The following is a 57,671-nucleotide window of genomic DNA, read 5'->3' as shown; positions in this document are numbered from 1 at the left end:
ACCGAAACGTGCTTAATCGCCGATGACAACAAAACTATAGACAGACTTGGAAAACTAAAAGGTCTGGGGATTTCACTATCATTAGATGACTTCGGGACTGGGTATACAGCCTTTTCTCAGCTCCAACACTATCCGGTTGATTGCTTGAAAATAGATCGCTCGTTTATTTACCGTCTATCGGAATCGACAACTAAGCATCGTCCATTAGTTGATATTATTTTGGAATTGGCCTCACTCTATCAACTTACCACGGTAGCTGAAGGGGTAGAGACTGAAGAGCAGTTCCAGTACGTAAAAAGACTAGGGTGTGATCAAGTACAGGGCTACTACTTTTCGAAACCCCTAGGCTGGAAGGAGTTAACGAATTTACTTGATAACCAGAAAAGAAACCGTGGACCTCAAAAAACTGAATCTTGAGATAAGTTTTCCAGTGATTGGAAAACTATCTCGCTACATAACACTTAAAGAAGAAATGACTTATGACTGACTTTCAATATTACTTTCATCAACTGCCTTGTTTTAACTGTAAAAAAACCACAGTAAGTACTGATCTTGGTTGGTTAACAGCTGCGATGAAAGAAGATGTTTTAGCGCAAGTGGCTGCAATCATCGAGCAAGGTGACGTTGAACCAGACCTCTCTGTAAACGTGACATGTACTAAAGACGAAGCTCGTGATTACTTATTGCTGAACTTTTACGGCTACTCTGAAGAAGAGCTGGAGAATCAAGTTGAAGAGGAAGACGAGCAAGAAGTAGCGGATGAAATCGCAGAGCTATCGGAAGAAAATACAGTCGTCTTTGAACACGAAATCGCACTACAAAGTTGTACTGATTGCGACGTTGAATAATCAAAGTCAGCGTGATTTTTACGCTTAAAGATGTAATAAAGGCGTTAGCAGATGCGAATTTGCTAACGCCTTTTTGCTTTCTGCGGGTTTTAATTAAACACGGCTTCTAGCAAGTAATAGGTTCAATTTCCCTTTCGCTGTTTTACTAACAGTTTGCATAAACTCAAAGCTTGGCTTTACGATTCCGGCTCGCTCTAAGTCTTCAACCATTCTAAGCCAGAGGTGGGCTGTCATTTGTGCATCGGCTAAGGCCCGGTGAAAAACGCCGTTGTTCTCGATGTTTTTATAGCGAACAAGCTCGCCAAGTTTGTGTGACGGTGCATCTGGAATCAGTCGTCTTGCCACCAGTAAAGAGCAAGCAAACTCTCCTGAATAACTGCAATTGATTCTCTCAAGTTCTGCGTCTAGAAAACGTTTATCGAACGAAGCGTTATGCGCTATCAGGTTTTCATCAGCAATAAACTCACTAAATGCTGCCATTACTTCGTCGCAGCTTGGAGCTGTGCGCAACATGTTGTTAGTGATACCAGTGTAACTTTCAATAAATGAGCTGACTCTGAAGCCGGGGTTCATGAGTTGCTGAAAACTATCAACTATCTCACCATCCACTAATTTAACCGCACCTATTTCAATGGCGCGGTCACCGAGATTGGGAGAAAGGCCCGTGGTTTCAAAGTCGAGTACGACCACAGAACTGGCTTGAGGCATGAGGTTTTCCGGCTAAAAAATTTGTACCAGAGTATCTTCGAAAGCGATTGAAAAAGAAAGGTAACGAGTTGGATACAACAAAAAAGGTTACCGATTGATTAACCGATAACCTTTAGAGTTGACTTAATTCGATGTGAATAAGCGTTGTTATTTGGCTAAAAGCTCGTTTCTCACAATCTCAGCACCGGCGCTGAGTGCGCTGAGTTTTTCACGTGCTACCTCGCGAGGTAGCGGAGCCATACCGCAGTTTGTGCATGGGTAAAGCTTATCGGCATCAACATATTTCAGTGCTTCACGAATTGTCGCTGCTACTGATTCAGGTGTTTCAATGCTGTTGGTTGCTACATCGATAGCACCGACCATCACTTTTTTACCGCGCACCAGTTCAAGCAGCTCCATTGGCACATGTGAGTTGTGGCACTCTAGAGAGATGATGTCGATATTCGATTTCTGCAGTTTAGGGAACACCTCTTCGTATTGACGCCATTCACTGCCTAGAGTCTTTTTCCAATCTGTATTGGCTTTGATCCCGTAACCATAACAAATATGCACTGCGGTTTCGCATTTCAGACCTTCGATTGCGCGTTCCAGCGCCTCGATACCCCAGTCATTAACTTCATCGAAGAAAACGTTGAACGCAGGTTCATCAAACTGAATGATGTCCACACCTGCCGCTTCAAGTTCTTTTGCTTCTTCATTAAGAATTTTGGCGAACTCAAGCGCTAGCTCTTTACGGGATTTATAGTGCGCATCGTACAGCGTATCAACCATGGTCATAGGCCCTGGAAGTGCCCATTTAATTGGCTTGTCTGTCTGTGAACGCAGGAATTTTGCATCTTCAACAAACACGGCTTTTTGTCGTGAAACAGGACCGACAACGCTTGGTACGCTAGCTTCATAACGGTCGCGAATTTTCACTGTCTGGCGGTTTTCAAAATCAACGCCATTTAAGTGTTCAATAAAGGTAGTCACAAAGTGCTGACGAGTCTGCTCGCCGTCGCTCACAATGTCTGTACCAGCGAGCAATTGTTCTTGGAGTGCGACACGCAGTGCATCGTGTTTACCGTCAATCAGCTCTTGTCCTTCTAGTTTCCAAGGAGACCAAAGTACTTCTGGTTGAGCTAGCCAAATAGGTTTCGGCAGGCTGCCTGCCGTCGATGTTGGGAATAATTTTGTCATAATGTTGGCTGTTCTTCTGTCTCGTTAAGGATTAAGCGTATTGAGCAGACCATTGCTCAAGAACCGACTGATAAGGTTTGATAAAGACTTCTTCAGCAAACTTACCCTGTTCAATGGCGAGTCGAGTGCGTTCTTCTCGGTCATACACAATGTCTGTTAATGTGTGCTCATTGCTCTTCAAATTCGGTTGATAACGCTCCCCTGCTACTGTGTTGGCAAAGTAGATTTCAGGGCGGTAAATCTTCTGGAATGTTTCCATTGTGCTGATGGTGCTGATCAGTTCCAAATTGGTGTAGTCGTTCAGCAGATCGCCAAAGAAGAAGAATGCAAATGGCGCTACGCTGTTCTTCGGCATGAAATAACGCACTTGTAAGCCCATTTTCTGGAAGTACTGTTCCGTTAATGACGACTCATTCGGCTCGTATTCAACACCAAGAACTGGGTGTTGGTTGTTGGTGCGGTTATACACTTTGCTGTCTGAAACGCTCAAACAAATCACCGGAGGTTTGGCGAAGTTTTGTTGGTAAGCCTCTGATTTGATGAAAGACTTAAATATGTTGCCATGCAACTCGCCAAAATCTTCTGGTACTGAGAATTGCGATTTGCCTTTGTTGTGGTCCAGTAAACGAACGCTAAAGTCGTAATCACGCACATAAGACGAGAAGTTATTACCGACTATGCCTTCAATACGTTGGTTCGTCTTGCGATCAACAACATAAGTCTTTAACACTTCAATAGATGGAATAGCTTCGTCTGCATTTTCCATTTTGATATCCGCAGAGATGATTTCCAGCTCTACCGAGTAACGATCGCCCGTTGGGTTATCCCAACACGCCAGTTCGTTAAAACGGCGGTCAATCATGTTTAATGCGTTGCGTAAGTTCTGCTGACGGTTTTCACCGCGCGCTAAGTTCGCAAAGTTAGTTGTGATACGTGTTTTGTCTGATGGACGATAATTCTCATCAAGACAGGTCTTTTTAATTGTGAACGTAAAATTCTGAGTCATGAGCGTTATCTTCAATGTGCTTTAGATGAAATCAAAATCATCTTTCGTTAAATCCATGACTTAGTTATAACTGGCGTGCTACAAGTTTAATAACGCTATTACTTAATGTTGATTGTGAGAAAAATTCATGATCGGATGGATAAGGCGAAAAATATTTGCTCAAGAGCTAATTTGGTCGGTTTACTTGTTTCATATCCCTTGGAATGTAACGATACTGAGAACCCTCAACTCTTCTGAATACTTCGCACTTATGTCTAGAAGCCAACGACTGTTTGATTTACTGCAAATACTCCGGTGTCATAAATACCCTGTTTCCGCTGAACATCTGGCTGAGCAACTGAATGTCAGTGTGCGCACCATTTACCGTGATATTGCGACCCTGCAAACACAAGGTGCTGAAATAGAAGGAGAATCGGGGCTTGGGTATGTATTGAAGCCAACATTTACACTGCCTCCGCTGATGTTTTCAATGGAAGAGTTAGAAGCTCTTTTATTAGGTGCTGATTGGATTTCCAAACAAGCAAATGGCGAGTTTAGCGAATCGGCTAAAAACGCCATTGCAAAAATCTCAGCCGTATTGCCCCCAGATCATAAGGTCAAACATAGCCAAGAAGTCATGCGTGTTGCATCAACTATTGAAGTGCCAGAATTGACCATTGATATGTCTAAGATCCGACAGGCAATCAAACACCAATACAAAGCCAATATTAACTACCTAGATTTGAAAGGGAACTCAAGCTCACGGGTAATCTGGCCAATATTGATTGGTATGTTTCAGCAACACTATGTGTTGGTCGCTTGGTGTGAAACAAGAAATGCGTTTCGCAATTTTCGGTTAGATAGAATTGAAGATTGGCAGACACTTGAACAAAAGTACCTACCGCATCGATCTGAGTTGCTAAAAAAATGGCAACAAGAAGAAGGGATTAGCCAGCCAAAATTACGCTACTGACAAAAACTGTCACTGGGGTTCATTACATTAACAGTCAAATCTTACTGTATGACCTTTGGAGCATGTATGTTTACATTTGATTCGTTTGTTTTGTATGTGGAAGATATTGAAACCAGTAAAGCCTTCTATAGCGATGTATTTGATTGTGAAGGACACGTTTTATCACCAACGTTTGTTTCTTTCCCATTGAAAATGGGTATCAATATTGAGCTGAAGCAGTTAGCTCAAGCCGACCCGATATCCAAGGTTACCGGTGGCGGAACGGAGCTCTCTCTGATAGTTAAAGACTCAGAGACATTGCACCATCTGTTTAACCAGTGGCAATCGAAGGGCGTTGAATTCCTCCAAACACCAACAAAGGTTGTCTTTGGCCTTAGCGCAGTTGCCGTTGACCCCGATGGTCACAGAATACGCCTGTTTGTACCTAATCAATAACGACCTGCTCTATACTGGTGATTAGGTTTATTAGCCGCTACCGCGAAGAGATCTTTCATCAAAAAGCTCAACGATTGAGTCAGCCAATCTGCGCTGACTCTTCATTACCGCAAGTCGAATCGAAACAGATGTTTTTCTACATCGCCGAGCATGTTTGAATATTCCGCCACTCAGGTCTCAGAGTGAGCTTACATCTGAGGCAGCTTTTCTTCTTCTCTTAACGTCAGGACTTCATAACCCGAACTTGTGACTAATACCGTATGTTCAGATTGAGCAGAAAGCTTCTTATCTCGGGTAACCACTGTCCAGCCGTCTTTCTTGGTCTTTATTTTCGCAGTACCCTGATTAACCATAGGTTCGATAGTGAATATCATCCCCTCTTTTAACGTGAGTCCACTATTTGGCAGGCCATAATGAAGCACTTGAGGTTCTTCATGCATTTCGCGACCTATTCCATGCCCACAGTATTCTCTTACAATGCTGTACCCATGAAACTCGGCATATCGTTGTATTGCATAGCCAATGTCACCAAGTTTGGCTCCAGGCTTAACCTGTTTAATCCCTTCCCACATAGCATTGTAAGTTGTGTTAACCAACTGAACCGCGAGTGGTGAGGCTGAAGGCATCACATACATTTTGCTTGAATCTGCAATGAATCCATTCTTTTCGAGAGTAATATCTAGGTTGATAATATCGCTACTTTTTAGGATCTCAGTCTCTTTTGGTACTCCGTGGCACACCACTTCGTTGATGGATGAATTTAAGACGTACTGATAGTCATACTGCCCTTTGCTTGCAGGACGAGCATTCAGTTCATTGACGATATATTGCTCAACTTTGTTATTGATATCCATCGTTGAAATGCCAGGTTGAACGTAGTCATCAAGCATTTTAAAAACCTGAGCAAGTAATCTTCCAGATTCTCGCATCAAAGCGATGTCTTGTTCTGATTTAATCAATACTTCCTTACGCATCAGTGTACTCTTCCGCCGTCGAAACATTTGAAGCAGAAACATTCGCTGATTGCATCAGATTCGCAATGATTTGATTGAATGAAAGTTGAGGGTGTAATTCGGCTAACATGCCCATTTTGATCCAAAACTCTGCTTGTGAATTAATTGAACGTGACATAACCGAACTTGCTTTGCGAAGTTCTTCATGAAGCTCATCTGAAATTTTAACAATGCCCATAAACATACACTTAATATATAAATCGTATACGTAGTGTAATTATTTTGGATGCTGTGTCAAATCTGAAGGATCTAAGCTAGATGTTCTTTTTAGAGCATGTTAGACGTTGACCTGCTTTTCCTTATAGCAGACTATGTTCTTAGTTTTATATAGATAGTTTCCTCTAAGGGCTTGTGTGGAAAAATGACAAACTCAATTAAAAATTTGTTCTTAGGCTATCTGGAACAACTAAAAGTTGTTGTTGAAAAAGTGCCGGAAGAGTTATTTGCGGATTCCCTAACGGAAGGTATGTTCTCCCTTGAGATGAATGCACAAATAGCCGCGAACTTTCTTTTAAGGGGGTATTGCCCTTTAATCGGAAAAGATGTGATTTCCTGTACGAGCTCTCAACTTGGGAAAGAGGAAGTTCTTCGTCTCATTTCAGACGTTCATATGTTATTAAATGAATTCCCAGAAGTGACGGAGCTCGACGATAGCGTGCTGCTTTCAGATTCTGCGGGCTTCAACAACATCAACCTTCCTCAAAGCCGTTTTATATTCAGTTATATAGTTCCGAACTACATGTTCCATGTCAGCATGGTATATGCAATAGCAAGGAAAGAAGGCGTTCCACTAAGCAAAGGGGATTTTGATGGTTTACATTCCTATCCGAATGGCTTTAGCTTCATTCGATAGGTTCGCACCTTAAATTGGCACTAAAGGAGAAAAGGATCATGTTCATCGCTGTATATGAGTTTGAAGTTAAAGAGGGAAGTGAAGCCGTATTTCGGGAATCATGGCTAGAGGTGACCAAAGCCATTTATCAGCATTGTGGTAGCTTTGGCTCTCGGCTTCATCAGTCGGATGTACCGAATGTTTTCGTCGGGTATGCACAATGGCCCAATAGAGAACAATGGGAAAAAGATCATGTTATCAGCGATGAACTCTATAAGGTCTCTCGTCAAAAAATGCATGATTGTCTGCTGAGTTCGAAGACGGCCTATAAGCTTGAAGTCTGTGATGATTACCTACAACCATTCCAAGCGCAGGCATAACCAATCTCGATAACTTAAAAGAACTATGATTTAAATCACCATTCAATTTCTATCGGCGTCCCAATTCTCACTAGGCTTAAAAACTCGTCCATCTCTTGGTTGGTTAAGGCGATACAACCATTTGTCCAGTCAAAGCTTTGAATGAATTGTGGGTCTCCATCATAGCCATCTTTTAAGCCGTGCACTTTTATTTCACCGCCGGGGTCAACGCCCTCGGCCTGTGCGCGCAATTTATCTCTTAGATTCGGATAACTGATACTCATCGAACGATAGAACTGACTACTTGGCATGATGTCATCCAAATAGTAGCGCCCTTCCGGTGTCCGCTGGTCACCTTCCTGCTGCTTATGTCCGCGCGGAGATTTCCCTAAAGCGATGCGATACTCTTTAATCACTTCGCCTTGGGATACGAGATACATACGGCGTTTGGACTTATCGACTTTGACCAAATCGACTTTCCCCACTTCAGTCTTGGACAAGTGAGCTTTAATTGACGGGCCACGTAACACATTGCCCTGAGCAAAGGCTGTGCAGCTTATCAGTAATGAAAGGAATGAAATCAGTAGTCGCTGCATGTTTGTCGTTAGGTTGAGTCAGTGTCTAATGTTGAGCGTGGGTCATTATTAACCAATGTAGTCCCACGTTTTTAGTTGTCATTCTCTATCAATGATAGCCAGACTTTGCTCAATCTATCGCAGTTTCTGTCAGTCGAAAAGCAAACAAACGCGGCGATGTTAACTCCAACTGACTAGCTTACTCTTTCTAAAAGCGCTAACACCTCAGCATGGTTGGTATGTGGGAACATATCAAACCACTGAACTTTCACCACTTTGTAGCTTGGTAAGTTCTTCACGTCTTCATTCATGGTGTGAGGATTACAGCTTGAGTAGACAATATGCTTTGGCGCAAGCGCTTCCAGTTGGTCCGTCAAACTGCTACCAAGGCCTCTGCGTGGCGGGTTAACCAATACCAAATCAGGCGCATCATTTTGAGAATGTGAAAACTGAGCGGAATCTAACGCGGCAAAACTCAGGTTATCGATACCCATCTCATGCGCAGATCGTTTTGCGCTGGCAATGGCTTCCGGCTCAATCTCGATACCAATCACTTCAGTCGTTGGTGTAGAACAATGCAGCGCAAATCCGCCAACACCACAGAACAGATCCCACATTTTGCTTGGCGAAATTTCTCTTACCCAATCTCTAGCCGTCGCGTATAGCGCCTGTGCGACTTTCGGGTTGGTCTGGAAAAAGCTCTTAGGTCGAATTACCAGTGGCACATCGTTGAAGCGCTCAATCAGATACTCTTGCTCGGTCAAAAAGATCTCTTCATCACCTTCCAAACGCGCCATGTGTACTGGCTGAATATTCACTGATACCACTTCTATAGCAGGAAAATCTTCAAGTAATCTAGGCAGATTGATGGTGATACGAGGCAACACCTCTTTACTACGCGCAACAAAACGCAACATGAACTTACCACCATGCTCACTGCGAGTTAGCAAGATGAATTTCAGTTCACCTTTCTTTTTGATTTTGTTGTACGGGGGAATACCGGAAGTGCGAATCCAGTTTTGCAGATACGCCAGTAAATCCTGCATATCTTGCGGATACAAAGGACAATGCGTTAAAGAAAGTGGCTCACCATTGAGCGTATTTTCGATACCCAAAATTGGCGCATGAGCTGCGCCAAGCACAACCATTTTTGCTTTATTTCTGAAGCGAGTTTCACTGCTAGTGACAGGCGACAACCACTGCTCTGAATTAAGCTCAGCCAACAGCGTTTTCAATTCGGCATCTTTTACAGAAACCTGTTGTTGATAAGGCTGAGCGCAGTTCGTGCAGGAAGTACATAGTTGCTGAGTAAAGAACTCGCATTGCATAGCAGTGGTCACCAAATTTCGAAAAGCGCTAGTCTATTCGCCTAGCGACAAATCGCCAAATAAATATTTCACCTAAATACTCATGTGTCGCCGCGAGGCAAACAAGCCTAGCCTAACGCAACAAATTCATGCTGTATTTCGGTTTATTTACCGCGCACTTTATGGATAACTTCCATAACCGCGACAACAATTAAACCTGCTGCCACACCAATGGCTCCATTCAGTAACGTTGGAACCAGCGCATTAACTAAAGTGAGGTCAGGCAGTTTCATAATAATAGGCTCAACCCAATGATGAATAAACGGCACGTTGTGCACAACGATACCGCCACCGACTAAAAACATCGCGGCAGTGCCAACCACAGTCAGACCTTTCATCAGTTTAGGCGCGAAAGCAACCAGCACACCACCCAGCTTTGCCATTAACCCTTCGCCTTTGGATTTTCTCTCAAGATAAAAACCGAGATCATCCAGCTTTACAATGCCAGCCACCAAACCATAAACTCCGGCGGTCATGACCATCGCAATTAAACTCACGACGATAATTTGCGTCATCATTTCTTTGCCTTGAACCGTGCCCAAAGCAATCACAATAATTTCAGCAGACAGAATAAAGTCGGTACGAATCGCGCCACTGATTTTGCTTTTTTCATACTCTTCAATGCTTACTTGTTGCAACTCCGCCATCGCCTCTTCTGGTTCTTTCTTTGGCGTGGAGTGAAACAGTTTCTCCAGCACTTTTTCTGCGCCTTCAAAGCAAAGAAACAAACCACCGAGCAGCAGTAAAGGCATAATCAGCCAAGGAACAAATGAACTGATCACCAATGCAGCAGGTACTAAGATCAGTTTGTTACGAAATGACCCTTTCGCCACCGACCATACCACTGGGATTTCGCGCTCTGCGGCTACACCAGACACTTGTTGAGCATTCAGTGCTAAGTCATCCCCCAGCACACCTGCGGTTTTCTTTGCTGCCACTTTCGACATCACAGCAACATCGTCGAGTACGGTTGCGATGTCGTCTAATAAAGTGAGTAAGCTAGCTCCAGCCATATGACATTCTCTTTTTGGGTTTGTATAAAACAAGAGGTAACATAGCAGCCTGTCAGAAATGATGAAACATCTTTAATAACGCTCATCCCATGGCATGAGAATAATTATTCCAAGGAAAGTAATGAACAATTCACAAGCTTACCCAATCGGAACCCCTGGTCAAAAATGGGGAGAGGCTGAACGCCTACAATGGCGAGCGACAACAACCATCAAACGCGAATATCAGCAAGAAGTTGTGCCCAAAATTAAAGCGTTAGAAAACGAATTTGTTGTGGAGCAATACGGTGCTTTGTCTTATGACAAAGAGCGCTACCCGCTGTTCTCAATCAAAAGCAAAAACTGGCAAGCGAACAAACCAACCGTGTTGATTACTGGCGGTGTTCACGGCTACGAAACTAGCGGTGTACATGGCGCACTTAAGTTTATGGCAAACGAAGCTAAACGCTACAAGCAGCACTTCAATATTATTGCTGCGCCTTGCGTCAGCCCTTGGGGATACGAAACCATCAACCGCTGGAACCCTAATGCGATTGATCCAAACCGTTCGTTCTATGCTGACAGCCCAGCAGAAGAGTCAGCAAACCTAATGGCATTGGTAGCAAGCCTGCCTCAAGAAGTTTTAGTTCATATTGATTTGCATGAAACAACAGACACAGATGAAACCGAGTTTCGCCCTGCTTTAGCCGCTCGCGATGGCATCGACTACGAAGCCGACAGCATTCCAGACGGTTTTTACACCGTTGGCGACACTGAATTGCCTCAGCTGGAATTCCAAGCGGCAGTTATTGAATCTGTTGCGAAAGTAACACACATTGCGCCAGCAGACGCGAACGGACAGATCATCGGTTCAGATGTGGTTCAACATGGTGTGATTCTTTACCCAATGAAGAAGCTTGGCCTATGTGGTGGTGTAACAAATTGCCAATACGGCACTACAACGGAAGTCTACCCTGATAGCCCGAAAGTCACTGATGAAGAATGTAACGATGCTCAGGTTGCTGCAGTAGTTGGTGCTCTGGACTATGTGATCCGTCAGCTAGCTAACCAATAACCGTACATCTTATATCACTCTCGCCAATGTATAGCGTATTTTAAATTGACCTATGCTTGGCGATTGGTGAGACTAGCAGGATAAATCAATAAGTAACGTCAGAGGCCTTTATGATTATCCTGCACCATCTCGTTCAATCTCGCTCTAATCGCATTGCGTGGTTATTAGAAGCGTTAAATCTTCCTTACGAAATTAAAGTTTATCAGCGCGACCCTAAAACCTACGGCGCGCCAGAGTCACTCAAGCAAATCGACCCGCTGGGTAAATCGCCGGTTATTACCGATGGCGAACTGGTAATTGCTGAATCTGGCGCAATCATTGAATATCTGATTGATACCTACGACACCGAGCAACAGTTCAGACCTAAAGATCCCAAAGCTCTGTTAGATTACCGTTACTGGTTGCACTTTGCTGAAGGCTCAATGATGCCTTTGTTGGTAATGCGACTGGTTTTATCAAAAGCGGTCGATAAACCAATGCCGTTCTTTATTAAACCTGTGATTAAAAAGTTTGTGCAGGCGTTAAACCAATACTTCATTGACCCAAGAATAATTCCTCAACTCAAGTTGGTGGATAAGCATCTTTCTAATAACAAATGGTTTGCTGGTGATGAACTTTCTGGCGCAGATTTCCAGATGGTACTAGCTCTGCAACTTGCCACTGCACGTTGTGACATGTCTCCTTACCACCACATTAAGAAGTACATAGAGCAAGTTGAAAAAGTAGAAAGCTATCAAAAAGCGATGAAAAAGCTCAGCGAATAGCCAGTTACAACAAACGGTTTTTATACTGCTCCGGCGTCTGTCCGGAGTATTTTTCACATCATGGTTGATTGTTTAAATCACATAAAGATTTAATCCATCCTCAAAATAGACAAAAAGCTGGCTCCCCTGCGACAAGTCCTTTGGGTCGAAAGTTCTTATCAAGGAGCCAGCTTTTTAGTTCCGCGCATATCTTATTTTGTTCAGATTATTCAGCGATTTTTTCCAGCACTCGAATGAGCATTTTGATGCGAGGCTCTATGGATTCAAGTAGCAGATACTCTTTGTCGCTATGGAATCCTGCGCCAATAGGTCCAAAACCATCGAGGGTCGGAATTCCAAGTATGGCTGTATGATTGGCGTCAGAACCACCACCCGCTTCTTTCCAGTTAATGTCGATAGACAGCTCTTGAGCCGCTTTCTCTACTAGCGCCATCAACGGCTCCGTTTTCGGACCATGGATCATTGAAGGTTTATAAGCTTCGCGTTCCAAGTTAATCGTTACGCCGTCAGTGAAAGGCATTTCAACCAACCCATTCAGTTTTTGATCGATCTCTTGATACTCTTCGTTGTTCCAAAAACGTATGTCGACAATCGCTTCAGCATGTTCAGATACGACATTCGCCCCCGAGCCACCAGAGACAATACCAACGTTCAATGTGGTGCCTGAATGGAAATTGGTCATTGCGTTAACCGCTAAAATCCAATGAGCCATTTCGGTGATAGCACTACGACCATTTTCAGGTTCATTACCTGCGTGCGCTGCAACACCTTTAAACGAAATTTTGTAGCGAGCCATCCCTTTGCGAGCTTTCACTAACCCGCCATCTGCTCTTGCCGCTTCCAAAACCAGTACATTTTTAGCCAGTTTTGCGACCGATTGGATCCACTCAACAGAATCCAATGAGCCTTTCTCTTCATCGGGATTCATACAAATACCGATGGACAGCTTACTCAACACTTCTGAATCCAAATTGCGCAAAGCATAAACCATGTTAAGAAGCCCAGATTTCATGTCTGAAACACCCGGACCATACGCTTTTTCGGCGTCTATTGACATAGGGCGCTGCGCTGCGGTACCAACGGGAAAAACCGTATCCATGTGACCAACAAGTAGCACATCGATCTGCTCTAAATCTGGCTTATTGCGAATCTCTAAACCAACGCCAGCTCTACCACATTCAATTCGTTTAATGTGCCAATTGGACATAGCATTAAACTTTTCCTCAAATTGTGAAGCAACGAACTCAATACCTGCTGTTGTATAAGTTCCGCAATCAACGTTAATTAACGGACGTAACTCTTCAAGATATTCTTCAATAGAAAACTTCATCTTAACTCCTAGATACTTATAGCACCGTCTTTGCTCTATGAAGCGATGCGTCGATATTCACAGTATTGCGCCTGCCAAAACTCCTCCTCAAGGCGCTCTGAGAGTCGCTCTTCAGTTCTGTCTGTTGCTTTCCCTTGCTGCACGGCTTTCTTCGCGACCTCAATCGCTATCTTTCGCGACACGTTTTGAATATCACTCAGTGGCGGTAAAAGCTGCTTCCCGCCTTTCAACATCGGCGACATTGATGCCAACGTCATGCTCGCCTGTTGTAGCATTTCATTGGTTACTCGATTGGCATTTGCACTGATAACACCCAAGCCAATCCCAGGAAATATGTAGCTGTTGTTACACTGCGCGATAGGGTATTTAACGCCCTTATACACAACATCAGGAAATGGGCTGCCAGTGGCAACAATGGCGCGGCCATCAGTCCAAGTAATGATATCAGTAGGCTTCGCTTCGACACGGCTAGTGGGATTTGATAACGGCATTACAACAGGACGCTCACACCCAGCGGCCATCGCTTCGATGATCGGTTGATTAAATAAACCAGGCACACCTGTTACGCCGATTAATACGTCAGGTTTCGCTTTCTGAATAACATCTAGCAAGCTGATTTCCGTATTCGCATCAACCTCCCACTGGGTACGAATAGAGGTTGGTTGTGCCAAAGACTGTTGGAAAGAGAGCAATCCCGTCATTCCCTGCTCTAACAATCCCCAGCGGTCAACCATGAAGATCTGCTCTCGGGCTTGTTGCTCACTGATACCTTCATAGACCATTTGAGCAATAATGGCTTCGGCAATGCCACAACCGGCAGAACCCGCTCCCGCGAAAACCACTTTTTGTTGGGACAAGGGTTTTCCCGTCACATTTGCTGCCGCAAGTAAAGTACCCACAGTTACCGATGCGGTGCCTTGGATATCATCATTAAAACAGCAAAACTTATCTTGATAACGCTGTAAAAGAGGCATTGCGTTGGTTTGAGCAAAATCTTCAAATTGGATCAAAGCATCTGGCCAACGTTGACGAATTGCTTTCAGACAATCGTCGACAAAATCGTAGTATTGTTCACCCGACACACGCGGATGACGCCACCCCATGTACATTGGATCAGAAAGTAACGCGGAATTATTCGTACCGACATCCAATACAATCGGTAAGGTATGTTCTGGGTTAATACCTCCACACGCGGTGTACAGAGCTAACTTCCCAATAGGGATACCCATGCCACCAATGCCTTGGTCACCGAGACCGAGAATGCGTTCTCCATCCGTAATAACGATAACTTTGACATCTTTGTTTGGAGCGTTATTGAGGATTTCTTCTAGTTCATCTTGTTCTTCGTAACTAAGAAACAGACCTCGGTTACGACGATAGATTTGAGAAAACTTCTGACATGCATCACCTACTGTTGGTGTGTAGATGATCGGCATCATCTCCTCGATATGTTGATCAATGAGCTTAAAATACAGAGTTTCATTGGTATCTTGGATATTTCGTAGATAGATATGTTTATCTAACTCTGATGAGAACAATGAAAACTGCTCGTACGCTCGGCTTGCTTGTTCTTCAATACTTTCAATATTGGCTGGTAACAACCCTGATAAGTTAAAACTTTTACGCTCTTCAGATGAAAACGCGCTGCCTTTGTTCAGCAAGGGCGTATTCAGTAGGGTATTTCCAGCCTGTCTGACAAACATTTTCTTTGGCATTACCCTATTACCTCTCGATACTGTTCAACGGTTTCATCAATCAAAGCGTCATTACAACCAAGGTAATTTTTAGGGTCACATGCAGCATCAATTTCTTCTGTGGTTAAAATGGCTGAAACTTCCGGATCTAGCGCTAACACTTCATTTAAGCTGCCCATTTCAGGTGCATTGGCAATAGCCGCTTTCACCTTGTTGTAGCCGTCACCTCTGCCGACTTTTTCTGCCACTTTCATCATCACCGCTTCAGACATCACGAAGTTTCGCGAAGCAGCGAAGTTCTCCAGCATTTTTGATTCATTCACAATCAAGTTCGCAATCAAGCGATGAGCTCGCTCTAACGAAGTCGATACAGCTAATGCAGCTTCAGGCACTAAGCTCCAGTTCAGCACACGCATAGAGGCAGAACGTACATCTTGTTGATCCATGAGATTTGGCGCGCCACTTGCGTACATCCACCCCATACGAGAAAGGGTTTGAATCATGTTTGCAGCACGAGGGTTGGCTTTATGCGGCATTGCGCTTGAGCCACCACCGCCTTCGCCTTCGCGAACTTCTGCAATTGAGGCTCGCCCCATCATTTCTGTGTCGTTAGCGATGCGACATAGAGTGCCATGGATAAGTGCGAAGAATTGAATCAATTCAACCACATGATCCATACTGGCATTACCTAATCCTTTCGGTTCAGTCAAGCCTAACTCAGCGAACAGACCTTTGCGCATCTCTAAACCTTGGGAGCCAATCGATGACAAGTTTCCAATCGCACCACCATAAACTCCGGTAGTTACACGAGCATACATTTCATCAAGACGTTTGACGTGACGAGTCACTTCCAACAAATAACTGCTTACTTGCAAACCCCATGTGGTTGGCAGTGCATCCATAGCATTGGTGCGAGCAACCATTACGGTATGTTTATGTTTCAAAGCCATCTGCTGTAGATGATCACCTAAGGTGGTCAACTGCACACGAATTAAATCCATTGTTTGCTTGATGCGCATAGCTAGGCCAGTATCAAGAAGATCTTGGGTTGTACCACCCCAATGCAAATATTTTTTTACGTAGTCGTCGCCTTGTTCAGAAAGTTGGTCAACCAAAGGTTTGATGGCCATTCCGACCGTTTGTGTATCGTGAGCAAGGCGAGCCCAGTCGATATTTTCAATACGGCAAACCTTAGTAATTGAAGCAACTGCTGGTTGGGGAATTAACCCCAACTCAGCTTGCACTTTGGCAATAGAAACCTCAAAAGTTAACCATGTACGGATCAAGTTGTTATCTGACCAAACTTGCTTCATCTCTTTTTGCGTGAACAGCGGTGAGTAAAGTGTTGAGTCAAAAACAGAAACGTTTGAACCATGCATATTGATTTCCTATGCTCCAATAAAGGTAATGATGAGAAGAGTCAGCAATCCACCAATCATTGGGATAGCTGTACGTTTAACAAGTTCTGTCGGTGGTACACCCGCTACGCCTGCACAAGCAATCACTACACCTGCAACTGGTGAAAATGAGCGGAAGATACCAGCAGAAAGCTGCATTGGAAGCGCCAGTGCTGCCGTTGATACGCCGACATGAGCTGCAACATCCGGAGCTAAGTTAGAGAAGCTGAAAAATGCTGCATTGCCTGAACCTGATAGCAACGCCGTTACACCGATAATTGCCACAAGCAGAATAACCATCAGCATATAGCCAAAACCTAGATGTGTTGCTAAGCCTAACATGCCAGAGATAAAACCAATTGCTGTTAAACCAATCACAAATGTTTGAGCTGCGATGATCAAAGATACAACGCTTGCGAACACATCACCCATACCTTGCAGGTAAACTTTCAGCGATGCAGCCACTGCGCGGCCGTCTTTCGAGTAAATAAAATCACACAACATTGCTACGCCTAAGCTAATAAACATTGCTGTCACCACATCGATCTTAATTGAGGTAATGGCAAATTTGCTGAAAGTCAGTAGCAATGCTAGAGGAAGTACAGGTAACACAGAGAACCATAGTGGTGCTGGGCGAGAGTTGTCTTCTTTAGCATTAAGTTCATAAGTAACACCGTTTGCTTCATCACGTTTGTCAAACCACTTTTGGCAAACAAAGTGCAGAGCAGCAATCACAACCGCAACACAAACACCAACGAACAACTGATGTTGAACAAAGTAAGCAGCCGCATCAATACCAATCACTTCTGCCGCTTTGTTTGAAGCACCAGATGCAGGACCTAAGTCCAAACAAGCGGTTGTTGCCAGCACCGCTGCAACCGAAGCTGGCGTACAACCGATACCCACAAGTACTGGATACAGTGCAACCAAAAGCAGCATTGCCAAGCCAACAGCACTTGGAATAAATACGTTTAAGAACTGACCCAAAATGTAGGTTAACGCCAAAATGATATATGGGTTACGAATGGCAGAAAGCGGTTTAGTGGTGACTTTAACCAATGCATTGGCTGCGCCGATATGTCCCATGTATTTTGAAAAACCACCTACAGCCATAATGATCAAACCGAGGTTAGCGAGTGTAGACGAACTAATGGTTTTAATAACTAGGAAAAAATCCACCGCTGTGGCACCAGAAGGCTTAGCCCCTTTTGGTAAGAATTCTGGGCCGCCAACCAACGCCCCAACTATCATCATCAGTAAACCCGCGCCAAACAACACAGCCTGAGTGTTATATTTCTTAACTATTAAGTATCCTGCCCCAAATACGATAGGCAGAGCGAGTAGAGCAATCATTTGTTCACCTTTTTATAGTAGTAAGTCTCCTTATATTGGTGACCCAACATAAATAACAATATGGGAACCTGTTTTTCCCATATAAAAGTGTGAAGCGTTTAAAAATTCTTAATTAGATGCGCTAGATTAAACACAAACTAAAAATTCTAACGTAGCAATTTAATTCAACAACCTCGCGAATACCTTAAGAACGAATTATTACAAAAAGTAATCACATGTATTATCTACAAAGATAATTAGAGCGTTACGCCTCCTAGGTATTATGATGAGAAATCGTTTTTCTCACTTTCTATTTTTCACCTAGTTCAGACACACCAAGAACGTTGCGTAAATCACAAATCAAGCCCAATTAATTTATTTCACCATAAAAAATAATAAATAAAAATACACATATAAATTAACCGAGCATGAATTCTTACTTAAAAAATAGACAAATATGAAGTTAATCAAACTTTATTTAGGGAAGATTAATTTCCCTTACATTTTAAAAAACATGCAATCTAGGATGCAATTTCCAATAACAAATAAGGAAAGTTGCAGCAATGGTAACGAATAAAAAACTCTTAACTCTCATTATCTCTACCCTTTGTTTCTCAGGAATGGCTCAAGCACAAAACGTCTACAAAGACGATACCAATAGCCTTGATATTTATGGTCGACTTGAAGCTCAAATCGCTCATGGTGATGAGAGTTTTGCTTCAGAAGATGACTTGGCTGGTCGCATGAGCGGCCGTTTAGGCTTCGACATGAGCAGAGAGCTAAGCGCCGTTGAAAACACTAGAGTATTAGGTAAGTTTGAATGGCAAGTCCGAACTGAAAAAAATGACACTCGCTTTGACGCAGGAGAAAGTTTGGAAGCTCGTTATAACTATCTAGGAATAGAAAATGATAAATTCGGCACTTTAATTTTTGGCCGAACGAAAAACCCTTTGTATCAAGTAATGAAGATTACTGATAAATATAAAAACTTCACTCCTGGTATCTATAACTTTGGTTTATCTTCAATAGATACTTCTTATTCATATAATCGCCAAGATTCCACATTGCAATATGAAGGAAAATTTGGAATTCATGAAATTCAAGCTGCCTACGTTATTGGAAACAATGAAAATGAACGCTTAGATAACGGCATAATGGCAAGTTATCGTATGAATTATAAAAGCGATGGATTCAGAGTTTCTCCAGCAATTGCATTTAGCCAGTTCAACCGAGACAGTGAAAGTACAGCTACATCTCGTGAACAGCATGATCAAATTATCGCCGGCATTGAACTTTCACTTAATAATTTCTCATTTGGTATTACTGCTGATTATATAAATATCGACACTGACAATAATAGCAATGAAAAATATTTTGGTATTGACTCAATTGTTGCTTACCAATGGGACAACTTCAAAATTCTTGCAGGTTACAGCTTCTTAGACGAGGATGGTGAAGATATCTATGAAAAAGAAGACTGGCGTATTGAAGGGCAATGGACTTTGGCGAGTCGTACATACCTTTCTGTGACGTACGATCGTGAAATTGCCGCAAAAAATGCCGACAGCGACGATGACGCAATCATTGTTGGACTCCGTTACGACTTCTAAGGACTAAACGACATGAACAGTAAAATAAAGAGCTCTTTGCTTGCAGCAGCGTTAATGTTTGGTAGCAGCTCAGTGTACGCTGACATCCTCATTGCCCCATCTCCAACAGTTAAAATGGACGGTGAAAACAAAGTTGTCGCTATTTATGGCAATTCTTACACGCACTACAACAACAACCTTAATACTCGTTTACGTGATTTAACTCGTTCATTGCTGCCTGACAACGCGAAAGGTTACAGCTACCGCGGCATTACGATTTCTAGCGGACAATTGGGCTGGCATGAACCTAATTTGCGCTTCCAGAACACGTTAAAAGCTTGGGATGTGGTCATTCTACAAGGCAACTCGATGGAGCCGATTAGTAACAAAAGTGAATCAAGGGAGTACTTCCAAACTTCCGCAAAATCTATGGCGAAAATTGCTCATGATGCAGGCTCAAAGGTGGTCTATTTCATGACATGGGCGCAAAAGGCACATCCTGAACAAACTCAAGCGTTGGCAAAGGCTTATGACGAAATCGCTCTGGAGACGGGAGGCTACGTAGCCCCAGTTGGCTTGGCATTTGCCAATAGCCTTCAACAACATCCAGATATCGAACTCTATCATAGTGATGGTAAGCACCCTTCTTTAGCGGGTACTTATCTGGCAGCTTCGGTATTCTTTGCCACACTTTACAACCAATCACCGATAGGTGGTGATGTACCTGTAGATAGTGATATGTCGCCAGATATAGCGAAGAAACTACAAGCAATAGCGTGGAAAACGGTGCAAAATTACCAATCTCAACGTTAATCGTACCGGTCTTCTTCTTGGAATAAGAAGAAGACCTTTTTAACTTGGTCAACTTTCACAGAACGTAAACTTAAACCCTTGAGACTCTGTGTTACTCTGCGCAATCTCAGAAAAACAACGGTTAAACTTCCATGAAAGATCATCTTGATTTGACAACTTATAAGCAGTTAGCAGAGAAACTACAACCTTACACAGAGTCAGAAGCAGCACTCAACTCTTTCATCATCAATCATTTTGAAGAACTTTCGTACTATGGAATTATCGATTTAGCGCAAAAGGCTAGAGTAAGCAAAGCCACCATTGGACGCTACCTCAACAAACTTGGCTTCACTGGCTATGCAGCGTTTAAGAGTGCGCTCAAGAGAGAGCTCATTACTCACACTATGGTCTCTCCAATAGAGGCAAATAAGTCCAAGCAGACCAGCCAAATCAGTGATATCAAATCCGAAGCACAACGCTATATTGGAAATGTTAGCCAACTGATTGAGCAGTTTTCCAAAGACCTCAATATGGAAAACCTAGAAAGTCTTGCAAAGATGATCATGGATAAAGAAAGGACTATCTATGTTGTTGGCCCAGCGTCTTCATACGCTCTAGCTATCCATTTTTCAACATTACTGAAATACAGCCGCTCAAATGTTGTCTTGCTGCCTTTGGATAAGGGAGATCTACCTAAAGCTCTGCTTGGAGTAAGTGATAAAGACGTTTTGATTGCTTTTTCATACTACCGGTTTAATCCGGATGTGCTGAATATTACAAAACTCTTCAACCTCAAAAATGCGCATGTCACGGTAGTGACGAACACGCACTCCAACCCTTACAGCATATATAGTGATGTTCAGTATGTACTGCCCAGTGATGTCGACTCAATATTCCACAGCCGCACCATTGGTTTCCTTTTTGTTGAACTGCTGCTGTTTCTCGTCCAGAGAGAATCGAATGGTGATGACAACTTTGAGGAGCTTGAAGAACTGTTTAAGTTCTTTGGCACCTTTTCTTCCCTTGAATTTAAGTAGCGTTCTACTTCACAACTATTGATGAGTTTGAAGAGGAACTACTACAACAAACGGTTCTTATATTGCTCCGGCGTCTGGCCGGAGTATTTTTTAAACATGGCAATAAACGGGCTGGCTTGGTTGTATCCCAAGGTTAAGGCGACCTCTTTGACCGAGTGTCCACTTCGGAGTAAGTCCATTGAGTGCAGATAGCGAACACGCAAGCGCCACTCAGTAAAGCTCATGCCGAGTTCTGCCTGACAATATCTGGCGAGCGTTCGCTCGGTAGTGTGTACTCGCTCAGCCCACTGCTGCAAGCTGGTGTTATCGGTCGGGTTCTCTTCTACCGCCGCTAAAATCGGTGCCAAATATTTGTGGTGGCTGGACGGCAAAAAGTGCTGCTGCATTTCGCGTGTCGCAAGTTGGTCAATCAATACCTGCAACAGACGTTTGTCTTCGACACTTTCCGCCACACCGATTTCACGCATGCGAAAGTCATCAATGATAGCGGTCACTATCGGAGTCACTTTAATCAGGCTCGTTTTGGTCGGGAAAGCGTGTGTCATTTCGGCTGAAATATTGATGGAACAATAATCCAGAGGCTTACGGTTAAAACTCTTGTGTCGAGTGCCTGCTGGAACCCAAATTGCGAGATGAGGTGGAGCAAGAAAACGGGTGTCTTCCGCTTCCATTTCCAATATGCCACCAGCAATTAACTGAACTTGCCCCCAAGCGTGGCTGTGTACGCGCGTTTCCGTATTCGACAAAAACGCTTCGAAGTTCATGAATACGTCTGAAGGCGCTTTAGCAATTGCTAGTGAAGGATGAAGATTTCTCGCCTGTTTTTTCACTCTGCTTTCCTTGTCGAGCTATGTTCCTAAAGAACTATGTCTTTTTAACGATATTTATCAGGTTAAAGACTTTAAACGAGATGAAAGCAGATATCAAAACCCTAGCGTAGATAAATGAAGAAATAGCCTCTATCGGCTTCATTTTGGCTGCATAGCCAAGAGTTTAGTGGTTATAATGCGACCTTCATTTGGCTGAAAGTAAAGGATTACAGTGACATGACGGACTCGACAACGAAAGGGGATGGGAGCAACGAAGCCCTGTTGATCATTGATATGCAGATAGGCTGTTTCCACACACCAAGACACGACAGAGAAGGCGTTATTTCAAGAATCAATAAGCTTTCTCATGCTTTCCGCGCCAAAAACTTACCCGTTATTTTCATTCAGCATAACGGTATTAAAGAAAACTACTTATTGCCGGGTACAGAAGATTTTGAAATCGTCAGAGAGCTTGTCATCAGTGATGCAGATTACACCGTCGAGAAAACCGTTAATGGCGCTTTTTATCAGACAAATTTGAAAGAGCTTTTAGACTCATTAAATGTTGGAACCCTTTATATCACAGGGTTGGCGACTGATTTTTGTGTTAACGCAACCATTCACACCGCACTGGTAGAAGACTTTAATATTGTGGTGGTTTCCGATTGTCATACAACGGCTGACAAACTGGAAATGAGCGCAAGTGACATCATCAAATTCCATAACTTCATATGGTCTAACTTAACGCCGACCGAAGGTGTTATTTCGCTTAAAACCCACGAAGAAGTACTGAGCTAAATCGCGCTACGGATTAGCTTGTCTCTGATAGGGGTTATCCCTCAAATAAAAGAGCCTGCGAGTGATTTCACCAACTCGCAGGCTCTTTTGCTAATAAGGTCTGAGTGAGAACTTATTACGCGTTAACCACTTCTAGAATGATTTTTTCTAGTTTATCCAAACCTTCATTAAGCACATCGAACTCAATGGTCAGCGGTGGTAGCAGGCGAATCACGTTCGCTTTCACACCACAAGAAAGCAGGATCAGACCGTTCTCTTGAGCTTTGCTGATCACCGCTTTGGTGACATCTTGCAAAGGAGCGCCTGATTGCGGATCCGTAAACTCAATCGCCATCATCGCGCCCGTGGTGCGGATTTCACCAATCGCAGGTACAGACTGCTGTAGCTTGCTCATGCGAGCGTTTACCACTTCACCAATGCTCATTGCTTTGGTACACAAATCTTCTTCTTCGATGATTTTCAGCACTTCTAAGCCAGCTACACAACCCAGTGGCGAGCCAGCATACGTACCACCAAGGCCGCCCGGTAAGGCTGAATCCATCACATCTGCTTTACCTACAACAGCAGAGATTGGGAAACCGCCAGCAATACCTTTCGCCATGGTCATCAGATCCGGTTCAATGCCCAAGTATTCCGTTGCAAACATTTTACCTGTGCGAGCAAAGCCTGTTTGGATTTCATCAGCAATCAGAACGATACCGTGTTTGTCACAGAGTTTACGCAGACCTTGTGCAAATTCTCTTGGCGCTTGGTAGAAACCGCCCTCGCCTTGCACAGGTTCAAAAATGATCGCTGCAACGCGTGCAGGTTCGATATCACATGCAAACAGATCTTCTAGTGCCTGCAGGCTCTGCTCGACACTGATACCGTGGAAAGCGTTCGGGTAAGGCGCATGGAAAATCTCACTCGGGAAAGGACCAAAGCCCACTTTATAAGGTGCAATTTTGCCAGTTAAGCCCATTGTCATATGTGTACGACCGTGGAAACCACCTTTAAAAGCAATAACACCGCTACGACCAGTATGCGCACGCGCCACTTTCACTGCATTCTCTACCGCTTCTGCACCTGTAGTTAAGAAGATGGCTTTTTTCTTAGTATCACCCGGAGCCAACTCGGTCAGCTTTTCCGCTAGCTCAACGAATGAAGCATAAGGCGTGACCATCGCACAGGTATGAGAGAAGTTATCTAGCTGAGCTTTCACCGCTTCACTGATTCGTTTGTTGGCATGTCCTGTATTCGTTACTGCGATACCGGCTGCAAAATCGATGTACTTGTTGCCTTCCACATCCCATACATAGGCATTTTCAGCTTTTTCTACATATAGGGGATACAGAGCGCCCATCCCTTGAGCAATGACCTGACTTCTTCTTTGGTGTAGTTGTTGGTTTGTCATTTTTTCGTCCTTAAATTAGTTTCCGCCAAAGCACAGGTATTTCACATCCATGTATTCATCGATGCCTTGCTTCGCGCCTTCACGTCCGATACCAGATTGTTTCACACCACCAAATGGTGCGACTTCAGTAGAGATTAAACCTTCGTTGATGCCCACCATGCCGTACTCAAGCGCTTCGGCAATCTTCCATACACGGTGAATGTTTTGACTGTAGAAGTAAGAAGCCAAGCCGTAGATAGTGTCATTCGCCATTTCGATCAGTTGATCGTCGTTATCAAAACGAATCACAGGCGCAACTGGTCCAAAAATTTCTTGCGAGACGATCGTCATATCGTGAGTCACATCTTTCAGCACTACAGGTTGCATGAACAGACCATCTAACTGGTGCAATTCAGACACAGGTTTCGCGCCTTGCTCAATGGCTCCATCAATCAGTGCTTGGATATTTTGTTTTGCCGATTCACTGATCACTGGACCAATGTTCACGCCAGCTTCCAAGCCGTTACCGACTTTCAGTTTCTGTACTGCAGCATCAAACTTAGTGACGAAATCGTCATACACTTTGCTGTGAACATAGAAGCGGTTAGCACACACGCAGGTTTGCCCCGCGTTGCGGAACTTAGAAGCAATCGCGCCGGTGACCGCGGCATCAATATCTGCATCATCAAACACGATGAAAGGCGCGTTGCCACCCAGCTCCATAGAGGTGCGTTTGATATCCGCAGCGCTTTGCTGCATTAGGATACTGCCGACCTGAGTAGAGCCAGTGAACGAAAGCTTACGAATCAGAGGATGTGTTGTGAAAATACCGCCCACTTGACGAGAAGTTTCACCCAGAACCACCTGCAACACATCGCGAGGAATGCCTGCCTGATAAGCCAACTCTGCCACTGCAAATGCAGAAAGAGGGGTTGATTCCGAAGGCTTAACGATAAAACTACAACCTGCCGCCAAAGCTGGGCCTGCTTTACGAGTAATCATCGCAATTGGGAAGTTCCACGGCGTAATTGCACAGGCAACACCGATAGGTTGCTTGATGGTCACTAAGCGTTTGTCTTTACTCGGGGCTGGAATCGTTTCGCCGTAAGTGCGTTTTGCTTCTTCAGCAAACCATTCGATAAAGCTCGCGCCATATACCACTTCACCCTGAGCTTCCGCCAACGGCTTACCTTGCTCAAGCGTCATAAGACGACCAAGATCTTGTTTGTTATCCAGAATCAATTGATTCCATTTTTGTAGCAACGCCGAGCGCGCTTTCGCTGGCATCGCCGCCCACTCTTTCTGAGCGACACTCGCTCGTTCAATGCCATTGAGAATGTCGCTTTCTGCTGACATCGGTGCATAACCAATGACTTCGCCTGTGGCTGGGTTAGTTACCGCTATCCCTTCCGCTTCATTCGACACCATAAACGAAAGAAGGCTTTTGTTTTGTATCTGTTGCATGGTCAATCCTTATGATGACTTTGCTGCGTTGCTCAGAAGATTTCACCGACTGAACAACACAACTTTAAATTACGCTGGGATCTGCTGAGTGATGCAGTGGATGTTCCCACCGCCCAAAAGAACCTCTCTGGACGGAATACCGATAATCTGATGGTTCGGCATCGCCGCGCTCAAAATCTCTACCGCTTGTGCGTCTGTATTTTTATCAAGCAGTGGCAAAAACACATGATTATTGACGATAAGAAAATTCGCGTATGAAGCGCTTAGCCTTTCTCCTGCGCTGCGATTCATACCAGAACTCACATCAATCCCGCTCACTTCGTTCTCGCTATAGTGTAGTGGTCCCGGCAGTGGTAACTTCACGATTTCTATCGCTCGACCTTTCGCATCAGTTTCAGATTTCAGAACAGCTTCTGCTTCGCGAGACAAATCGTATTGTGGATCGCTTGGATCATCTGTCCAACTTAGCACCACTTTCGCTGGCGCAATGACGTGCATGAGGTTATCAACATGTCCGTCAGTTTCATCGTTAAACAGGCCATTCGGTACCCAAATCACTTTCTCAACCGCCAGATACTGTTTCAGTAGCGCTTCAATCTCTGACTTACTCAGATGAGGATTGCGTCCCGGACTCAGCAAGCACTCTTCGGTGGTGTAAAGTGTTCCTTCACCATCGGTATGAATTGATCCACCTTCCAATACAAACGGCGCTTGATAATGGTCAATGCCGATAATGTCGCAGACTGAAGCTGCCACTAAATCGTCTTGTTGCCAGTTATCATAAAGCCCATTGTATTCACCACCCCAAGCGTTGAATTTCCAACTTATGCCTCGGCGCTCACCCTTATCATTGATGACAACCGTCGGACCTATATCTCGCATCCAAGCATCGTTAAATGGAATGTCCACTAAGCGAACCTCTGAATCGAGCATTTCACGTGCGCGGTCATAACTGCCAGAGCATACCGCCACACGAACTTTTGCCACTTGAGAGATAGCATTAGCAATGTTGGCAAAGGTTTCTTGCGCTGGCTTAGCGTCTTCACGCCAGTTATCACGACGTTCTGGCCATGCTAACCACACTTCACTGACCGGCTGAAATTCAGCCGGAAAATAGAAGCCATCTTGCGCCGGAGTTGTTGACAACTTCATCTTAACGCCCCTTTAAACGGTTAGTTTGCCAACGCTCGTGTAAAGGTCTGGACGGCGGTCGCGGAATAAGCCCCAAGCATGACGAGCTTTCGCTGTCGCATCTAAATCGATCTCTGCGTAGATGATGGTTTCGCCTTCACGTGGCGCTTCTGCAATCTTTCCACCTGTGTGGTCGGTAATGAAAGAAGAGCCGTAGAAAGTAGTTTCAATGCCATCATCCACTTCTGTACCTACACGGTTTGAAGCAATAACAGGTACTAGGTTTGCAGCAGAGTGACCTTGCATTGTGCGTTGCCAGTGGTCACGTGAATCCAGTGTAGGGTCTTGAGGTTCAGAACCAATTGCTGTTGGGTAGAAGATCGCTTCTGCACCATGCAATGCTAGGCTACGAGCTAGCTCTGGGAACCATTGGTCCCAACAGATACCCACGCCAAATTTGCCGAACTTGGTTTGCCATACACGGAAACCTGTGTCGCCAGGGCTGAAGTAGTATTTTTCGCTGTAACCCGGACCATCAGGAATGTGTGACTTACGGTAGTTGTCCATCACTGTGCCGTCAGCATCAATCATGACTAGTGAGTTGAAGAAGTTGTTACCAGAACGCTCGAAATAGCTAACCGGAATCACTACGTTAAGCTCTTTAGCTAACGCACTCATTTCTTTGATTAGGAGACAGTTTTCTGTTTCTTCTGCCAACTCGAAATATTTTGCTTCCTGCTTTTTGCAGAAGTAAGGGGCAGCGAACAGTTCCTGAGGAAGAATAACATTCGCTCCGTTTTGTGCCGCTTCACGAATGGCTTTTTTCTCTTTGTTCAGGTTATCTTCCAGATCCCAGCTTTTAGATAGCTGAATAGCTGCAAATTTAACGACTCTGCTCATTTCGATGTTCCTTATCTCTTAAATTGCCAATTTGTCACGTAAGTTGTAGTAAGCCGCACCGATCGCTGTAAATGGAACTTGGAAATGGCGACCGCCTGGGAATGAGTAATGTTTTAGCGCTGCGAAAGCATCAAAACGCTCCGCATGGCCTGTTAATGTTTCTGCCAGCAATTTGCCCGCTAGGTGTGTACAGGTAACACCATGACCGCTGTAACCTTGCAGGTAGTAAATGTTGTCTGCGAACGAACCAAACTGAGGCATGCGTGAATAGGTCAGTAAGAAGTTCCCTGTCCATGTGTAATCGACTTTGATGCCTTTCAATTGCGGGAAGACTTTTTCCATCTTCGGACGGATCAGAGCTTCGATATTTTCTGGGTCGCGAGCGCCGTAAACTACACCACCACCGAATAACAGACGGTTATCTGCCGTCAGACGGAAGTAGTCCAATAAGTAGTTACAGTCTTCAACACAATAACCGCTGGTTAATACTTGTTGCAGTTGCTCGTCAGACAGAGGTTCCGTTGTAATTACCTGAGTACCACATGGAATCGCTTTGTTACTGATATTCGGTGCCAAACCACCAAGATAAGCATTGCCAGCCAGCACAAGGTACTTGCTTTTAACGCTGCCCAACGCTGTTTTCACAACTGGGTTAGCACCTTTCTCAATCGACAGTACCGCTGACTGTTCGAAAATCTGACCACCCAGTGACATAAACGCCGCAGCCTCACCTAACGCCAGTTTAAGCGGGTGAATATGACCGCCACGCATATCCAAAAGACCACCGGTATACACTTTTGTACCAACGGTTTGCTCGATTTCTTTTGCATCCAGCAGAGTAAGTTGGTCGTTACCGTAGCGCTCCCAGTTGCGCTTGTGTTCTTCAAGCCCTTTTAACTGCTTATTGTTGAGAGCGGTGAACAGGCCACCTTGTTTGAAATCACACTCGATATTGTATTTATCGATGAGGCCACGGATGATATCGCCACCTTCGAAGATCATTTCACACAAAGCTTTTCCTTGGGTTTGACCATAACGGCTTTCAATCACATCAACATCTCGGCTGTAGCTATTGACGATCTGTCCACCGTTACGGCCAGTTGCTCCAAATCCAACTTTGGCACTTTCTAGAACGACGACTTTAAACCCTTTTTCCGCCAGATGAATCGCGGAAGAAAGCCCTGAGAAACCGGCACCGACAATACAGATGTCACATTCAATGTTGTCTTGAAGTTGAGGGTAATCTGGCATATTTGGCACAGAATCAGCGTAATACGAGTCCGTATGCTTGTTCATAATCATATTCCTTTATTTATCGTAATCGTCAGTGGGCTTAAGCGTGGATACGAATCCAAGTGGTTTTGGTTTCAGTGAATTTTTCCAGAGCGTGGAGTGATTTATCACGGCCGTTACCGCTCATTTTGAATCCACCAAACGGGACAGTCATATCCCCTTCGTTGTAGTTATTGACCCAAACGGAGCCAGCTTGTAGCTGCTTGGCAACACGGTGTACTCGATTGATGTTGCTGCTCCACAATGCGGCACCTAAGCCGTATTTAGAATCGTTGGCAATCTCGATAGCTTCAGCTTCATCCTTAAATGGAATGACGCAAAGTACAGGACCAAAAATCTCTTCCTGAGCAACACGCATTTTGTTACTGACGTTGTCCAAAATGGTTGGTTCAACAAACGCGCCTTGACCTTCAACATCTCCACCACAACGTAGGGTTGCGCCTTCAGCCTGACCTAGTGAAATGTATTCCAGAACTTTCGCTTTGTGGTCTTGGTCGATAAGTGCGCCCATCGATGATGTTGGATTCATAGGGTCTTTTGGCGTGAACGCTTTTGCTGCTGCAATCACTTTTTCGATGAACTGATCTTTGATGCTCTCATGAACCAGCAAACGAGTCGCTGCAACACACACTTCACCTTGGTTATAAAAACAACCAGAAGCCGTTTCTGCTGCTGCGCGGTCTAAATCGTCGCAATCTTCAAAAACGATATTGGCGTTCTTACCACCAGCTTCCGCGAAGACGCGTTTTAGGTTGCTTTGACCTGAGCTGACCATCAACTGACCAGCAATCCGTGTTGAACCAGTAAAGGCGATGCAATCTACATCGTGGTGTTTTGCTAAGGCATCACCTGCTTCATGACCGAAGCCAGTAATCACTTGGAACACACCGTTAGGCATGCCAGCCTGAGCCGCAAGCTGACCAAGGAAAATCGCGGTTAAAGAAGATTTTTCTGAAGGTTTTAAAATAACGCTGTTACCCGCAGCCAATGCTGGGCCAAGCTTCCAACATGCAATCCATAGAGGGAAGTTCCACGGAACAACAGCAGCAATAACACCAATCGGTTGATGGGAAATAAAAGCGTGTACGTCTTTTTCTGTCGGTGCGACTTCACCGTACACTTTATCGATCGCTTCCGCGTACCAGCGCAGTGAATTAGCAGCACCTGGAATATCGGTAGAAAAACTGTGGGAGATAGGTTTACCTGTGTCGAGCGTTTCAAGTAGTGCTAGCTCTTCTCGGTTTTGTTCAATCAGGTTAGCGAACTGATTCAGTACTGCTTTTCGATAAGAAGGACTGCTTTCACTCCACTGACCTGATTGAAAAATTCGTCGAGCGTATGATACCGCAAGATCGACATCTTCACTTTGGCAACGAGCGATTTCTGTAATGATTTCGTCTGTTGCTGGGTTTACTACGGGAATCGTCTGCCCGCTCAGCGCGGCGCTGTATTCACCGTTAATATAGGCCCGATTTTCAATGTTTAGATTATCTTTTAACTCAATCCATTGCTCTTGGGTGTTCATACGCTCTCCTTGTGATCACACAAGGCAAGCACCACTTAGAAAGTGGTTGGCGTATGCGCACTTATCATTCGACAAGCCTTGTCTGTGTGATTAGTAAATCTATGCGGCTCGTTCGTATCAATAACGTACGACTCGCCAGCTTTGATAACGTGAGATTTGCCTTTGTATTCCAGAGTGATTTGTCCCTCTAGAACCGTGCCTATCTCTTCGCCTTCGTGTTCGATTTCTCTCGCACCTGTCGTTCCAAAAGGTGCGTACTCTTCAATCAGGAATCCAATCACCTGATCTTTTTTGCCATTGGTCACTAGTTTCATCGAGACAGACTCACTGCCCATTTCAACCAGTTCCTCAGATGGAATAACAACCTTCGCTTCATTTTTCGGAGATTGTTCAATCATGAAAAACTCCGAAAGAGATAAAGAAAAAACATTGACGATCTTTTGCAACGAGCTCACCGACGGGCTCACTTTGCCATTCTCGATAGAAGAGATAGCACTGTGTGTTATGCCAGCTCTTTCAGCGAGTTCCCTTTGTGACAATTCATGCTTTTTACGCAACTGAACAATAGTTTTTCCAATCTCCAAATTGTCCATCAATATGCAGCTCCAAACGTTAACGTGAGGCTGCCATCATAAACTCTTTAAATAAAATTTGTGAGAAATGATTTGTTTTAGCTTTCCATTCTGGGTGCCACTGAACACCAACAAAGAAATCTTGCTCGGGAAGGCTAAATGCTTCTATCAAACCATCGGGGGCTTTAGCTTCTACTCTTAACTGAGGTGCCAACTGTTCCACACCCTGATTGTGTAAAGTGTTGACGTGGAAGTGAGCTGCATTTTCCCACTCCTCCTCTTTCAGCCAACGCTCAAACAAACTCTGCTCTTGTACTAATACCAAGTGGCCGTGTGCGTATTTTTGTTCAAAATCTTCAACATCCGATTCTCGGTGGTCATTAAAACCTGAATCGTGAACGGCTGGATTCAGCGTTCCGCCCAGTGCAACGTTCATTTCCTGAAAACCACGACAAATGCCTAAACATGGAATGTTTCGGTCAATGGCTTTTCTAATCAGAGAGATAGAAAGCTCGTCACGCGCTTCATCTCGTTTATTTTCAGTGTGGCTCGCGTTGTAGCGATGCGGTGCAACGTTTGAATGGCTACCTGGGAATAAAAAGCCATCACAGACATTCAAAATTTCTTCCACTTCATCACCAGACATGTCTGGCGCAAGAATGATTGGCATTCCACCAAAATCTTTGACAGCGCGAAGATAAAATCCATTAACCGCTTGAATTTGATAGCCGTTGAGTTCCTTCGTACAGCTAACAACGCCAATGATCGGTTTGCGTTTTCCTACCATGACAATTCCGTGTTCGATATATTTAACATTTACACTACAAACCGTGTACAAAATTATCAACACGGATGTTCAAAATAATGGCAATAACGTGACACTGAGCACCTTTTTAGCATTAAAAGCGAATATTCATGCCCATTATATTGAACAAAACAAAAACGACTGTTACAAAATAGTTAACAAGAAATACATAAAAGCAACTCACCAGAATTCGACGCAAAACAATAAGTGACTGTTTCAATTACAAATAACTGAAGAAACCATATTTCAAAGATGAAGATGTGATTTTTTTGTTAAAAGTTATCTCTAATTTCGATACGTCAGTTTATTCGGAGAAGAAAAATGGAAGCTTATCTACAGGAAGTACAAAATTTTAAACAAAACTGGCCCAGTATTGAGTTTGTCGACCTCATATTCACAGACATAAATGCAGCCCCAAGAGGAAAACGAATCCCAATCAATGCATTAGATAAATTAAATAAAGGCGTCGCGCTGCCTCTTTCCACTATCTCACTTGATACAAAAGGTAACGTTGTTGAATCCGCCGGACTTGGAGAAGATCTAGGCGAGCCGGATAATTTGTGTTTCCCGATCAGCGGAACACTAATGCCAACAGCCAAGGAGCAGGTCGGGCAACTACTGATCAGCATGATGGATGAAAAAGGCGAACGACCAAATCCACTTTTCATCCGTAATATCGTTTCTAGTATGCTAGAAACACTCGCGAGCAAAAATCAGTTTCCCTGCATAGCACTAGAGCTTGAGTTCTACTTGATCGATAAAGTTCGTGGTGAGCATGGCGAACCGTTAACCGCCATTAACCCAACCAAAAAAACGCGAGAGAAAGACACCGAAGTTTATGATTTAGATGGATTGGACGACTATGCTGACTTCCTTTCTGATTTAAACCGTATTGCTTTCGAACAAGGGTTAAATACTTCTGGTGCACTTTCTGAATCCGCTCCGGGTCAATTCGAGCTTAACTTCAACCACTCGAAAGATGTTCTGCGAGCCTGTGATGAAATCATTATCGCGAAGCGCTTGATCCGACAAATTGCTCACCAACATGGTTTCGACGCAACTTTCATGGCGAAACCTTTCGCAGATCAAGCGGGTAATGGTATGCACATTCACCTTAGCTTGGTGGATAGCGAAGATAACAACCTCTTTAGCCAGCAAGATGGCCAAGCTAGTTCCCTTTTCTATCAAACAATGGCGGCCATGCTTTCGCAAACATCTCAAGCCATGGGTTTGATTTGCCCTAACGTTAACTCTTACCGCCGTTTCACTCCTGGTGCTTATGTTCCAACAAAAGCCAACTGGGGAGAAAACCACCGCGGTGTTGCGCTACGTGTTCCAATTAGTGACAAGAACAACCGTCGAATAGAACACCGTATTGCAGGTGCTGACGTTAACCCCTATATTCTCGCTGCAGTTGTACTTTCCGCAGTATTAGCGAGTGATAACTATACCAAGGAGCAATGTCCTCCACCTTTAAGTGATAATGCGGTAACTCTGCCACTACGCATGCCTGAAGCCCTTGACAGGCTAGAGCGCAGCGAACTCAATCAATATATTTCGAGAGAGTTTATTGACCTGTATCTAGCTTGCAAACGAAGTGAGCTCGCTGAATTTGAACGAGCTATCACCCCAATGGAAATCGACTGGATGTTACACTCAGCATAAACAAAGGAACTGTACTTCATGACTAGTCAAACCAAAGCGCTGGAAGCGCCACTAAAGATTAATACGCAACATATCTTTGTCTCTCTTATATCCTTAGCCACGTTTATATTTTTTACGGCGATAGGATTAAACCACGAAGAGGGCGAACTCTACGGGTGGATGAGCCTTCTACCAACAACGCTGGTATTGGTGTTTGCACTGACCACTCATCGCACTGTTGAAGCGCTTTTCAGCGGTGCTATTGCTGGGGTGTTGTTGCTTAATCCAAGAGAAGCGGTTGAACAAATCGTGGATATTTCAATGGGCGTAATGATGGATGAAACCATCGCCTGGATTATTCTCGTATGTGGCCTGATGGGTGGCTTGATTGCGGTACTGGAAAAAGGCGGTAGCATTCTGAGTTTCTCAGATATGTTAGTTACTAAGGTTAAAAGCCGCAGACAATCGATGTTGATGACGTTTGTTCTGGGCATTGTTATTTTCATTGATGACTACTTGAATGCTATTGCTATCTCTTCTTCTATGAAGAAAGTAACTGACGGTTACAACATCTCCCGCGAGAAACTGTCTTACTTAGTCGATTCAACAGCAGCACCGATTTGTATTCTTGTACCGATTTCAACGTGGGCGATTTTCTTCAGCTCACTACTGGAAGCAAACAACGTTGCTGAAGCGGGTGAAGGTATTAAGACCTATATTGAAGCGATTCCTTATATGGCTTACGGTTGGGTAACACTGGTGATTGTGCTGCTGGTTGCGATGGAGAAGATCCCAGATCTGGGTTCAATGAAAACTGCTGAACAGCGTGCTAAGAATGGTCAAGTTCGCCCAGACGGCGCAACGGATATCGACTTTGGCTCTGATATCTCATCTCACACCAATCCAACCATGGGTTTGATTAACTTCCTGCTTCCTATGATTGTGCTTGTGGCTGCAAGCTGGTACTTCGGCATTGATTTGCTGGCGGGTGTTTTCGTTGCCCTTATCTTCACTATCTGTTTCTACGGTGCTCAACGACTGATTTCAATGAACGACATGTTCGAGTCTGTTTACGATGGCATTAAAGTCATGTTGCTACCTCTTGCAACCGTTATCGGCGGCTTTATGTTGAAGTCAGTGAACGACCAGCTAGGCGTAACTCAGTATGTTATTGAAACAGTGAGCCCTTATCTATCTGCCTCTTACTTCCCAGCTATCATCTTTATGATTACCGGCGCTTTGGTATTCGCCACTGCATCATCTTGGGGTACTTTTGCGGTAGCAATGCCAATCGTTCTGCCACTGGGTGAACAGCTTGGTGTTCCTCTACACCTAACGGTTGCAGCACTGCTTTCTGCATCGGCTGCGGGCAGCCACTCATGTTTCTTCAGTGACTCTACAGTATTGTCGGCACAAGGTTCTGGTTGTACACCAATGCAACACGCAACTTCTCAGTTCCCATATGCGCTTATCGGTATTGTCGCCACTGCTATTTTCTTCTTAGTGATTGCGTAAATCTCTAACCAAAAAGCACACCAAAACAAAGCCCCTTATTTAAGGGGCTTTGTCATTTGTATCTAAAGCTGTTGAAAATTTAAGCTCGCAATTTTCCAACTTTCGCGGCTGCTAAAGCTAAAGCGGCCAAAATCAGAGGAACGAAGGATACCCACAACACCATCTGCCAGCCGTAAGCACTTAACAGCCCGCCAGATGAAAAAGAACCTATTGCCATTAAGCCAAAAATAATGAAGTCATTGAGCGACTGAACACGATTTTTCTCTTCCGGTTTATGACATTCCAACACTAAAGCTGAAGCGCCAAGAAAGCCGAAGTTCCATCCAATGCCCAGTAAAATGAGTAACCACCAGAAATGGTTTACATCTACGCCCAACAAACCAACAGCCGCAGAAATGCCCGTCAAAACGATCCCTATTGCGGAAATACGCACAGCGCCAAATCGCGCTATCAGTTTGCCGGTGAAAAAGCTCGGGGCATACATGGCGATCACATGCCATTGAATACCTAAGTTTGACGACTCATGGCTGTGGCCATGCATATGCATGGCGAGCGGGGCTGCAGTCATAAGAAAATTCATGATCATGTATGACGCTGCGCCACACACCACAGCAGAAATAAAGCGCGGTTGAAGTGCAATTTCCATTAATGGCCTTCCTCCACCATGCTGCTCTTTTACAGCCGGAGACTGAACGCCATATAAGATCACACCTGAGATCACAGCAACTACTGCCTGAGCAAGGAAAGTGGCAGCAAACATTTTTTCTGGCCACAGATACATGGTTTGTGTCACTAGCTGCGGCCCGATAACACCTGCAACAATACCACCAGCCATAACTAGCGAAAGTGCTTGAGGTCTTTTCTCTGGCGGTAAGCCGTCCGTCACAGCAAAACGAAAAGAGAGAACAACAGCGGCGTAAGCGCCACCTAAAAGGGTCGAGAGACAAAACAACCAGAACAAACCCGTGAACATAGCAGCCATCGCTAACAGCCCCGTTAACACGCCAGCTACCGAACCCGCCATAAACGCCGCTTTTCGTCCGTACTTTCTTGCTAATTCTCCAGCAGGAAAAACACACACAGCCATACCAACAACGAAAATAGAAATAGGCAGTGTGGCAAGCAACGGAGAAGGCGCCAGCATACTTCCGACAATCGCTCCGGTTGCAAATACAACCACTGAATTCGCCCCTGCCAATGCTTGTGCCAATGTTAAACGCCATAAATTGGAACGGCTGACGTCTGGACCAAGTAATGAAGGATCTGTGATTGTCGAATACGAATCGTTAGACATGAACTTTACTTTCCTTGTATGGACATTAAGACAACGTAAATAGTAAGACTATACATGCACTAGTTCTGTAAACGACCTAATAGTGCAGTTCGTGCATGAGCAACTCTTGGTTGACGTAAAGCGCTCGGTAACCAAATCAAGTAGTAAATAATCTCCGTATTAGTGCGAGGTGGCGGAATGAGCTTTAGCTCTCCGCTACTGAGTTGCTTTTCACATAAAAAATGCGGTAGTACAGACCAACCAATACCCTGTATCAGCAGATTTCTATGAGCTCGAAGATCTTGTCCAATCATCGCGGGGATCAAGCTTGGCGCTGCAATACGGTTCGCATTAAGCCAAGCATCCACTAAAGATAATTCCAAGTTGTAGGCTAAGAGTGGCTCTTTAAGAAGAGCTTTACCAAACTCCTCAGCTTGCTCAATCCGCTCTGCCACCACTGGAGAAGCAACCGCGACTATCTTGTCAGTCAAAAGCACCTCACTTTTAAGGCGACTGTCAGTCACGGGATGGGCAGAGATACCTAAATCACAATGACCTTCCAACAACATTTGTGTCACCATTGGCCCATCGCCAGTGTGCATACGAACCCGAATTCCGGCTTCGAGCAACGGAGCTAATTCAGGAGCGAGATTTTCAGCCATAAAATCGATATGCCCTATCAATTGCAGCGCTCCGGAAACATCACGTGAACGAGCTCTCGCAGAAGCAAGCGCAGCTTCAGCAGCATCTAACTTATCGCCAATATCAGCCGCCAACTCATTTGCAGCGGAAGTCGGTAGAACTCCGTCCACTTGTCGTTCGAACAACGGCCGCCCCACAACCACTTCAAGCCCGGCAATATGTTGCGACACAGCGGGTTGTGTTAGGTTCAACATGCGTGCTGCACCGCTAATCGAGCGTTGCCGATAAACCTCAATAAACGTTCTCAGTCTGACTAATGACATACGTGCCCATAAATTTTTTTATACCCTCCCTAAAATAGCATTGTTAGTTGCTCGCAGACAATTTTGATTATTCTTGTTGTCACAGAAATGACTGCGCAATAACGGAAAGTGAATCGTTATATGTCCGGTTAGGTCATCCAAAAGAACTTAGCAACTGCAAGAAACGATAAGGCACCATTTGTCCAAGTGTCAGATGACAAAATAAACAACAGAGTTCTGGTTGTTAGTACTTATCTTGGCACTGGCGGATGTAAGAAAATTATCAATATGAAACAAGTGGTTATCAAAAAATTACAATAGAGCTGTTGCACCCTCTAAGGCAATAACCTTGTGCATTAGCTACGCTAATCTAATGATTAAATTTTAAATACAAACTATCCGTAACGCGGAAGAAGGAATAATTAATGAAAATTTTAATGGTATTAACTTCACACAATGAACTAGGAAACACAGGCCATAAAACTGGATTTTGGTTAGAAGAATTTGCTGCACCCTACTACACCTTCAAAGACGCAGGAGCGCAGCTGGTTTTAGCCTCACCACAAGGTGGTCAACCTCCTCTAGACCCAAAAAGTGAGCTGGAAGATTTCCAAACGGAGTTAACTCGTAGATTTAACCAAGACCTCGCAGCGCAAGAAGCTCTTGCAAACACGGTAAAGCTAGAGACCGTAAACGTAGAAGATTTTGATGCCGTGTTCTATCCGGGTGGTCACGGTCCATTGTGGGATTTAACGAATTCAGTCGACTCTATAAAATTAATCGAGGCATTCTCTACAGTAAATAAGCCGATGGGATTTGTCTGCCACGCTCCTGCAGTGCTTCGCAATGTAAAAACAGCCAATGGCGAGGCATTCGTTAAAGGGCGTCATGTTACTGGGTTTACTAATGGTGAAGAAGCGGCAGTGCAACTTACCGATGTCGTTCCTTTTCTGATTGAAGATGAGTTTATTCGCCTTGGCGCACACTATCAAAAAACGCAAGATTGGATGCCATACGTGGTTGAAGATGGCAAGCTTATCACGGGACAAAACCCTGCCAGCTCAGAACCTGTCGCTTTAGCTTTGCTAAAACAATTATCTTAATTTAGTTATATGCTCAAGTATTAGCCCTCATTCTGTGGGGGCTTACCGAGCTAAACTACAGGTTAATCCTACTGGGAAAAGAAGCATTTTTGCCTAGTTAAACGCAAATAAAGTAGAAATAAGTGACAACAAAGGTAATTGTCTTACTACTAGCCAATTCGGTGCGATTGAGATCTCAGTTACGACTAAGCTAGTAAAGTATTATTGTCGGTTATCCCACTCATAGGACGTACGTTTCAACAACGTATCAGCCTTTGATGCAGCGAACGAAAAGCCACAAGTGAATATATGCAGTTACATGAACAATTAGCACAACGCATTGTCGACCGAGCACAGAAAATCATCAAGTACCCACTTAATGTTATGGATGAGACTGGTATTATCATTGCGTCGACCAATCCCGCTCGTAAATATCAAAAACATGGCGGTGCGGTACTGGCATTGAGTGAGCTTAAACCGATTGAAATCTCCGAAGGCATGCTACCGGAGTTTCCCCATGTAAAGCCGGGCGTAAACCTGCCTATCATTTTTAACCAAGAACCGATCGGTGTTATTGGTATTTCTGGTCCGCTGGAAGAAGTTCGCCCATTCGGTGAAATGGTAAAAATGGCGGCTGAAATGGTGGTTGAGTACACCTCCATGATGGAAATGACACGCTGGAGCGAACGCAAACTTGAAGAGCTTCTTCTTGAGTGTATCGATCCAAACGCATCACAAGAGCACATCACCAATATGGCGGCGCAGTTAAAAGTCGACATTTTCAATCATCACGCCATTTGTATGATTGAGGTAGGCAATTCAGGCGATCAAAAAGAAGTGGTTCGTGTTCTTAATCAGTGGTCACGTAAACGCCTAAAAGCCGAATACTCTTACAAAACAAACTTAGTGCTGTTGAACGTAACAGAGAAAGAGAAAAGCGGTGAAACCACCATTGATGACTGGCAGAGCATTACTAGCTATTTAGCAGAATCGCTTAAAGTGGATTTCCATTGCTCCATTGGTGCGATCTATAGCCAACCACAGAATCTTCATTACGCATTTGAAAGTGCAATGGCGACGATGAAAGCGGGACAACGCTTGAATCCGGAAGCAAAGTTTTATCCTTTCGCTCAATATGAACTACCAGCGCTTTTTGAGAGCAGCTTATCACGCTGGCAACGAGATAAGCTTTCTACTCATGTTCAACAATTAGAACTGGCTGATCCGACATTGATTCAAACAATTTTATGCTGGTTCGAAAACAGTTGTGATATTAAAAAAACATCCAGTGTTCTCTATGTTCACCCCAACACGCTCAGGTATCGCATGAAACGGGTGGAAGAAATTTGCAATATTGATTTACACAACTTTAGAGATATGTGCCGTTTGTATTTTAGTTTGATTTTATAGAGCTAGAATTCGACCAAGATTGATAGCAGAAGCAATATTGTAAGAACTTCTTATAACATTCGCTTTTGCTTCTTTTTTTATCTCTTCAAAAGTCGTAATCTTATAAACTGAATCAAATGCGCAGTCTATACCGTGCTCATACACTTCTTCAATATCATCACCTAAAGCCCCGGCAATCGCGACAACTGGTAGTTGATATTTTTTAGCAATTTTAGCAACACCAACTGGCACTTTACCGTTCACACTCTGGCTGTCTAATCGACCTTCACCAGTAATAACAAGGTTGGCATCTTTAACCAACGCTTCCAAGCCAACAGCATGAGTCATGATGTCTATGCCAGGACGAAGGTCAGCATCCAAAAATGCATAGAATGCAGCGCCCATCCCTCCTGCTGCACCAGCTCCAGGAATGTGGTCTACTTGTTTATCTACGTCCCGCTCAACAACTTTGGCGAAGTTAGCCAACGCTGCATCAAGCCGCCTCACCATTTCAGGAGAAGCTCCTTTTTGAGGACCGTAAATATAAGAGGCCCCGTTTAAGCCCGTTAGCGGGTTAGTGACGTCACATGCAACTTCGATATGACATTCACTCAAACGCTTATCAAGATTACTCGTATCAATATGAGCAAGTGCTTCAAGCGCTAAGCCACCGTAAACAAGTTCGTTGCCTTGTGCATCTTTGAACGAAACGCCCAACGCTTGCATCATTCCACACCCAGCATCGTTGGTCGCACTACCACCTATACAGATAATCATATGGCGAATACCTTGATTTAAGGCGTGCTCAATGAGCTGTCCTGTACCAAAAGTGGTCGCTGTATAAGGGTCGCGATGTTCAGGTGCAATCAGCTCAATACCACTGGCTGCTGCCATTTCAATAAACGCAGTCTTTTTATCGCCAGAAACACCATAGAAAGATTCGTGATGGTCGCCCATTGGACCTATGACATCAGTGTGCACCATCTCACCGCCTGACGCATCGACCAAAGCTTCTACAGAACCTTCACCACCATCAGCTACCGGACACTTTATATACTGGTAATCGGGAAATACTTTTTTGAACCCTGATTCGATGGCCTCAGCAACTTCAATCGCGCTTAGGCTCTCTTTGTACGAATCTGGTGCGATTACAATCTTCATCAATAGACACCACTCGATAAAAAGAAAAAGAAGCAGCAGGCTCCCTACAAACCTGCTGCAAAGCCAATTAGCTTTGGATAGTTACCTTAGCTAGTTTTTCGTAATGTAGTGCAAGTGCACTGTGGTCTTTAGTCTCCAGACCATCAGCTTTAAGCGCTTGCATCATTTCCATAACTTGAGCAGTCAATGGAAGCTGAGCACCTACACCGTGTGAAGTGTCTAGTGCGTTTGCAAGATCTTTGATGTGTAGGTCGATGCGGAAACCAGGTTCAAAATTACGGTTAAGAACCATTGGTGCTTTAGCATCAAGAACTGTACTACCAGCCAGACCACCACGAATCGCTTGGTAAACTAATTCAGGGTTTACACCTGCTTTCGTCGCAAGAGAAAGAGCTTCTGACATCGCTGCAATGTTGAGCGCAACGATAACTTGGTTTGCAAGTTTGGTTACGTTGCCTGCTCCGATATCACCAGTGTGAACCACTGAACCAGCCATCGCTTTCATTACGTCGTAGTACTTATCAAATACGGTTTTGTCGCCACCTACCATCACAGAAAGCGTGCCGTCGATAGCTTTTGGTTCGCCACCGCTTACTGGTGCGTCAAGCATTACTACACCTTTCTCAGCCAAACCTTTTGCAATCTCTTGACTAGCTAAAGGTGCAATAGAACTCATATCGATAAATACAAGACCTGGTTTTGCACCGTCTGCTAAACCGTTCTCACCTAACGCGACTTCTTTTACGTGTGGTGAATTAGGCAGCATAGTGATCACAACATCACACTGCTCTGCGACGGCTTTAGGCGAAGTTGCTGATTGTGCACCTGCATCTGTTAGCTCTTTTACCGCGGCTTCGTTGCGGTCTAATACAACTAATGAATAACCTGCTTTAAGTAGGTTTTTACTCATTGGTTTGCCCATGATGCCTAGGCCAATAAATCCGATTTTCATAACTATTCCTCTTCGCCCTTATTCACTTAGAAATTTTTGACACAATGCCTGTGTCGCTGCTTTAAACACACCTAGGTCACTACCAACTGCGACTAGGTTCGCACCCCATTCAAGGTAACGCTCAGCGTCTGCTTGAACTGGAGCCAAAATGCCGACTGATTTACCAACCGCTTGCGCTTTTTCAAATACAGTCTTTATCGCGGCTTGCACATCTGGGTGACTTGCATTACCTAAGTGACCCAACGCTGCTGCCAAGTCACTTGGTCCAACAAACACACCATCCAAACCTTTGACCGCTAGAATATCGTCAAGGTTGTCTAAGCCTTCTTGGCTTTCGATTTGAACCACAACACAGATATTCTCGTTGATGTTTTTGAAGTAATCGGTAATCGTGCCGTACGCATTGCTACGGTGGCCAACAGATACGCCACGAATGCCCTCTGGCGGATAACGAGTAGACGCAACTGCAAGTTCTGCTTGTTCTTTGGTTTCAACAAAAGGAACTATGAAGTTGTAGAAACCGATATCCAATAAACGTTTAAGTACGATTGGGTCATTCACTGGTGGACGAACCACTGGTACGCTGCGGCTGTCTTTCAAAGCCATTAGCTGCGGGATGAATGTTTGTACATCGTTCGGTGCGTGCTCGCCATCCAAAAGGATGAAGTCAAAACCTGCTAAACCAAGGATCTCAGTAGTAATCGGGCTCGCTAAAGCACTCCAACAACCAATGCGTTTTTCTTGATTGATCATCGCGCGTCTAAAGTGATTTGGATAAATGTTTTCATTCATGTAACTTTCCTCTACCTGCGCTTATCGAACCAAGCACGGTCTTTTGTTGTCGAATTTCCAGTTAGGGACAAGGTACTGCATACCGATGGAATCATCGCGTCCCCCTAACCCCATGTTCTTGTAAAGCTCATGCGCTTTTTCCACTTGAGCCATGTCGATTTCGATACCCAAACCAGGTTTGTCCGGCACCGTAATAAAGCCACCTTGAATCTTTAATGGCTCTTTCGTTAAACGTTGATTACCTTCCTGCCAGATCCAATGTGTATCCAAGGCAGTAATCTCTCCAGGTGCGGCGGCAGCAACTTGCGTAAACATCGCCAAAGAAATATCAAAATGGTTGTTCGAGTGAGAGCCCCACATCAACCCCCATTCGTGGCACAACTGCGCGACGCGCACTGAGCCTTCCATCGTCCAAAAATGCGGATCAGCCAGTGGAATGTCGACCGCTCGTAGCGAAATCGAATGTCCAAATTCACGCCAGTCCGTTGCTACCATGTTGGTTGCAGTCGGGATACCCGTTGCACGACGAAACTCAGCCATCATCTCGCGCCCTGAATATCCAGGCTCTGCTCCACATGGGTCTTCGGCGTACGCCAGTACATTTTTTAAATCTTTGCCGATTCGAATAGCTTCTGGTAGAGACCAAGAACCATTCGGATCGATCGTCACTCGTGCATCTGGGAACCGGCTTGCCAAGGCGCAAACGGCATCAGCTTCATCATCAGGGCGGAAAACGCCGCCCTTCAGTTTGAAATTGCTAAACCCATATTTGTCGAACGCTGCTTCGGCTAAGCGAACAATACCGTCCGACGTTAATGCTTCTTCGTGACGAATGCGGTACCAATCACAACTGTCATTAGGTTGACTTTGGTACCGCAGATCTGTGCTGTTACGGTCACCAACGAAAAACAGGTAACCCAACATTTCGACTTTATCGCGTTGCTGACCTTCACCAAGCAGCGCTGCTACCGGAACGTTTAGCGCTTGCCCCAAAAGATCGAGCATTGCAGACTCAATCGCTGTTACTGCGTGCAATGTGGTTCGCAAATCGAATGTCTGTAAACCACGACCTTCGACATCTCGTTCTAAGTAGGCATTCCTGACTTCGCTCATAATGTTTTTGTATTCGCCAATACTACGACCAATAACAAAACCACGAGCGTCCTCTAACGTCTTGCGAATGTTTTCACCACCCGGAACCTCACCTAATCCAGTGTTTCCCAGGTTGTCCTGCAAAATAACAATGTTGCGAGTGAAATAAGGGGCATGTGCACCGCTTAGGTTCAGTAGCATGCTGTCATGCCCTGCGACAGGGATAACCTTCATACTCTCGACCATTGGCATAAACTTCGCAGGACTCATCACATTCTCCGTACGTTACGCAGTTTTACTTACGTTTTTGTTTTTGCTTGATTTCAATGCCGAACGAATCGAGTATCCAATTGAAGCAATAATGATTACCCATAAGAACATCGCAATTGGACTCTTAGTTACGAAGATGGATAGGTCACCATAAGACTCAAGACTCTTCACGAAGTACACTTCTGCTGATTTACCCAAGATGAAGCCGATGATGAATGGCACAACTTCCAAGCCTATCTTCGAGGCTAACACTCCAAATATGCCGAACAACACAAGTGTCCATACATCGAACATCACGCCGTAGTTAATTGCGTATGCACCGATCACACACATCATCACGATGATTGGGTAAAGAATGTATTTAGGAATAAGAACTACTTTTGCGACATGGCGAATAGCAAAGAACATGATTGCGAACATCACAAAGTTAGCGAAGAACAATGAGATGATCATGAAGTCCCAGGTTTCCAGGTTTTCATTGATGAACAATGGACCTACCTGAATACCTTGTAATGTAAATGCACCAATCAGTACCGCTGTAGTTGAGTCTCCAGGGATACCCAGCGATAGAAGCGGAATTAACGCACCACCTGTAAGACCGTTGTTTGCCGATTCTGAGGTAATGATGCCCTCTGGTGCACCTTTACCCATTTGGTCAGGGTTTTTAGAAATGTTCTTTTGCTGTGTATATGCAAGCACTGATGCTGCACTTCCGCCGATACCCGGCAGCAAACCAACGAATGTACCAATTGAAGAAGAACGGATTAGGTTAAAGAACTGACCTTTAAATACTGACCAATTGAACTTTTGTTTTGCATCCAATTTGATCATGTCGCTCGTTACATCATCGTCAGACTTCTTATTCAAACAAGCAACGATAATAGAAGACAGACCAAACATACCGATCAGTACTGGAAGAAGCGAGAAACCAAAGCTCAGTTGATCTTCAAATGCTTGAGGCATTAAGCGGTATTCACCGTTACCACCAACAGAGATGTCGTACGCACCAATTAGAGCAACTAACACGCCTAATAGACCACTGAAAATACCCAACAACATATTTTTAGACAGAGACGAAATAACCGTCAGAGCCAAAAAAATAAGCAGGAATTTTTCAACTGTAGAGAATTTAATAGCAAAGTTCGCAAGGAACGGAGCAAAGAAATAGAGAACAATTGCACTAAATAAACCGCCAAATAGTGATGACACTACAGCAATTTTCAGCGCACTTTCACCCTGTCCTCTCTGGGCCATGGGATAGCCGTCAAAAGTCGTCGTGATAGAAGAAGGTGTACCCGGAATATTCAGTAATACCGCCGGTACCAATCCGCCAGAGATACCACCGACGTAAAGACCAAGTAGTAAAGCTAAACCATCCGTTAAGCCAAGTGAATAAGTTAAAGGTAAACAAACCGCTACAGCTAATGTTGCAGTCATACCCGGGATGGCACCGAAAATAATACCTATTAATACGCCAATCGAACTTAATAAAAACATATTAATAGACAAATGTGACAATATTTCCATAAGAAGTTCCACATTCAAGTTTTTGTTTCAAATATAAATTTTAAGGAAGTGTAATTCCAAAAATTTGACCTAACACTGTCCAAGCAATTATTGGAGATACAACCGAGTTAATGGTTATATATATAATTTTTCTTTTGTTGATTTCTTTTTCGATTAGCAAAGGGATACAGAATAGAAAAGGAATTGTCGTAATTAAAAATGCATACCCTGTATTTGGAAATACTTCACCTAACGCTTCCATCACCAAGATATAAACACTGATCAACGCCAAAAATAGGTACGCTTTGTAGTTTTCATGATTCAGAATTGATTTCATTGAAAACCCAGCAACGCTTTTCGCAATTGTTTTTCTTTCTTTCACCAAGATAATCGCGAATAAAACAAGGATACACGTGATCACTATCTTGGGAAAAAACCAATGCGATTCTGCAAAATCGATACTCACATTTAGCATAGCATTTTCCTTATGTAGGGTAATTTAAGAACTTTGGATGTGAATAGTATGGAGGATAGCGTTTAGCTTCGCTTTATTCATTTGTACAAAAAAACAAGTAAGTTGACTGTTTTTTTTGTACAAACAAACAAGCCAGTGTGACCGCAATACAATGCAGTTAAGTTATTGTTTTTATACAATTAAATAATTAAACAAAAAGCCTATTACCTTTAACACCGGTTTTTGGAGATTTGTACAAATGTAATCCAACACATCACAAAGCCTTGCTGCTCATAAGCGGACAAACATCTCTTCACATAAAATAGGGAAAACTCTAATTAATGTGGCTTATATGAAATCGATATCCGTTAGATACTCTGTTGTATTTTTGCTTATGTTAGTCACCACCATTTTCTTTGGAGGGAGGTCGATATTATCGATATCAGGTAGTGACTTAAGTAAGGATTTACAACTCTCAACTGTTCAGCTTGGTTATTTGTTTTCCTCATTTTCTCTGACCTATGTACTATTTCAGATACCTTGCGGCCTACTATTGGACAAAATTAAAACAAAATATCTATATCTCTGTTTCTTAATATTCTGGTCAGTAGTCAGCTTAGGCACATTTTTCGTTACGTTTATTCCAAACTCCTTCTTCATTTTCCCTGCGCTAATAGTATTCCGTTTATTAGCAGGATTATTTGAAGCGCCCATTTTTCCAGCCAATAGTCGAATCGTTTCCGGTTGGTTTCCAAAACACGAAATATCTTTCGCCTCTGCGATATTTGCCTCTTCACAATATCTGTCGATTTTTGTCTGTTCCCCCATCATCGCTTGGGTAACCTACCATCAAGGGTGGCAGTTTAACTTTCTCTACCTTGGGTCAGCAGCATTGTTACTAGGGATAATTTTGAAATATTGGCTGCATAGCCCAAAAGACCACCCTTTTATTTCGCAAACAGAGCTGGATTATTTAGATCAGCACCTAGCTGTGAAAACAGAGAGCGCCGAAGTTGAGCAATCGAGTGTACGTGAACGAATCACTTTCCTTTTGACCAACAGAACCATGTTAGGTGTTTGTCTTGGACAATACTGCATGAACGCGATTACCTTTTTCTTCCTAACTTGGTTTCCTCTCTATCTTATTGAAGTAAAAGGTATGTCTTTAGTTAGCGTGGGAATAATGGCATCCATACCAGCATTATTTGGCTTCTTTGGTAACCTCTGTGCAGGGTTAGTCTCTGATCGTATGGTTAAACTTGGTTTTTCAATTGCGAAGGCACGTAAACTGCCCATCATCGTGGGTATGATGTTCTCAACTTTCATGCTCTTTTCGCTTTTCACCGATTCACCAGTATTGATTGTGGTGTTTATGTCATTTGCATTTTTCGGTAAAGGATTCAGTTCACTAGGTTGGACCATCGTAGCGGATATCGCGCCAAAGCCGCTTTATGGCTTGTGCAGCGGCATTTTCAATACTGCGGGAAATCTATCTGGCATTATCACTCCCATTATCATCGCCTACCTAATTGATATGACAGGGCTTTTCGATGTGGCGGTGTACATTACTGGTTTACATGCACTGATTGCTATCGCTTGCTTCGTCTGGTTTGTGGGGGATTTGGATAAAATTGAATACCCAGCATACTCTAAGGCAAAGGGTTATTCGGTCAGTTAATCCCATAGATAGATTCAAGTTAGTGTGCTTCTTGCTTGCCAATTGGTTTTCTTACCATAAAAAAAAGCCCACTAATGTGGGCATTTTGCTGACTATCGGGGACGAATCGATAGTTATTCTGTAATGTTTTTAAGTACTTCTTTGTATTTGCCGTTCTTAGCTTGCAAGTGTTCAAGTGCTGCTTTTGAATCACGGAAGTTAGGTACAAAGAACGCTTTTTCAAACGTCTTTTGAATCTCACCTTCATCGTAGATTTCTTTCAGAGCTTGATCGATGTATTCGATTTGGTCTTTTGGCATCTTCTTGTTGTATAGGAAGAAGAACTCTTTATCGAACGTGAAGTTCGTTGTTGCATTCATTGGTACTTGTACTTCTGGCTCTGCGTAAGAGTAGATTTGCTCTTTGCTTAAGCTACCAAAACCGTTTTTGTTAACATTCGCGATAGTGTCACGAGTAGAGGTCAACCATACGAACTTCATCGCTTTTTGGTCAGATGCGTCGAGGCGAGTAAACTGTTCGTTTGCAGGTAAGCTACCTTGGATCATATCCGCTAAACCATCAAACAACTGCTGGTTTTTATCTGCTTGAGAACCAGTATTAACAGCTATAAAGTTTGACTCTTTACCTGGGTATTTCAGTTTGATCGCGTTCTTAACCGCACTGTAACCAATCTCTGATACGCCACCCGGTTGAATAGCAACACGGATGGTTTCGCCTTTACCAACTGCATCGATGATGTCATCTAGAGTGTTGTAAGGCGACTTTTTAGGCACTAGGTATGCGTTCGCTGGGTTGATCGCAAAAGTTGGACCAATAGTAAACTCGTTAAAGATGTCGTAGTAGCCTTTAGTTCCATATAAGTAACCAAGGTAAGATTGGTCGTGGAAAATCATAATGGTGCTACCATTACTTACACGGCGCAGAGTTTGGAATGCTGCACTTGAACCTACAGCATCAACTTTTACGTTTGCATCCAGTTTCTTTGCTAGTGCTTCAGAAACAATTGCCGCAGCTTGGTAAGTATCACCACCTGTTGATTTAGAACCGATTACAACACGGACGTTACCAAAGTTTGGTTTGTCCGCACTCATCGCGACCATTGGCAGTGCCATTAGAGAAAGTGCGATTGCGTTCCTTACGAATTTTTTCATAAATTCCTCTCGTTTCACTTAATTTAAAAATGTGTAGGTATAGGTAGGGTCTGTCATTCGTGAGAACACAGACCCTTATTATTTTTAAGTCACTGGTGCTGGGTTAAATACTGCCAGCGCATTATGCAGACCCCATTGATCTGAGTAGGTTTTCTTCTCACCACTCGCAACTGCAATCACGAAGTGGAATATTTCCCATCCCATCTCTTCTGATGTGTTGTCACCAGTTGCAACTGTACCTGCGTCAATGTCCATCAGATCGTGCCAACGTCTAGCAAGTGGAGTTCGTGTTGCCACTTTAATAACAGGAACTGCCTCTAGTCCGTACGGAGTACCACGTCCAGTTGTGAACAATTGAACAGTAATGCCTGAAGATACTTGCTGAGTACCACACACGAAATCACTAGCAGGTGTCGCTGCGTAGATCAGGCCTCTTTTCGTTGGACGTTGTCCTGGCGAAAGAACTTCTACGATTGCGCTACTACCCGATTTCGCAATAGACCCTAAAGCTTTCTCAACTACGTTTGCTAAGCCTCCCTTCTTGTTCCCCGGAGATGGATTTTCTCTTCGGTCTGTTTGTCCTAGGCTTAGGTAGTGATCGTACCAGGCCATTTCATCCATTAAACGTTGACCCACTTCTTTGCTTTCACAGCGAGGACCAAGCAGATATACCGCGTCACGAACTTCAGTCACTTCTGAGAACATAACGGTTGCACCGGCGCGGACGAATAAGTCAGCAGCAACACCAACCGCAGGGTTAGCCGTCACGCCAGAAAATGCATCGCTACCACCACACTGTGTACCAACAACCAGTTCAGACACAGGACAATCTTCACGCTGGCGAGCATTTAATTTAATCAGGTGCTTTTCAGAAGTTTGCAAAATGCTGCGAACCATAGATTGAAAACCAACGTGGTTGTCACTTTGCAATGAAATAATGTCATCCGGATCTACGTTGATACCTTTAACATCATCCGTTCCTTTAAGTAGCTTTTCAGGTTGAAGTTTTTCACAACCTAAACCCACAACCATCACTTCACCACCAAAATTTGGGTTTAGCGCAAGGTTGTGAATAGTACGAATAGGCACTACCGCTGCTGGCGCGTTAATCGCAACACCACAGCCATACAAATGGTTCAATCCAACGACACCGTCCACATTTGGGTATTTAGGCAGTAAGTCACGCTTGATAATGTTAACTACGTAATCCACCACACCCGCGACACAATGCACACTGGTTGTAATACCGAGCAGGTTCTTTGTTCCCACACTGCCATCCGCATTGCGGTACCCCTTAAAGGTGTAGCCAGTTAGTGGTGGCAACGGCTCAGGAACGTTAGTGGCCAGTGGAATATCTTCCAACGGTGGCGCTTCAGGGATATCCACGAGAAATTCGTTGATCCAACCGCCTTTAACAATTGCAGTATTGGCGTAACCAATCACTTCACCATAGCGGCGAATCTTATCGCCCGGTGTTAAGTCAACAAGAGCAACTTTGTGCCCTTCTGGAATATCTTCCTGCAATTGAAATTCGTCGTTGAACATAGTTCCTTTAGGCAACCCACCATCGTTAACAACGATGGCAACGTTATCGCTAGGATGTACTTTAATATAACGAGGCAGCGTATTATTCATTTCACAAGCTTCTTTGAGTGATGTTCATACCATAAAAATTAGTCCATCGTGAGATTGGTTACATCATCAGTATTATCAAATTATTCAGTTTTTTATTTATCCAGTTTTGTTCAAATTTACAAAAGCAGAGATTTGAATCACAACCAAACGGGAAATTGTAGACCTTAGTCTAACTTCTTTAATTATAATTATTTTTTAAAGATTAAACTCAATCTGTAGTTAGCGATCTATATCACAATATATTTGACCAAGTTAGCAAAAATATTGTTTAAATTAATTATTGCTAAAGTAAGAAATTTCTTCACGCAGACAAATAATAAAAATTATTAATAATAAACAATGCGTTACAAATACATTAAAAGATCATATCAAGTTGTAATTAATTACAAATACAAGTTTTCGTAACAATGTTAGATATATTCACGCTTAGTTAACTTTATGTTTTATTCAAATATCGGCTCTTATTTTTGTTGGTATTGAGCACGGTAAAGGAACGATATAAGGTAAGAACAAAACAAAATAATTTGGCTTTGCAAGCTGTAAACTTGAACAAATTGTTGTTTTTGCAAGCGGTAGCGAAGTTGTCTAGGAGAGAGTAAATGAAAAAGAAAGTCATTCTGTACAAGAGTATCCCTGAATATGAAGTCAACCGTCTGCATGAACACTTCGATCTAACCGTGTTTAATGAACTTAATGATTCTAATCGAGAAGAATTCAACGCAGCATTGACTCAAGCGCATGGAATCATAGGTTCTGGGGTCGTAATGTCCGATGAACTACTCAATACTGCACCACTTCTTGAAGCAGTATCGACCATTTCCGTGGGTATCGATCAGTTCGGGTTTGACTATCTCTCCCAACGCAAAATTGCCCTAATGCACACACCTGGCGTATTAAATGAAACCGTAGCAGACACCGTCATCCTTCTTGCCTTAGGTGCAGCTCGCAGAGCAGTAGAAGTTTCAAACATGGTGAGAGAAGGTCGCTGGGACAGAAATCTTCCCGCTGAATATTTTGGTGTCGACCTTCACCATAAGAAGATGGGTATTGTCGGTATGGGGCGCATTGGCTATGCAGTTGCGAAACGCGCTCATATGGGATTTGGCATGTCTATCTGCTACCACAACCGTTCCGCTAACGTTGAAGCAGAGCGCGATTTCGCAGCAGAGCGCTTAGAACTTAATGAGCTGCTTTCAACGTGTGATTTCGTTGTCGTACTGATTCCTCTTAGCGCGGCAACCGAAAAAATGTTTGGCAAAGAACAATTTGAACTAATGAAATCCAGCGCCATCTTTGTCAATGCTGCACGTGGTAAAGTTGTTGATGAAAATGCATTAATCGAAGCGTTGAAAAACAAAACGATTCGCGCTGCTGGCTTGGATGTATTTGAAGTTGAGCCTCTGCCTGCCTCATCGCCCCTTAACCAATTGGATAATGCATTCTTGTTACCGCATATAGGTTCTGCAACCACAGAAACTCGTTACAGCATGGTGCAATGTGCTGTCGATAACATCATTGCTGCATTAAATGGAGACTATTCGGCAAATTGCGCTAACAGAGAACAAATTGAAGGATAACTCCGTTTTGAGTGGGATTCGATTTCGCCCAGCTACTGACGTCGACTGCCTTTTTGCTTTTGAACTTAAGAAGGCAGTCGACTTCGATTTGCTAACGCTTGAGCATGGTTGGGACGAAGAGCTTCAATGGGCCTTGCATCAACACGAATGGAATACTGGTCTGCCAACATTAATCTGTTATCAAGACAAGCCCATCGGAACTGACATGTTGCTGGAAAAGCGTGATCAGATCTATTTTTCTAAATCCATTATTCAACCTAATTATCAAAATCAAGGGATCGGAAGTAAAGTTATGGAATATGTCATCCGATTTTCTAAACAAACCGGAAAACCCTGTTTTCTGAGCTATCTTAAAAACAACCATGCAGGAAGCCTCTATAAACGCATGGGATTTGAAATCTATCGGGAGGACTCACCCTTTGTTTATACCAGACACAACCCTACAAAGTGTTGAACTCAGTAAAATTTAACAACTGAGATTCAGCAAAATCTATAAATAAAACGACGAAAAATAAACACATATGCATAAATCACGGCATAAAGTGGTTTGAGTATAAAAAGGTTAGGAATGTCTATGATCCAGTATTACCGAAACAGAAACTTGGGGTTTCAGTTACGAACCGTCATGACGGTATGTTTGCTGATTGCATTTTCAAGCATAGCTGCATTGGTCTATCAAAATGCTTCCAAAGTACTTTTGAATACGACGCTGAAGGAACAGCAGTCCAAAATCCAAGCTATGGGTAAGACCATTGAAGGTCAGTATAACGCTTACCTTGAAACCGCTCGTATCCTTGCATCTACTCTTCGTAATGGGTACCTAGAGGGATTTTATGTTGAAGATAACGAAGTCAATTACAATGGCTACCAAATTCGCGATATTACAATTTGGGGTGAGAGCATTGTAAGCGATGTCCGTAAGCCTGAAGCTTTCAGTCGGGATACAGGTGCTGCTGCTACTATATTTGCACCAGTAGGAGACGATTGGATTCGTATCTCCACTTCACTTCGCGACTCAGAAGGCAAATTAGAAATAGGCACGTTATTAGGCAAAGAACACCCTGCCTATAACAACATCATGAATGGTCAGCCTTATTATAGTGTGGTGACTTTATTAGGTCGGAACTATATCGCCTATTATGACCCCGTATTGAGTGATGAAGGAAAAGTAACAGCCATTACCAGTATCGCCTTGCCAGTGGAAGATGCCACCCAATCTATTTTTGAGTCTTTACGATCCGTTTCTTGGGGTGACACTGGCTATACGATTGTTCTAGACAACCAACAAACAAACCTTGGTCATTATCTGTTACACCCCAAATTTAAACCCAATGACCCAACTATTTTAGATGTTGCCGATTACAACGGTGATAAGCCTTTTAAAGCTATCTTTAGTCAGGATACAGGCATCCTCACCTATCCATGGGAATTTAACGGCTCAGTCGGAGAAAAATACATTGTGTATACCACTGTTCCGGGTTGGGATTGGAAGATCCTTGGGGGTACTTTTGTTAGTGAAGTGACAAAAGAGAGTACAGAACTTCTCAAACTGATTGCTATCATTTCACTTGTGGTTGGTGCTTTAACCTTCGTCATCATGAGTCTCTTCATTAATCGCAGTACCAAACCATTGACCACACTTAGTGGGTATATGGAGCGATTGGGCGAGGGTGAAGTGAGCATCAAAGTTGATCAAGGCAGCCAAAATTCACAGAACGAAGTGACAAGGCTTACGAACAGCGTCAGCAACATGGCAAACCGCCTTAACTCTCTTGTCGGCGATATTCGTTCTACAAGTGACCAGCTTGACGGACAGTCAAGTAGCGTGTTGACTGACGCACAAACTAACTTACGTCAGTCGGATGCACAACAGCGACAAGCAGAACAAGTGGTTACAGCTATTGAAGAGATGGCGACATCCGCAAAATCTGTGGCACAGCAAGTTGAAGCGATTGCTGAAAACGTTCGCCAAGCAGATGATAGTACTCAAACGGGCTTAGGTAAAGTGGAAGAAGTTTGCTTAGATGTGGCACAGCTTAACGATCAGCTCGATCAATCAGCGAAAGCCATTGAGCAAGTAAACAACGACAGTAATAGCATCCAAAGCGTCACTAAAATGATTGATGATATTGCCGAACAGACGAACTTGCTGGCTCTTAACGCTGCAATCGAAGCGGCAAGAGCTGGTGAACAAGGTCGTGGCTTTGCCGTAGTTGCCGATGAAGTAAGAACTCTTGCTGCTCGCACGCAAATGTCGGTTAAAGACGTGGTTCAGATTATTAACCAGTTGAAGAGCTCAACAGGCAATGCGGTCTCTTTAATGCATCAAAGCCAGCAAAACGCCAACAAGGTGCTCGATAAGGCGCAAGAAGCAGGCACTTCACTTGAATCTATAGCAGAACAAGTACGCGGCATTGCAGGTCAAGCCGAAGCGATTGCCACAACAGCAGAGCAACAAGCACAGGTGTCACAAGAAGTTGCAGCAAGTGCTTCTGAAATTTCCGACTTGAATGTTCAAAGCCGTGAGACGAGCGCGCAGACATCAGACAGTGCACAGCAACTGTCTGAGCTATCAAAACACCTCAAACAGCAAGTGGACTTCTTCCATTAATTTGAAGTCGTTACTTTGTACAACACAGACTAAAAGAGCCGCTTTCGCGGCTCTTTCTTTTACTTACCTAATTCCTATTCGACCTTCATAAGCGTTACTCGGCGCTGGAAATTCTCGGTTAAGAAGCTCTAGATCATCTGCACTTAAACGGATGTTTGCAGAATCTAAGTTCTCTTTCACTCGAGAAACCGTGCTGGATTTAGGTATGGCAATAACGCCAGGCTGATGAAGCAACCAAGCTAACGCTATTTGGGCTGGAGTGGCGTTGTGCTTGTCTGCAATCGTCTGGAGTGCAGGTTCAAACAATAAAGAGCCTTGATCTAATGGGCAGTAAGCCATCATTGACATTCCCTTCTGATCGCAAAACGGTTTGACCGCCCACTCAGGCTCTCTACACGCTAAGTTATAAAGCACTTGGTTTGTTGCACAAAGCCCTTGAGAATCAGCAGCGCAGAAGTCTTTTAAATCATCAATATCAAGATTGCTGACACCATAATCTCGGATCTTGCCCTGCTCTTTTAGTAAATAGAGCGCTTCCAGTGTCTCTTCAAAAGGTACTGAACCCATCCAGTGAAGCAGATACATATCTAAATAATCGGTATTCAGACGACGTAAACTTCTCTCGCACGCCGTTATCACCCCTTTGCGTGAAGCATTATGAGGATAAAACTTACTTACGATATAAAGCTGGTCTCGGAAGCCTTTCATTGCTTCACCCGCAATACTCTCAGCTTCGCCTTCACCATACATTTCTGCGCAATCTAGCAAGCGCGCGCCATATTCAATACCAAAGCGCAACGCTTCTACTTCCTGCTTACGTGTTCTCTGGTTCTCACCCATATACCAAGTACCCAAGCCTAAGCGAGGCATAGGATTGTTACTTGGCAAAATAAAATCTTTCATTGTCATTCTCTTAAACCAATAAGTGCGATAACTGCAAGTATTACCCCAAAGCAGATATCTCGACAGAATCCTGGTTAAACAAAAAACACGCTGACAGCATGAGTGCGACGAAGCACATTGTGCAGCTATTAATCACCAAAACAAGTATATACAGAACCCATGTCGTACCAAAACAGACTAAGGCTATTCCTCGACGTTCCATCAGTTCATCCAATACAGAGTTAACCCACCAAATAGATACCGTTTCTTACTCAAACTTTAAGAACTATGGTTTTCTGTCTGAGATAGGCGCTTAGATTCGATTAAACTGTTTGGGCCAAATGTTAGTATCATGTAAATGTTATTGACTGACGTTTATAGTTTTCTTTGCAAAAAAACGGCTCCAAAATCTATTTGCATAGGTCTTTAGAGCCGTTTTAAGATTAGTTAAAAATTAACGATCGAACATCATTTCAGCGATTAATCACGCACTAAACAAGGGCGTTTAGGGTCAAATTTCCAATCTTTAATGAGATATTGCATACCGATAGAGTCATCACGCGCACCTAGACAGTTGTCCATGTAAAGCTTGTGTGCTTCTTCCACTTTCTCCATATCCAGTTCAACACCTAGACCTGGTTTATTTGGAACTAGAACTTTACCGTCAACAATTTGGAAAGGCTCTTTAGTTAGACGTTGATTGCCTTCTTGCCAAATCCAGTGAGTATCAATTGCAGTGATATTGCCAGGAGCCGCTGCCGCTACGTGAGTAAACATCGCAAGCGAAATATCAAAGTGGTTGTTTGAGTGTGAACCCCAAGTGTAACCAAACTCATGACACATTTGAGCAACGCGAACTGAACCTTCCATTGTCCAGAAATGAGGGTCAGCCAGTGGGATATCTACAGATTGCAGGCTTAGCGAGTGCCCCATTTGACGCCAATCTGTTGCAACCATGTTGGTTGCTGTTGGTAGACCAGTGCGACGTTTGAATTCCGCCAACACTTCGCGACCAGACATACCATTTTCTTCACCACATGGGTCTTCAGCGTAAGCTAACGTGTCTTTAAGCTCTAGACCAATACGAATAGCTTCATCTAGAGACCATGCACCGTTCGGGTCAAGAGTTACACGCGCTTCAGGGAATGCGGCTTTGATTGCTTTTACTGCTAATGCTTCTTCATCCGCAGACAGAACGCCACCTTTCAGTTTGAAATCGTGGAAACCGTATTTCGCATGAGAAGCTTTTGCTAGGTTAGCAACCGTTTCTGGAGTCATCGCTTTTTGGTGACGAACACGGTACCACTCACACTCGTCTTCATCTTGGTTTTGGTATGGCAGATCTGTTACGTCTTTATCACCGATAAAGAACAGGTAGCCAAGCATTTCAACAAAATCGCGTTGCTGACCATCACCTAATAGTGATGCCACGTTAACACCTAGGTGCTTACCAAGAAGATCCAACAATGCAGCTTCGATTGCAGTAACCACGTGAATGGTAGTACGTAGGTCAAACGTTTGTTTACCACGACCACCAGAGTCACGGTCATTAAACTCTTTTGATACTGCGGCCTTAATGTTTTTGTATTCAGCGATACCTTTACCAACAATCAGTGGAATTGCATCTTCCAAAGTTTGACGAATTTTTTCACCTCCCGGTACTTCACCCACACCTTGGTTACCCGACTCATCAGTAATGATAATGATGTTACGAGTGAAGAAAGGCGCGTGCGCACCGCTCAGGTTTAGCAACATACTGTCGCGACCAGCAACAGGAATAACTTTAACTTCGGTAACTTTTGGAGATGTCATGTCTTATACCTTTAGGGTTCGAGCTCATTAATGAGCGATGACTCGGGTCGCCGTGGCAACCTACCTGTAATTATTAGCTAACAAGCGCGTGTTTCATCTTGTTTCAGATTACTTGTTTAGGTTTCGCACTTCTTTATTTAAGAAATGCATTCAGTAAAAACTTATCTGTTCATTTTTGCCTTAAATGTTAGCGCAAACATTTATAACTTTTTACCAAAGCAGAAACTACGTTATCCGATTAAATTTGCCCCAACGATCACAATTAGTATCTTCTAAATCTAACGAATTGTTACTCACATCTAATTTTGG

General features: G+C 43.8%; 53 protein-coding genes (1 of these 53 cut by a window edge). 20 read left to right on the top strand and 33 right to left on the bottom strand.

Features of this window, described 5'->3' with window-relative positions:
* Together AAGA51_RS16140 and AAGA51_RS16135 are read left to right on the top strand one after the other, a co-directional pair.
* Nucleotides 1-417: the 3' end of a putative bifunctional diguanylate cyclase/phosphodiesterase gene (locus AAGA51_RS16140; protein ID WP_052404549.1), read on the top strand. It extends 1,986 nt beyond the left edge of the window; 417 of the gene's 2,403 nt are visible here — the last part of the coding sequence; its start codon lies off the left edge, out of view; the stop codon is at nt 415-417.
* 62 nt (nt 418-479) lie between these two features.
* Nucleotides 480-848 (top strand): hypothetical protein, encoded by a 369-nt coding sequence (locus AAGA51_RS16135; RefSeq protein ID WP_042481327.1) that lies wholly within the window; start codon nt 480-482, stop codon nt 846-848.
* A gap of 93 nt (nt 849-941) precedes the next feature.
* Here AAGA51_RS16135 and AAGA51_RS16130 read toward each other — a convergent pair whose 3' ends face one another.
* The 3 genes from AAGA51_RS16130 to AAGA51_RS16120 all read right to left on the bottom strand — a co-directional run bounded on the left by AAGA51_RS16130 (nt 942) and on the right by AAGA51_RS16120 (nt 3,741).
* Nucleotides 942-1,556 (bottom strand): 3'-5' exonuclease, encoded by a 615-nt coding sequence (locus AAGA51_RS16130; protein WP_042481331.1) that lies wholly within the window; start codon nt 1,554-1,556, stop codon nt 942-944.
* Between the two features lie 147 nt (nt 1,557-1,703).
* Nucleotides 1,704-2,735 (bottom strand): methionine synthase, encoded by a 1,032-nt coding sequence (locus AAGA51_RS16125; protein WP_042481334.1) that lies wholly within the window; start codon nt 2,733-2,735, stop codon nt 1,704-1,706.
* Nucleotides 2,736-2,766: 31 nt separating this feature from the next.
* Nucleotides 2,767-3,741: a DUF1852 domain-containing protein gene (locus tag AAGA51_RS16120; protein ID WP_042481337.1), complete on the bottom strand. Its 975-nt coding sequence runs from the start codon at nt 3,739-3,741 to the stop codon at nt 2,767-2,769.
* Nucleotides 3,742-3,991: 250 nt separating this feature from the next.
* On the opposite strand from AAGA51_RS16120, the gene AAGA51_RS16115 reads away from it, so the two are divergent.
* Nucleotides 3,992-4,693 carry a helix-turn-helix transcriptional regulator gene (locus AAGA51_RS16115; RefSeq protein ID WP_042481610.1) on the top strand — a complete coding sequence of 234 codons (702 nt, stop codon included), beginning with the start codon at nt 3,992-3,994 and terminating at the stop codon, nt 4,691-4,693.
* A 66-nt stretch (nt 4,694-4,759) separates the two neighbouring features.
* On the top strand, nt 4,760-5,128 hold the full coding sequence (locus AAGA51_RS16110; RefSeq protein WP_042481340.1) for a VOC family protein: 369 nt from the start codon (nt 4,760-4,762) through the stop codon (nt 5,126-5,128).
* Nucleotides 5,129-5,316: 188 nt separating this feature from the next.
* Here the strand turns inward: AAGA51_RS16110 and map are convergent, their stop codons facing one another.
* Nucleotides 5,317-6,102 carry a type I methionyl aminopeptidase gene (gene map / locus AAGA51_RS16105; RefSeq protein WP_042481343.1) on the bottom strand — a complete coding sequence of 262 codons (786 nt, stop codon included), beginning with the start codon at nt 6,100-6,102 and terminating at the stop codon, nt 5,317-5,319.
* Nucleotides 6,095-6,319, bottom strand: a complete 225-nt coding sequence (locus AAGA51_RS16100; RefSeq protein WP_042481345.1) for a ParD-like family protein — start codon at nt 6,317-6,319, stop codon at nt 6,095-6,097. The genes map and AAGA51_RS16100 overlap by 8 nt, the downstream gene beginning before the upstream one ends.
* A 183-nt stretch (nt 6,320-6,502) precedes the next feature.
* Between AAGA51_RS16100 and AAGA51_RS16095 the strand changes: the two genes are divergently transcribed.
* Complete coding sequence (locus tag AAGA51_RS16095) at nt 6,503-6,994, top strand: DUF1993 family protein (RefSeq protein WP_042481347.1); 492 nt, start codon at nt 6,503-6,505, stop codon at nt 6,992-6,994.
* Nucleotides 6,995-7,032: 38 nt separating this feature from the next.
* A complete protein-coding gene (locus tag AAGA51_RS16090; protein WP_042481350.1) occupies nt 7,033-7,353 on the top strand; it encodes an antibiotic biosynthesis monooxygenase family protein in 321 nt (106 codons plus the stop codon).
* Nucleotides 7,354-7,388: 35 nt separating this feature from the next.
* Here AAGA51_RS16090 and AAGA51_RS16085 read toward each other — a convergent pair whose 3' ends face one another.
* The 3 genes from AAGA51_RS16085 to AAGA51_RS16075 form a co-directional block, all read right to left on the bottom strand.
* Nucleotides 7,389-7,928, bottom strand: coding sequence for a L,D-transpeptidase family protein (locus AAGA51_RS16085; RefSeq protein ID WP_081878651.1), 540 nt, complete (start codon nt 7,926-7,928; stop codon nt 7,389-7,391).
* Between the two features lie 173 nt (nt 7,929-8,101).
* Entirely contained in the window at nt 8,102-9,235 is a 1,134-nt protein-coding gene (gene rlmC / locus AAGA51_RS16080) for a 23S rRNA (uracil(747)-C(5))-methyltransferase RlmC (protein WP_042481354.1), read from the bottom strand.
* A 143-nt stretch (nt 9,236-9,378) separates the two neighbouring features.
* Entirely contained in the window at nt 9,379-10,287 is a 909-nt protein-coding gene (locus tag AAGA51_RS16075) for a DUF808 domain-containing protein (protein WP_042481357.1), read from the bottom strand.
* A gap of 121 nt (nt 10,288-10,408) precedes the next feature.
* Between AAGA51_RS16075 and AAGA51_RS16070 the strand changes: the two genes are divergently transcribed.
* Nucleotides 10,409-11,338, top strand: a complete 930-nt coding sequence (locus tag AAGA51_RS16070; RefSeq protein ID WP_042481360.1) for a M14 family metallopeptidase — start codon at nt 10,409-10,411, stop codon at nt 11,336-11,338.
* A 110-nt stretch (nt 11,339-11,448) separates the two neighbouring features.
* Complete coding sequence (locus tag AAGA51_RS16065) at nt 11,449-12,102, top strand: glutathione S-transferase family protein (protein WP_042481365.1); 654 nt, start codon at nt 11,449-11,451, stop codon at nt 12,100-12,102.
* A gap of 205 nt (nt 12,103-12,307) precedes the next feature.
* Here the strand turns inward: AAGA51_RS16065 and AAGA51_RS16060 are convergent, their stop codons facing one another.
* From AAGA51_RS16060 to dcuC, 4 genes are read right to left on the bottom strand one after another with little or no spacing between them, the layout of a single operon-like run.
* Nucleotides 12,308-13,432 (bottom strand): M20 family metallopeptidase, encoded by a 1,125-nt coding sequence (locus AAGA51_RS16060; protein ID WP_042481367.1) that lies wholly within the window; start codon nt 13,430-13,432, stop codon nt 12,308-12,310.
* A 35-nt stretch (nt 13,433-13,467) separates the two neighbouring features.
* Entirely contained in the window at nt 13,468-15,147 is a 1,680-nt protein-coding gene (locus AAGA51_RS16055) for an NAD-dependent malic enzyme (RefSeq protein ID WP_042481369.1), read from the bottom strand.
* A complete protein-coding gene (locus tag AAGA51_RS16050) occupies nt 15,147-16,505 on the bottom strand; it encodes a class-II fumarase/aspartase family protein (RefSeq protein WP_042481373.1) in 1,359 nt (452 codons plus the stop codon). Before AAGA51_RS16050 ends, AAGA51_RS16055 begins: the two co-directional genes overlap by 1 nt.
* A 9-nt stretch (nt 16,506-16,514) precedes the next feature.
* On the bottom strand, nt 16,515-17,876 hold the full coding sequence (gene dcuC / locus AAGA51_RS16045; RefSeq protein ID WP_042481376.1) for a C4-dicarboxylate transporter DcuC: 1,362 nt from the start codon (nt 17,874-17,876) through the stop codon (nt 16,515-16,517).
* Nucleotides 17,877-18,418: 542 nt separating this feature from the next.
* On the opposite strand from dcuC, the gene AAGA51_RS16040 reads away from it, so the two are divergent.
* The 3 genes from AAGA51_RS16040 to AAGA51_RS16030 all read left to right on the top strand — a co-directional run bounded on the left by AAGA51_RS16040 (nt 18,419) and on the right by AAGA51_RS16030 (nt 21,273).
* Nucleotides 18,419-19,465: a porin gene (locus tag AAGA51_RS16040; RefSeq protein WP_042481379.1), complete on the top strand. Its 1,047-nt coding sequence runs from the start codon at nt 18,419-18,421 to the stop codon at nt 19,463-19,465.
* Between the two features lie 12 nt (nt 19,466-19,477).
* Nucleotides 19,478-20,257, top strand: a complete 780-nt coding sequence (locus AAGA51_RS16035) for a DUF4886 domain-containing protein (protein WP_042481380.1) — start codon at nt 19,478-19,480, stop codon at nt 20,255-20,257.
* Nucleotides 20,258-20,388: 131 nt separating this feature from the next.
* Entirely contained in the window at nt 20,389-21,273 is an 885-nt protein-coding gene (locus tag AAGA51_RS16030) for a MurR/RpiR family transcriptional regulator (RefSeq protein ID WP_042481385.1), read from the top strand.
* 41 nt (nt 21,274-21,314) lie between these two features.
* Here the strand turns inward: AAGA51_RS16030 and AAGA51_RS16025 are convergent, their stop codons facing one another.
* Nucleotides 21,315-22,103: an AraC family transcriptional regulator gene (locus AAGA51_RS16025; protein ID WP_042481388.1), complete on the bottom strand. Its 789-nt coding sequence runs from the start codon at nt 22,101-22,103 to the stop codon at nt 21,315-21,317.
* Between the two features lie 216 nt (nt 22,104-22,319).
* On the opposite strand from AAGA51_RS16025, the gene AAGA51_RS16020 reads away from it, so the two are divergent.
* Nucleotides 22,320-22,880: an isochorismatase family protein gene (locus AAGA51_RS16020; RefSeq protein WP_042481390.1), complete on the top strand. Its 561-nt coding sequence runs from the start codon at nt 22,320-22,322 to the stop codon at nt 22,878-22,880.
* A 115-nt stretch (nt 22,881-22,995) separates the two neighbouring features.
* On the opposite strand, the gene gabT is transcribed toward AAGA51_RS16020, so the two are convergent.
* The 8 genes from gabT to AAGA51_RS15980 form a co-directional block, all read right to left on the bottom strand.
* Nucleotides 22,996-24,273: a 4-aminobutyrate--2-oxoglutarate transaminase gene (gene gabT / locus AAGA51_RS16015; RefSeq protein ID WP_042481393.1), complete on the bottom strand. Its 1,278-nt coding sequence runs from the start codon at nt 24,271-24,273 to the stop codon at nt 22,996-22,998.
* A 15-nt stretch (nt 24,274-24,288) separates the two neighbouring features.
* Entirely contained in the window at nt 24,289-25,716 is a 1,428-nt protein-coding gene (locus AAGA51_RS16010; RefSeq protein ID WP_042481395.1) for an NAD-dependent succinate-semialdehyde dehydrogenase, read from the bottom strand.
* A gap of 69 nt (nt 25,717-25,785) precedes the next feature.
* Nucleotides 25,786-26,868 carry an agmatine deiminase gene (gene aguA, locus AAGA51_RS16005; protein ID WP_042481398.1) on the bottom strand — a complete coding sequence of 361 codons (1,083 nt, stop codon included), beginning with the start codon at nt 26,866-26,868 and terminating at the stop codon, nt 25,786-25,788.
* Nucleotides 26,869-26,880: 12 nt separating this feature from the next.
* A complete protein-coding gene (aguB, locus tag AAGA51_RS16000) occupies nt 26,881-27,747 on the bottom strand; it encodes an N-carbamoylputrescine amidase (RefSeq protein ID WP_042481401.1) in 867 nt (288 codons plus the stop codon).
* Nucleotides 27,748-27,765: 18 nt separating this feature from the next.
* Complete coding sequence (locus AAGA51_RS15995) at nt 27,766-29,043, bottom strand: NAD(P)/FAD-dependent oxidoreductase (RefSeq protein ID WP_042481404.1); 1,278 nt, start codon at nt 29,041-29,043, stop codon at nt 27,766-27,768.
* A gap of 37 nt (nt 29,044-29,080) precedes the next feature.
* The gene (locus AAGA51_RS15990) at nt 29,081-30,565 is read right to left on the bottom strand and encodes an aldehyde dehydrogenase (RefSeq protein ID WP_042481407.1); all 1,485 of its coding nucleotides are present in this window, start codon (nt 30,563-30,565) and stop codon (nt 29,081-29,083) included.
* Between the two features lie 35 nt (nt 30,566-30,600).
* Nucleotides 30,601-31,158: an HTH-type transcriptional regulator PuuR gene (gene puuR / locus AAGA51_RS15985; protein ID WP_042481409.1), complete on the bottom strand. Its 558-nt coding sequence runs from the start codon at nt 31,156-31,158 to the stop codon at nt 30,601-30,603.
* Between the two features lie 19 nt (nt 31,159-31,177).
* Entirely contained in the window at nt 31,178-31,924 is a 747-nt protein-coding gene (locus AAGA51_RS15980) for a gamma-glutamyl-gamma-aminobutyrate hydrolase family protein (protein WP_042481412.1), read from the bottom strand.
* A 339-nt stretch (nt 31,925-32,263) separates the two neighbouring features.
* Here AAGA51_RS15980 and AAGA51_RS15975 point away from each other — a divergent pair, with 339 nt between their 5' ends.
* Both AAGA51_RS15975 and AAGA51_RS15970 read left to right on the top strand, forming a co-directional pair.
* The gene (locus AAGA51_RS15975; RefSeq protein ID WP_042481415.1) at nt 32,264-33,607 is read left to right on the top strand and encodes a glutamine synthetase family protein; all 1,344 of its coding nucleotides are present in this window, start codon (nt 32,264-32,266) and stop codon (nt 33,605-33,607) included.
* Between the two features lie 18 nt (nt 33,608-33,625).
* On the top strand, nt 33,626-35,101 hold the full coding sequence (locus AAGA51_RS15970) for a Na+/H+ antiporter NhaC family protein (RefSeq protein ID WP_042481418.1): 1,476 nt from the start codon (nt 33,626-33,628) through the stop codon (nt 35,099-35,101).
* Between the two features lie 79 nt (nt 35,102-35,180).
* On the opposite strand, the gene AAGA51_RS15965 is transcribed toward AAGA51_RS15970, so the two are convergent.
* Both AAGA51_RS15965 and AAGA51_RS15960 read right to left on the bottom strand, forming a co-directional pair.
* Complete coding sequence (locus AAGA51_RS15965) at nt 35,181-36,395, bottom strand: MFS transporter (RefSeq protein WP_156102000.1); 1,215 nt, start codon at nt 36,393-36,395, stop codon at nt 35,181-35,183.
* A 59-nt stretch (nt 36,396-36,454) separates the two neighbouring features.
* Complete coding sequence (locus AAGA51_RS15960; RefSeq protein ID WP_042481421.1) at nt 36,455-37,339, bottom strand: LysR family transcriptional regulator; 885 nt, start codon at nt 37,337-37,339, stop codon at nt 36,455-36,457.
* Between the two features lie 404 nt (nt 37,340-37,743).
* On the opposite strand from AAGA51_RS15960, the gene AAGA51_RS15955 reads away from it, so the two are divergent.
* Nucleotides 37,744-38,421 carry a type 1 glutamine amidotransferase domain-containing protein gene (locus AAGA51_RS15955; protein WP_042481425.1) on the top strand — a complete coding sequence of 226 codons (678 nt, stop codon included), beginning with the start codon at nt 37,744-37,746 and terminating at the stop codon, nt 38,419-38,421.
* Between the two features lie 288 nt (nt 38,422-38,709).
* Nucleotides 38,710-39,810 (top strand): CdaR family transcriptional regulator, encoded by a 1,101-nt coding sequence (locus AAGA51_RS15950; RefSeq protein WP_042481427.1) that lies wholly within the window; start codon nt 38,710-38,712, stop codon nt 39,808-39,810.
* On the opposite strand, the gene AAGA51_RS15945 is transcribed toward AAGA51_RS15950, so the two are convergent.
* The 6 genes from AAGA51_RS15945 to AAGA51_RS15920 all read right to left on the bottom strand — a co-directional run bounded on the left by AAGA51_RS15945 (nt 39,805) and on the right by AAGA51_RS15920 (nt 46,037).
* A complete protein-coding gene (locus AAGA51_RS15945) occupies nt 39,805-40,950 on the bottom strand; it encodes a glycerate kinase (RefSeq protein WP_042481430.1) in 1,146 nt (381 codons plus the stop codon). The two genes, AAGA51_RS15950 and AAGA51_RS15945, sit on opposite strands and share 6 nt — an antisense overlap.
* 67 nt (nt 40,951-41,017) lie before the next feature.
* Nucleotides 41,018-41,902, bottom strand: a complete 885-nt coding sequence (gene garR / locus AAGA51_RS15940; RefSeq protein WP_156102001.1) for a 2-hydroxy-3-oxopropionate reductase — start codon at nt 41,900-41,902, stop codon at nt 41,018-41,020.
* An 18-nt stretch (nt 41,903-41,920) separates the two neighbouring features.
* Nucleotides 41,921-42,694, bottom strand: a complete 774-nt coding sequence (gene garL, locus AAGA51_RS15935) for a 2-dehydro-3-deoxyglucarate aldolase (protein ID WP_042481436.1) — start codon at nt 42,692-42,694, stop codon at nt 41,921-41,923.
* Between the two features lie 21 nt (nt 42,695-42,715).
* The gene (locus tag AAGA51_RS15930) at nt 42,716-44,056 is read right to left on the bottom strand and encodes an enolase C-terminal domain-like protein (protein ID WP_042481438.1); all 1,341 of its coding nucleotides are present in this window, start codon (nt 44,054-44,056) and stop codon (nt 42,716-42,718) included.
* A gap of 15 nt (nt 44,057-44,071) precedes the next feature.
* Nucleotides 44,072-45,583: a tripartite tricarboxylate transporter permease gene (locus tag AAGA51_RS15925; protein ID WP_042481441.1), complete on the bottom strand. Its 1,512-nt coding sequence runs from the start codon at nt 45,581-45,583 to the stop codon at nt 44,072-44,074.
* A gap of 40 nt (nt 45,584-45,623) precedes the next feature.
* Complete coding sequence (locus tag AAGA51_RS15920) at nt 45,624-46,037, bottom strand: tripartite tricarboxylate transporter TctB family protein (protein WP_042481444.1); 414 nt, start codon at nt 46,035-46,037, stop codon at nt 45,624-45,626.
* Nucleotides 46,038-46,368: 331 nt separating this feature from the next.
* On the opposite strand from AAGA51_RS15920, the gene AAGA51_RS15915 reads away from it, so the two are divergent.
* Nucleotides 46,369-47,694: an MFS transporter gene (locus AAGA51_RS15915; RefSeq protein ID WP_042481447.1), complete on the top strand. Its 1,326-nt coding sequence runs from the start codon at nt 46,369-46,371 to the stop codon at nt 47,692-47,694.
* A 113-nt stretch (nt 47,695-47,807) separates the two neighbouring features.
* Here the strand turns inward: AAGA51_RS15915 and AAGA51_RS15910 are convergent, their stop codons facing one another.
* Nucleotides 47,808-48,845: an ABC transporter substrate-binding protein gene (locus AAGA51_RS15910; protein ID WP_042481450.1), complete on the bottom strand. Its 1,038-nt coding sequence runs from the start codon at nt 48,843-48,845 to the stop codon at nt 47,808-47,810.
* Nucleotides 48,846-48,929: 84 nt separating this feature from the next.
* Nucleotides 48,930-50,480: a galactarate dehydratase gene (gene garD, locus AAGA51_RS15905; protein WP_042481453.1), complete on the bottom strand. Its 1,551-nt coding sequence runs from the start codon at nt 50,478-50,480 to the stop codon at nt 48,930-48,932.
* 599 nt (nt 50,481-51,079) lie between these two features.
* On the opposite strand from garD, the gene AAGA51_RS15900 reads away from it, so the two are divergent.
* The 3 genes from AAGA51_RS15900 (at nt 51,080) to AAGA51_RS15890 (ending at nt 54,668) form a co-directional block, all read left to right on the top strand.
* Nucleotides 51,080-52,057 (top strand): NAD(P)-dependent oxidoreductase, encoded by a 978-nt coding sequence (locus AAGA51_RS15900; RefSeq protein ID WP_042481455.1) that lies wholly within the window; start codon nt 51,080-51,082, stop codon nt 52,055-52,057.
* 7 nt (nt 52,058-52,064) lie between these two features.
* Nucleotides 52,065-52,511 (top strand): GNAT family N-acetyltransferase, encoded by a 447-nt coding sequence (locus tag AAGA51_RS15895; protein ID WP_255209355.1) that lies wholly within the window; start codon nt 52,065-52,067, stop codon nt 52,509-52,511.
* Between the two features lie 120 nt (nt 52,512-52,631).
* Complete coding sequence (locus AAGA51_RS15890; RefSeq protein WP_042481458.1) at nt 52,632-54,668, top strand: methyl-accepting chemotaxis protein; 2,037 nt, start codon at nt 52,632-52,634, stop codon at nt 54,666-54,668.
* Between the two features lie 63 nt (nt 54,669-54,731).
* On the opposite strand, the gene AAGA51_RS15885 is transcribed toward AAGA51_RS15890, so the two are convergent.
* Entirely contained in the window at nt 54,732-55,571 is an 840-nt protein-coding gene (locus AAGA51_RS15885; RefSeq protein ID WP_042481461.1) for an aldo/keto reductase, read from the bottom strand.
* 459 nt (nt 55,572-56,030) lie between these two features.
* On the bottom strand, nt 56,031-57,362 hold the full coding sequence (locus AAGA51_RS15880) for an enolase C-terminal domain-like protein (RefSeq protein WP_042481464.1): 1,332 nt from the start codon (nt 57,360-57,362) through the stop codon (nt 56,031-56,033).
* Nucleotides 57,363-57,671 lie beyond the last annotated feature (309 nt).

Origin of the sequence: Vibrio diazotrophicus (assembly GCF_038452265.1) — a bacterium.
GTDB classification, from domain to species: Bacteria; Pseudomonadota; Gammaproteobacteria; order Enterobacterales; family Vibrionaceae; genus Vibrio; species Vibrio diazotrophicus.
The sequence above is the reverse complement of the archived record's forward strand: the minus strand, read 5'-3'. Positions and strand labels throughout refer to the sequence as shown.

Bases quoted from the DNA above. Each gene is read 5' to 3' on its own strand.
- AAGA51_RS16135 (WP_042481327.1), top strand. From the start codon at position 480: ATGACTGACTTTCAATATTACTTTCATCAACTGCCTTGTTTTAACTGT.
- AAGA51_RS16130 (WP_042481331.1), bottom strand. From the start codon at position 1,556: ATGCCTCAAGCCAGTTCTGTGGTCGTACTCGACTTTGAAACCACGGGC.
- AAGA51_RS16125 (WP_042481334.1), bottom strand. From the start codon at position 2,735: ATGACAAAATTATTCCCAACATCGACGGCAGGCAGCCTGCCGAAACCT.
- AAGA51_RS16120 (WP_042481337.1), bottom strand. From the start codon at position 3,741: ATGACTCAGAATTTTACGTTCACAATTAAAAAGACCTGTCTTGATGAG.
- AAGA51_RS16115 (WP_042481610.1), top strand. From the start codon at position 3,992: ATGTCTAGAAGCCAACGACTGTTTGATTTACTGCAAATACTCCGGTGT.
- AAGA51_RS16110 (WP_042481340.1), top strand. From the start codon at position 4,760: ATGTTTACATTTGATTCGTTTGTTTTGTATGTGGAAGATATTGAAACC.
- map (WP_042481343.1), bottom strand. From the start codon at position 6,102: ATGCGTAAGGAAGTATTGATTAAATCAGAACAAGACATCGCTTTGATG.
- AAGA51_RS16100 (WP_042481345.1), bottom strand. From the start codon at position 6,319: ATGGGCATTGTTAAAATTTCAGATGAGCTTCATGAAGAACTTCGCAAA.
- AAGA51_RS16095 (WP_042481347.1), top strand. From the start codon at position 6,503: ATGACAAACTCAATTAAAAATTTGTTCTTAGGCTATCTGGAACAACTA.
- AAGA51_RS16090 (WP_042481350.1), top strand. From the start codon at position 7,033: ATGTTCATCGCTGTATATGAGTTTGAAGTTAAAGAGGGAAGTGAAGCC.
- AAGA51_RS16085 (WP_081878651.1), bottom strand. From the start codon at position 7,928: ATGCAGCGACTACTGATTTCATTCCTTTCATTACTGATAAGCTGCACA.
- rlmC (WP_042481354.1), bottom strand. From the start codon at position 9,235: ATGCAATGCGAGTTCTTTACTCAGCAACTATGTACTTCCTGCACGAAC.
- AAGA51_RS16075 (WP_042481357.1), bottom strand. From the start codon at position 10,287: ATGGCTGGAGCTAGCTTACTCACTTTATTAGACGACATCGCAACCGTA.
- AAGA51_RS16070 (WP_042481360.1), top strand. From the start codon at position 10,409: ATGAACAATTCACAAGCTTACCCAATCGGAACCCCTGGTCAAAAATGG.
- AAGA51_RS16065 (WP_042481365.1), top strand. From the start codon at position 11,449: ATGATTATCCTGCACCATCTCGTTCAATCTCGCTCTAATCGCATTGCG.
- AAGA51_RS16060 (WP_042481367.1), bottom strand. From the start codon at position 13,432: ATGAAGTTTTCTATTGAAGAATATCTTGAAGAGTTACGTCCGTTAATT.
- AAGA51_RS16055 (WP_042481369.1), bottom strand. From the start codon at position 15,147: ATGCCAAAGAAAATGTTTGTCAGACAGGCTGGAAATACCCTACTGAAT.
- AAGA51_RS16050 (WP_042481373.1), bottom strand. From the start codon at position 16,505: ATGCATGGTTCAAACGTTTCTGTTTTTGACTCAACACTTTACTCACCG.
- dcuC (WP_042481376.1), bottom strand. From the start codon at position 17,876: ATGATTGCTCTACTCGCTCTGCCTATCGTATTTGGGGCAGGATACTTA.
- AAGA51_RS16040 (WP_042481379.1), top strand. From the start codon at position 18,419: ATGGTAACGAATAAAAAACTCTTAACTCTCATTATCTCTACCCTTTGT.
- AAGA51_RS16035 (WP_042481380.1), top strand. From the start codon at position 19,478: ATGAACAGTAAAATAAAGAGCTCTTTGCTTGCAGCAGCGTTAATGTTT.
- AAGA51_RS16030 (WP_042481385.1), top strand. From the start codon at position 20,389: ATGAAAGATCATCTTGATTTGACAACTTATAAGCAGTTAGCAGAGAAA.
- AAGA51_RS16020 (WP_042481390.1), top strand. From the start codon at position 22,320: ATGACGGACTCGACAACGAAAGGGGATGGGAGCAACGAAGCCCTGTTG.
- gabT (WP_042481393.1), bottom strand. From the start codon at position 24,273: ATGACAAACCAACAACTACACCAAAGAAGAAGTCAGGTCATTGCTCAA.
- AAGA51_RS16010 (WP_042481395.1), bottom strand. From the start codon at position 25,716: ATGCAACAGATACAAAACAAAAGCCTTCTTTCGTTTATGGTGTCGAAT.
- aguA (WP_042481398.1), bottom strand. From the start codon at position 26,868: ATGAAGTTGTCAACAACTCCGGCGCAAGATGGCTTCTATTTTCCGGCT.
- aguB (WP_042481401.1), bottom strand. From the start codon at position 27,747: ATGAGCAGAGTCGTTAAATTTGCAGCTATTCAGCTATCTAAAAGCTGG.
- AAGA51_RS15995 (WP_042481404.1), bottom strand. From the start codon at position 29,043: ATGAACAAGCATACGGACTCGTATTACGCTGATTCTGTGCCAAATATG.
- AAGA51_RS15990 (WP_042481407.1), bottom strand. From the start codon at position 30,565: ATGAACACCCAAGAGCAATGGATTGAGTTAAAAGATAATCTAAACATT.
- puuR (WP_042481409.1), bottom strand. From the start codon at position 31,158: ATGGACAATTTGGAGATTGGAAAAACTATTGTTCAGTTGCGTAAAAAG.
- AAGA51_RS15980 (WP_042481412.1), bottom strand. From the start codon at position 31,924: ATGGTAGGAAAACGCAAACCGATCATTGGCGTTGTTAGCTGTACGAAG.
- AAGA51_RS15975 (WP_042481415.1), top strand. From the start codon at position 32,264: ATGGAAGCTTATCTACAGGAAGTACAAAATTTTAAACAAAACTGGCCC.
- AAGA51_RS15970 (WP_042481418.1), top strand. From the start codon at position 33,626: ATGACTAGTCAAACCAAAGCGCTGGAAGCGCCACTAAAGATTAATACG.
- AAGA51_RS15965 (WP_156102000.1), bottom strand. From the start codon at position 36,395: ATGTCTAACGATTCGTATTCGACAATCACAGATCCTTCATTACTTGGT.
- AAGA51_RS15960 (WP_042481421.1), bottom strand. From the start codon at position 37,339: ATGTCATTAGTCAGACTGAGAACGTTTATTGAGGTTTATCGGCAACGC.
- AAGA51_RS15955 (WP_042481425.1), top strand. From the start codon at position 37,744: ATGAAAATTTTAATGGTATTAACTTCACACAATGAACTAGGAAACACA.
- AAGA51_RS15950 (WP_042481427.1), top strand. From the start codon at position 38,710: ATGCAGTTACATGAACAATTAGCACAACGCATTGTCGACCGAGCACAG.
- AAGA51_RS15945 (WP_042481430.1), bottom strand. From the start codon at position 40,950: ATGAAGATTGTAATCGCACCAGATTCGTACAAAGAGAGCCTAAGCGCG.
- garR (WP_156102001.1), bottom strand. From the start codon at position 41,902: ATGAAAATCGGATTTATTGGCCTAGGCATCATGGGCAAACCAATGAGT.
- garL (WP_042481436.1), bottom strand. From the start codon at position 42,694: ATGAATGAAAACATTTATCCAAATCACTTTAGACGCGCGATGATCAAT.
- AAGA51_RS15930 (WP_042481438.1), bottom strand. From the start codon at position 44,056: ATGAGTCCTGCGAAGTTTATGCCAATGGTCGAGAGTATGAAGGTTATC.
- AAGA51_RS15925 (WP_042481441.1), bottom strand. From the start codon at position 45,583: ATGGAAATATTGTCACATTTGTCTATTAATATGTTTTTATTAAGTTCG.
- AAGA51_RS15920 (WP_042481444.1), bottom strand. From the start codon at position 46,037: ATGCTAAATGTGAGTATCGATTTTGCAGAATCGCATTGGTTTTTTCCC.
- AAGA51_RS15915 (WP_042481447.1), top strand. From the start codon at position 46,369: ATGAAATCGATATCCGTTAGATACTCTGTTGTATTTTTGCTTATGTTA.
- AAGA51_RS15910 (WP_042481450.1), bottom strand. From the start codon at position 48,845: ATGAAAAAATTCGTAAGGAACGCAATCGCACTTTCTCTAATGGCACTG.
- garD (WP_042481453.1), bottom strand. From the start codon at position 50,480: ATGAATAATACGCTGCCTCGTTATATTAAAGTACATCCTAGCGATAAC.
- AAGA51_RS15900 (WP_042481455.1), top strand. From the start codon at position 51,080: ATGAAAAAGAAAGTCATTCTGTACAAGAGTATCCCTGAATATGAAGTC.
- AAGA51_RS15890 (WP_042481458.1), top strand. From the start codon at position 52,632: ATGATCCAGTATTACCGAAACAGAAACTTGGGGTTTCAGTTACGAACC.
- AAGA51_RS15885 (WP_042481461.1), bottom strand. From the start codon at position 55,571: ATGAAAGATTTTATTTTGCCAAGTAACAATCCTATGCCTCGCTTAGGC.
- AAGA51_RS15880 (WP_042481464.1), bottom strand. From the start codon at position 57,362: ATGACATCTCCAAAAGTTACCGAAGTTAAAGTTATTCCTGTTGCTGGT.